Source organism: Rhizobium rhizogenes NBRC 13257, assembly GCF_000696095.1.
GTDB classification, from domain to species: Bacteria; Pseudomonadota; Alphaproteobacteria; order Rhizobiales; family Rhizobiaceae; genus Rhizobium; species Rhizobium rhizogenes.
Genome location: NZ_BAYX01000003.1, coordinates 518,044 through 575,714 on the forward strand (window position 1 = coordinate 518,044; position 57,671 = coordinate 575,714).

Below are 57,671 nucleotides of genomic sequence, written 5' to 3' on the forward strand. Positions count from 1 at the left end.
AACATCCAGTTCACCGCGACCACGGCCGACGTCGATCTGGTTCGAGAGAAGGTTCGCCGTCATACGACTTTCGTTGTCGAGCGCGACGCGGCGATCATCGCCACGGTCTCCGTCCGCTTTCCCTGGCCGATGGGCGAAACGCATCTGACGAGCTACCCGTTCATCCACTGGTTTGCCGTTTCGCCGGACTTCAAGCGGCAATCGATCGGCAGCGCTCTGCTCGATCATGTGGAGCTGACCTTCTTGCGCGACCAGATCAAGGCGCCGGCCGTCTATCTCGCGACCGCCACCCGGCATCCATGGCTCGCCGGCATCTATGAGCGCCGGGGCTACGAGGGCTTCTACAAGCACACCAAGAACGACGAAGAGATCGTCCTCCTGCGCAAGATCCTCAATCCGGACATCTACGAGACGCTGGAAGTCGCCGAATACAAGCGCTTCGAGCCGCAGCTGCTGGCGCAGGCGTAGTAGCGGCCGATCGACATTCAAGAGCATTGAGGGGCTGGGGCATGGCGGTAACGAGAAGAGGTTTTATAGGAACGGCGGGCGTCGTCGCCTTGACGGTGGCTATCGGTCACCGACCGGCGTGGGCTGGAAGCAATGCAGTGCCGGTCAAGGGCGGTTCGCTCGTTTATGGCGTCGAAACCGAGCCAAATACGCTGAACCCGCATCTCAACGGTCAGGCCAAGGCCAAGCTCGTGCTGCGCAACGCCTATGAATCCCTGCTGGCACGGACCGCCGACGGCGGATATGTTCCCTGGCTCGCGGCCGGCTACGAGATTTCCGACGACGGCAAGACCTATACGTTCAAGCTGCGCGAGGACGTCACCTTCAGCGACGGCGAGAAGCTCGATGCCGCGGCCGTGGTGCTGAATTTCACCAAGCTGAAGGAGCCGCTCTATTCGGGCAGCATCAGCGCCGGCTATCTCTCCTATGTCATGGAAGCCAAGGCGGCAGATCGGCACACTGTCGTCTTGAAGCTCGATCGGGTCTACGCGCCGTTTCTCGACGGCGTGGCCAGCATCGATATCCTGTCGCCGCGCGCCTTTGCCTCCACGCAGATCAAGTCTGGCGGTCCGGAGATCGCCGGCACCGGACCTTTCATCCTCGACCGTTATGTCAGGGGCCAGGAGATCCATTTCGTCCGAAATCCGGATTACAAATGGGCGCCGGCAAGTGCCGGGCATCAGGGGCCGGCCTATCTCGATGAGGTGACCTATCGTTTCCTGTCGGAATCCTCGGTCCGCACCGGCGCGCTCATCTCCGGACAGGTCGATGTCATCGAGGGGATTTCCGGCAACGATGCCGCTCTCTTCAAGGACAATTCCGATTTCACCTACCAGAGCGCGCTCAATCCCGGCACGCCCTATACACTCTATCTCAACACCACCTACGGCCCGACCAAGGACGTCAGGGTGCGCAAGGCGGTAATCGCTGCGACCGATGTCGGCCAGATTGTCGACTCCGTCTATCGCCGCGACCGCACACGCGCCTGGGGCGTCCTGACGCCGGCGGACAAGGATTTTTACGACGCGAGCATCGAGGGCAGCTATGGCTTCGATCCGAAGCTTGCCAATCAGTTGCTGGACGAGGCGGGCTGGACTGCGCGCGATGCCGACGGCTTTCGCACCAAGGACGGCGCGCGCCTGTCGATCGAGATCGTGCAGGCGCAGGTGACGCTGCGCGATCAGCGCGATGTGCTGTTGCAGGCATTGCAGGCCCAGGCCCGGCAAAGCGCGGGCATCGAACTCATCCTGAACAATGTCGATTCCGGCACCTATAGCGAGCGGCAGAAGAGCGGAAAATACGGCGCCATTCCCAATTCGACGACCAACCAGGGGAACGCGGTCACCATCTATTTCCACTACCTGCCGCCGGACCAGGGCGGCTCGATCAACTACAGCCGAACCGAGGCGCCTGAGGTTCTTGCCTGGCTGAACAAGGCAGCCTCCACGCTGGATGCCAAGGAACGCTTCGCCACCTACGCCGACCTCCAGCGCTTCGCCATCGTCGAGCAGGCCTTTGGCCTGCCGCTCTACGTCCCGGAAGACCAGATCGCCGCATCGACAAGGGTGCGCGGGGTCGGGTTCCGCCCGTTCAAGCAACTGCCCGAAAATGCCTACGACATCTGGCTGGGGGCCTAGTGGGAGACTAGCGCCGCCTGGCCTTCGTCACCGATCAGCTTCCTCCTTCATCACGGAGATAATGCCCAATATGTTTTCCCGACGATCTTTTCTGAACGCCACGGCGGCCACGCTTGCATCAGTTCTGCTGCCCATCACCGCGTATGCGCAGGACGGCAACCCTGTCAGCGGCGGCAAGCTCGTCTGGGGCGTGGAGACGGATCCGGCAACGCTCAATCCGCAGCTCAACGGGCAGGACAAGACCAAGCTCCTGCTGCGAAACGTCTACGAGTCCTTGCTTGCCCGCACGGCGGACGGCGGATACGTCTCCTGGCTTGCCACCGGTTACAAGATCTCCGATGACGGCAAAACCTATACGTTCACACTGCGCGACGGTGTCACCTTCAGCGATGGCGAGAAGCTCGACGCCGCCGCCGTCGTTACCAATTTCACCAGGCTTAAGGATGCTGCCTATTCCGGCAGCGTCAGCGCCGGACCGGTTTCCAGGGTGGTCGATGCCAAGGCCGTAAACGCTCACACTGTCGTGCTGACGCTGGGTGATGTCTATGCGCCGTTCCTTGATTTTGCCGCCAGCCTCGAAATCCTATCGCCCAAGGCCTTCACGTCTTCGCAATTGAAGTCCGGCGGGACGGAGATTGCCGGCACAGGTCCGTTCATCCTGGAGCACTATGTCAAGGGCCAGGACATCCACTTCGTCAAGAACAAGGCCTATAACTGGCCGCCGAAGATCGCGTTCCATCAGGGGCCGGCCTATCTCGATGAGGTCACCTATCGCTTCCTGCCGGAATCCTCCGTGCGGACAGGCGCGTTGACCTCCGGGCAGGTCGACGTCATCGAGGGTATCTCCGGCAATGATGCCGGGTTGTTCAAGGACAATCCGGACTTCAGTTATCAGACGGCCTTGAATACCGGCACGCCCTATTCACTGTTCCTGAACGTCACCTATGGCCCGACGCAGGATATCAAGGTGCGCAAGGCGCTTGCGGCGGCGATCGATGTCGATGCCGTGCTCAAATCCGTCTATCGCGGCGAGCGCACCCGGGCTTGGGGCATTACCTCGCCGATCGATACGCAGTTCTATGACAAGACCATCGAAGGTGCTTATGGCAGCGATCCGAAGCTTGCCAATAGCCTACTCGATGAAGCCGGATGGACGGCCCGCGACGCCGACGGCTTCCGCACCAAGGACGGCAAGCTCCTGACGATCGAAGTGGTCCAGGCGCAGGCGACAGTGCGTGATCAGCGCGATGTGCTGCTGCAGGCCCTTCAGGCCCAGGCACGGCAGAATGCCGGGATCGACCTGCTGATCAACTATGTCGATGCCGGCACTTACACCGACAGGCGCAAGACCGGCATCTTCGGTTCGATCGCCAATTCCAACACGCCGACGAACGCGATCGATATCGAATATCACTATCTGCCGCTCGATAAGGGCGGTTCGATCAACTACAGCCGCGCGTCGGCGCCGGAACTGCTCAGCTGGCTGAAAGCCGCCGCCTCGACGCTCGACGATAAGGAGCGCTTCACTCTCTACGCCAAGCTGCAGCGCTTCGCGATTGTCGATCAGGCCTATGCGCTTCCGCTTTACGAACCGGAAGATCAGGTCGCCGCCGCTTCCTATGTGAAGGGCATCAGCTTCCGCCCATTCAAGCAATTGCCCGAGAGTGCCTACGACGTCTGGCGCAGCGAGTGACGATCTGAACCCGCGCCGCCTTCCGCATCCTAGCGGAAGGCCAAGGAGCAAGTGATATGGACGTTGAGAATGTGACAGCACTTCGCCAGGCGCCGGTTTCCCCGGTATCTCGGCGGCTTTTCCCGGCGCGCGGCACGTTGCTGTCGCAGGTTCTCGGGCGCGTCGGCTCCGGCATCGTCGTGCTGTGGGCGGCCGTGACGCTCAGTTTCGTCAGCCTGCATATCGCGCCCGGCGATATCGTCGATCTCCTGATCGGCGAGCAGCTTCGCACACCGGCGGTGGAGGCGGCGATCCGTGCCGAATGGGGGCTCGATCAGCCGCTCTACTCGCAATATCTGTCCTATCTCTGGCGTATCCTGCATGGTGATTTCGGCCGCTCCTATATTCTCCAGACCAACGTCTCAGCCCTGGTCCTTTCGCAGCTGTTGCCGACATTGAAATTGACGGCTGCCGCTCTCGTTGTTGCCGTCGTCTTTGCGGTGGTGAGTGCGGTCGCCACCGCCGGTCGGCGCTGGTCCCGGCGTATCGCCGGCGGCTTGGAACTCGTGCTGATCTCGACGCCGTCCTTCTGGCTCGGCATTGTTCTGCTCTTCGTCTTTTCCTTTACGCTCAAGCTCTTTCCGGTCGCCGGCGACCGGACGTTCTCGGCACTCGTGCTCCCGGCTCTTGCTTTGGGCCTGTCGCTCGGTGCGGTGATCGGCCAGGTGTTGCGCGAAGGGCTGGAGCGGGCGCTCGAGGAGCCCTTTGCGCTCACGGTGCGCAGTTGGGGAGCGAGCAGCGTGACTCTGCGGCTGCGTCATGGGTTACGCCATGCCGCCCTGCCGGCGGTGACGCTGACGGGCTGGCTCGTCGGCGGCCTCCTGTCCGGCGCCGTCATCACCGAGCAGGTTTTTGGACGCCCCGGTCTCGGCAAAGTCACTGTCGACGCCGTGCTCGGCAAGGACCTGCCGGTGGTGCTGGCGGTCGCGATCCTGTCCGCCTTTATCTACGTCGTTCTCAGCACGCTGGTCGATGTGCTCTATCTGTTTCTCGATCCGCGTCTGCGGTCGCGTGCGTGAGGTATCCGACATGAGCCTCTCGACAACAGTTTCACCCGCCGCCGGTCTCAATTTCCGGCGCATCCTTGTGGCTGCCGTCGCCCGGCCTGGCCTGCTGGCCGCCTCGACCTTCCTCCTTCTGGTGGCTCTCGGAGCGGCTTGGCCGCATCTCTTGAGTTCCTATAATCCGATTGCCGCTGATCCACTCCAGGCGCAATTGCCGCCGGATGCCGCGCATTGGTTCGGCACGGATCAGCTTGGCCGGGACGTCTTTTCCCGCGTCGTCCATGGCGCGCGCTATTCCATCCTGATCGGTATCAGCGCCGTGGTGATCGCGGCGACCGTGGGATCGATCCTGGGGCTGGCCGCCGGGCTGGCGCGAGGGTTGATCGATGAGGCGATCACCCGCTTCCTGGATGTCGTCTCCGCCTTTCCCGATCTCTTGCTGGCGCTGGTGCTGATTTCCTTTACCGGCCCCGGTACCTACAACCTCATCTTCGCCCTCGGCGTCGCCTCTATCCCACGCTTTGCCAGGGTGGTGCGCGCCCAAACCTTCGTCATTGCCGAATCCGGTTATGTCGAACAGGCGCGGACATTCGGCCTCGCTCCGGCTGTGCTGATCCTGCGGCATGTCCTGCCGCATGCGATCGCCCAGGTCCCTATCCTCGCCACCATCGGCCTTGGCACGGCGATCATCAGCGCCGCCGGCCTGAGCTTCCTCGGCATGGGCCCACAACCGCCGACGCCTGAATGGGGCGCCATGTTGGCGGAGGGGCGCAACTATCTGCGCGTCGCCTGGTGGATCGGCGTCTGGCCGGGTGTCGTCATCACGCTCACGGTGATCTCCGTCAGTGTTCTCGGACGGCAATGGCAGGCGGCCTTCGAAGGCAGGAGGCGCGCATGACCCCGCTCGTTCACGTCCGCAACCTTACTATCGCTTTCCCGGGGGCAGGGGAGGCGAATGTCGTGGTCCGAGCTCTCGACCTGACCATCCAGCGCGGGGAATCCGTGGCTCTGGTGGGTGAATCCGGTTCCGGCAAATCCGTGACCGCACGCTCGCTGGTCGGATTGAGCGGCCCCGGCGCGACGGTGAGCGCCGATATCTTCGACGTAGATGGCGAGAGTGTGCTTGAGTTTCGCGAACGGGACTGGCGGCGCCTTAGAGGGCACAAGGTCGGCTTCGTGCTGCAGGATGCGCTGGTGTCGCTGGATCCGCTACGCCGCATCTCGCAGCAATTGTCGGACGCGATTGGAAACCGTAGCCTGCTGCGGCGTCGCGAACTGCGGGACGACAGCGCGGCTTTGCTGCGCTCCGTCGGCATTGCGGACTCGGAGCGGCGCCTGCGGCAATATCCGCATCAGCTTTCCGGCGGATTGCGCCAGCGTGCCCTGATCGCGACTGCGATTGCCCGGCAGCCGGCCCTTGTGATCGCCGACGAGCCGACCACGGCGCTCGACGCGACTGTGCAGAAACAGATCCTCGACCTTCTGGCGGAGCGTCGGCGTGCCGGAAACACATTGCTGCTGATCAGCCATGACCTGGCAGTGGTCTCGCGGCTGGCGGACCGGGTATTGGTCATGCGCAATGGCGAGGTCGTGGAGGAAGGGCGCACGCAGGAAATCCTCTCCGCACCGCGTCATCCCTATACGCGCCAGTTGCTTGATGCGATCCCGTCCGCGCACTCTCGTGGCTACCGGCTGGCGCCCGCCAGCGACGACGCCGGCAAGCCGCAAGCAGAGGGCCTGACAAAGGTACCGGCGCAGGCAAAGGGTGCCGAGCGGCTGAGAATTCCTCTTCCCGCAAAGCAGATCGATGCGCGGCGAAGCATGCTTGTCGCCGAACACTTGTCGAAACGCTATGGCAGCGGTGCTTCGGCATCCCACGTTGTCAACGATGTTTCCTTCCGGTTGGCCGCAGGCGAAGCCCTCGGCATCGTCGGCGAATCCGGGTCGGGAAAGACGACCGTCGCGCGGATCATCCTCGGCCTCGTTGCCGCCGATGCCGGAAGGGTACTGATCGACGGGCGACCCTGGAGCGGGTTGACCGAAGCACAGCGTCGGGCTCAGCGCGCCGGTATCCAGCTGATCGCGCAGGATGCGCTGAGCTCTTTCGATCCGCGATATACGGTGGAAAAGATCGTCGGCGAAAGCCTGGATTCGGTCGGCATTTTCGGTGCCGAGCGCAGGAAGAGGGTCATCGAAATTCTTGACGCGGTGCGCCTGGGAACCAACTTTCTCGGCCGCTACCCGCGCGAGCTTTCCGGCGGGCAACGGCAGAGGGTTGCGATTGCCCGCGCCTTTGCCCCACGCCCGAAATTGCTCGTCGCGGATGAGCCGGTCAGCGCGCTTGATGTTTCCATCCAGGCGCAGATCCTCGATCTGCTCGCCGAGCTTCAAGCCGTCTCCGGCACGTCGCTCTTGTTCATCTCGCACGATCTCGGCGTCGTTCATCATCTGACCGACCGTGTCGTCGTGATGAAAGAAGGGCGGATTGTTGAGACAGGAGATGTCGGCACGGTCTTCTCTGCGCCGCGGCACAGCTACACCCAGGCCCTCTTGGAGGCCATTCCCACCTTGGCGTGAACTGCCTGGCCACAATTGGCCGTGAGCAGCTTGCGACATTGACGATCATCAAGGAACGTGACGATGAGTGACAAGACGAAAAAGCGGCAGATCAGGCTCGGCGCCATCATCCAGGGCGCGTCCGGTAACATGTCCGCCTGGCGCCACAAGGATGCGGTTGCCGATGCCAGCATCAATTTCGACTATTGCAAGGCGCTCGCCAAAAAGGCGGAAGAGGGCAAGATCGATTTCCTGTTCATCGCCGACGGGCTCTACATCAATCACAAATCTATTCCGCATTTTCTCAACCGCTTTGAGCCGATCACCCTGTTGTCGGGTCTCGCCTCGACCACCTCGCACATCGGCCTCGTCGGCACGCTTTCGACCTCCTACAGCGATCCCTTCACCGTCGCGCGTCAGTTCTCCAGCCTGGACCATCTGAGCGACGGTCGCGCCGGATGGAATGTGGTCACGTCGCCACTCGAAGGTTCGGCCAAGAATTTCTCCCGGGCAGAGCATCCCGAGCACGGCAAGCGCTATCACATCGCCACGGAATTCCTGCAGGTGACCAAGGGTCTTTGGGATTCCTGGGAGGACGATGCCTTCATTCGCGACAAGGAAACCGGTGTTTTCTTCGACCCGGACAAGCTGCATACCCTTCATCATAAGGGCGAGTATTTCTCCGTCGAAGGCCCTTTGAATGTAGGCCGATCGCGACAGGGCCGGCCGATCTTGTTCCAGGCGGGTGCTTCGGAGGACGGCAAGAAGCTGGCCGCCGGTGAGGCCGACGCGATCTATACGCGGCAGGAGACAATCGAACTGGCCCGCGAATTCTACCTGGACGTCAAGCGGCAACTGGTAGAGAATGGCCGTAGCGAGGACGATCTGCTGCTTTTCCAGGGCATTAGCATCATCGTCGGCGACAGTGCCGAGGATGCCGAGCGCAAATACTGGGAAACGGCCGAACTGGTGACGATCGAAAATGCGCTCGATTATCTCGGTCGCTATTTCGAGCATCACGATTTCAAGCAATATCCGCTGGATGCGCCGTTCCCGGATATCGGCGATCTCGGCCAGAACAGTTTCCGCAGCACGACCGACACCATCAAGAGTAACGCCCGCGAACGCGGCCTCACCTTGCGCCAGGTCGCCCTGCAGGCAGCAACGCCGCTTCCGAGCTTTATTGGTACTGCCGAGACGGTCGCCAAAGGATTGCAGCAATGGTTCGAGGCCGGCGCTACCGACGGCTTTATCGTCAGGGGTGGAACGCCGACCGCCTTCGACGATTTCGTCGACCAGGTGATCCCGATCCTGCAGGCGCGCGGTCTGTTTCGCCATGATTACGAAGGGGAAACCCTGCGCGGCCATCTCGGCTTGCCATTCCCGGTCAATCGCTATGCCGCAACCACGAATGAAGAACTCGCGCGCGCCAGCTAGGCGCCGGCGAGAACCATGCGTTATTGAGAATCCAGGAGTCCCTACATGACTATCGCTCATCCCCGCCGCTTGAAGACGCTGGTTGGCGCCGGCAATTTCGCCTTTGCGTCCAATGATGAGAGCCCGGTGGCCGGTGCGCGGCGGTCCGTCGAGCTTGCGCGCAAGGCGGAAGCGGAAAAGATAACCGGTCTGTTCACGGCCGACCTTCTCCATGCCGATCCGGATGGTCTTTCCGGCACGACGGGGACGCAGGAGCCAATCGTGGCGCTGGCCGCGCTCAGTCAGGTGACATCGCATATCGGCCTGATCGCGACGGTATCGACCACTTACCATCATCCCTATAACCTCGCGCGCCTGATCGGAACGCTGGATCATGCAAGCGGCGGACGGGCGGCGTGGAACGCGGTGACGTCTTCCGTCGGCGAGGAAAATTTCGGAGGCGACACACTGCCGGATCCGGCAAAGCGCTATGCGCGCGCTACCGAATTTATCGAAGTGGTCAATGCGCTTTTTGACGCCAATAGTCCGGAGACTGCATGGCGTGGTTCCAGCGGCTCGATCAGCGTTGATCCTTCCAAGCTGCATCGCATCGACTATCGCGGCGAGCACTTTCAGGTTCAAGGCCCGTTGAACGTCCCGCCACCGCCGCAGGGCCGCCCCGTGCTGTTTCAGGCGGGCCAGTCTACCGAGGGTGTGACACTCGGCGCCCGTTATGCCGAGGTGGTCTACACCTCGCAGCCGACACTTGAGGCGGCTATCGCCTTCGTCGGGGAGTTGAGACGGCAAGCGCGCGGCTTCGGTCGCGGTGCCGATCTGCCGTTGGTGATGAACTCCTTCCACTCCGTCATCGGCGAAAGCGAGGCCGACGTCGCGCGCCGCCTTCGGGAAAAACACGAAAAGATCGACTATCAGAAGGGCCGGCTGAAGCTTGCAGACATGCTGGGGGGCGATATCGACCTGTCGGACCTGCCGCTCGATCAGGCGTTACCCCAGAGCCTGCTGCCGGAGATCGACAGCGTTAACCGCCGGCGCGGCCGGGTCGAGATTTTTCGTCGTTATGTGCAACAGGGGCTCAGCCTTCGCGAGCTGATCATCCAGGCACAGGAAACCGGCCACTGGTCGGTCGCCGGCACCCCGGAGCAGCTTGCCGATGCCCTGGAAGAGCGCTTCTTGGCCGGCGTTCTCGACGTCATTTCGCTGCACGGGCTTGGCAACCCGGACCAGGAGGATCTGCTGCTGAATGGGCTCCTTCCTGAACTGCGCAAACGCTCGCTGCTGGACATGGACTATCTTGACGGTGACTTCCGTACCAACCTCGAACTACCGAAACCGTGGATACTTCACGACAGGGAGGCGGTCGCTCGCCAAGTGAACGGTCGATAAGCCGTTTCGACGCTGCGAAACCGTCTTTGATCAATAGGTCAGCGTCACAACCACTGTATCGGTATAGGTTCCAGGCGTCGGCGTGGTCTGGGGAGGCACGCGGCCATAGACGGTCAAGACCTGGGCGGCGCCGGTTCCGGTTCCCGCCACCGTGCTGCCCGGCGTGGTCGCATCGCCCCAGGGCTGAGATCGGTTCGTATCCTTATAGAGCCCATAGGTCACGGTTTCCGCCGCCTTCGACATTTTGCGCGCCGTCGGCGCGGCATTCGCGAGGCCGCCGCCCAAGGAGATCGTATAGGTCGTTCCGGCTGTGCAGGTCGCTGTTACCGAGCCTGTGGCGTCGACATTGGCGCTCAGAACGCCCCTGGTACCGAAATCGACATTCCCCACGCTGACCAGACAATTGGGGGCAACATTGGCGTTAACGTTGAAGGACACGCCTGTCAGCGTTCCCGCGGGTGCATCGCAAGTGGTGTCGGCGCTGTAGCGATAAATGAAATAGGTGTCGGCTGTCGCAAAGGCCGAAAGATAAGGCCCTGGCGCCGCTGCGCCCTGGCTACCCAACACGGTCCCATAGAGGGTTGTGGAGCTATTGACGAACCCAAGCAGGTTCAGGTTCACGGCGTAAGCGGGTGGCTTGGCGGGGTAAGCCCAGTTATTCGACCCCCAGACGATGCTCCGGCCGGAATCGGAATAGAGCTGATAATTCAGGGTGTGGGTTCCATTCAGCATCTGACGCGCCGCCGCCGAAGACGCGCCGCCGCTGCCCGCGCCAATGCCGGGGCAAATCAGGATACGTCGCTGCGTGAGAAGATCTCCGGTGCAGCTGACGCTTATCGTTGCTGTCGAGTTGACGGGGCCGCCGGTCAGAGTGTCGACCGGACCGAAGCTCATGTCGGTGGCCGTGAAGCTGCAACTTTGCGAAAGACACAGGGAGGGCAACAGCGAGAAAAGCAGGAAACCGATTGCGCGTAGCATTCCTTGATCCTTGGCTCACAAACATCTTACGTCATTGATGACGACCTGTTTGCCCGGTTGAGGCTTGTAGGGAAATTCGGCGTGGCATGTGCTGCCGTCCTGGAGCGAGATGTCGATTGCGTTTCGCGCGCCCAGGCCGCGGAGATAGACTTGGCCATCATAGCCGGTGACGAACTCTTCGCTCGTCCCTTGCAGTTTGCCGTTGAGGCCGGCTTGAAGAGGCACCCCGTTTTTATCGGTGATGGTGATCAGCGCGGCTTTCGGGGTTTCCGAGACGCCGAATTTTACAACGACGCCGCTACGGGCGGCGGGAACAACGACCTCCTTCGTCGCCGGCACGTCGGCATCGATGGGAAGGTTTTTCGGGTCGATGGATACGGTATTCGGCTCATAGGAATTGAGGTTCGGCACGAGAATGCGGCCGCTGTTGTTGGTTTTGCCGACCCGTCGGTTCTGCTGCTGGACCTCGACGCCCGGCGTGCCGACATCGACAACGGCAAAGGCGTCATCGATACGGGTGGAGGTAAAGATGTCACCGCCGGCAACGGCAATGGCACCGTCCATCTGGCCGGTGGCGCGGACATTCCCGTCATACTGCTGAACGCCGGCCTCGAAACGCGCGAAAGGCGCGCGATAGCTCATCGACGCTTGCCGGTTTGCGTCCTTACCTTCCGAGGTCCGCGCGCGCCAACCGATGCTGCCGTCTTCCGGCTGTTCCGACTTGGAGATATCGGCCACGACATTGAAACCGTCGGGGCCGCTTTCGATACCGGTGCTGGCGGAGATGTTGTTTCCGAATGGGATGGAAAGGCCGGCAAAAATTCCGAAACTCTTGCGGTCGTCGAGATCGGCGAAGGCCGTGGCGTAAAAGCTCGCCCGCTTGAAGGTCTGACTATAGGAGAGGCCCGCAATCTGGCTTTTCCGGCCATCGGCATTTTCAAATCTTGTGTAGGAAAGGTTGAGGCTGGATAGATCCAGTGGCGCGGGAACGCTTAAAGTGATCTGGTCGATGGCGCGGGGCACGCCGGCGCTGAGCACGGTGAACTGCCCGGAGCCGTTGGACGTCGGCTCGGCCGTAACGGATGCTATGTCGTCGTAATTGTCGAAGGCGCGCTGCATGCGGGTGTAGATCGACCAGTCATTGTAGCTCATTTCCAGCGTGGCGTTGAACAATGCGCCTGAGCGGCTGCCGCTCGAGCTTCCGGCCACGGCGGCCGACGCGACACCCCAGGCACCGATCGGAAAGGCGGCGCCGATGCCGCCATTGAGCAGGTTCGCCCCGCCCTCGAAATGGCTTTCCAAGGTCAGCCAGTCGGTCAATCCGTAGCGCGCCGTGGCGACGCCCATGATGCGGCCGTCATAATCGCTGGATTCGATCCCGAAATTGCGGCGCGGAGCGCCGATCTCGACCGAGAAGTCGTACAGGCCCTGGCGCAGGAGCCGGTTTGACGAATAGAACGGCAGTGTAGCGGTTGTTTCGCGGCCGAGACTGTCGCGCAGCACGACGCGGGCCTCGCCGGCGCCGGAAAAGACCGGCAGGTTGGTGACCTGGTATGGGCCGGCTGGAACGTCGCCGGAATAGGACCTGACGTTCTGGGTGTAGATTTCGAGCGTGGAGGGAACCGCCGCCGTTCCCTCGAATGCGGGCAGGGGTTCCGTCACCAGATCGGATCGCAGCGCGAAATTGCGCTGCGCCTGGATGCCGCCGAAATAGACGGGGCGGGTCCATGAAAGACCTCCGGTGGTGAAGTCGCCCACGCGGTAGGTTATCAGCTTCTTGGGGTCGGAGTAGCTCCAGGTCGTGTTGAGCCTGGTTATGCCGTCAAGGCTGCCATCGGAATAGCCGGCTATGAACGATTGGCTCAGCGCGCCATAGGGGCTGAAGACGCGGGCATCGAATGAGCCGGAAATACCCTGAAACAGGCCGGCATCGCTGTCGCCCAGGCTATTGGAGCTGGCAAAGAGGGAGTAATTGAGCACACTTCCATAGCCGGACTGGGGTTCAGGGATGTCATTCCTCTGATTTTTCCCGATATTGATGATACGCGCCGCGCGGCCGCTATTCGTCGTTGTCACATAGATCTGCTGGTTTTGCGCATCGACGCGGTAGGACAGGTCAGGCAGCTTGTCGAGCTCAATCAACTCGTCGTCGGCAGCGCCTGCCGGTGGCTTTATGCCGACTTCGCGAAGCTCTCCGGCGCTTGCCTTGAGCGAGCCGTCAGGCTGCTGCTTGAAGTTGCCAATCATCTTCATCGAAGCATCGTTGATGAACACCTCAAGAAAAAGATCCCGCGCATCGGCAGGCATGTCATCGGTATTGGCCGTTGCCGGCTCGTTTGGCACTTCTTGCGCGTGCAGCGCGGAGACGCAGAAAATGGAGCATGCTATGGCGATCCAGAGGCTAGCGCTTCGTGATTGCGATATTGGCATTGAACGGCCCAAGATCACTCTGGCCTTGTAAGGTTACTGCGGCGCCGGAAAGCGATTTTGCGCTCCCGATCGGCCATTGCATTGTTGTGTCGCCAAGGACGTAGCCGACGAGGCCGTTGCGACCGCCGATTTTCGTGGCTCCTTGCTTGAGGATGACGTTCGACAGGCGAAAGCGACTGGCGCCATTGTTCTTGCCGGTCAGGAAAAGGCTGTCGCCCTGCCGGCTCAGATTCCAGGAGACATCAGCCGCCCTGGCATCGGCATTCTTGAAGAAGACGGGGATGGAGTGGCGTACGATCAAGGTCACGGTGCCGGCCTTTGCGCGGGAAGGATCCGGTAGCTCATCGACGATGACACGATAGGTCTCCTCAGTCCGTACCGGCGCCTTGGTCGTTCTGATCACCCTGACCGTATAGCCTGCGTTCGGCGCCATCTTGGTCGCCGGCGGGCTGGCCACGACGTTCGTCGTCGGTTCCAGCTTTTCGACGCCGCCTGTCTGGCTCCACTTGAAGACACGCACCTGCACGTTGATGGGGTGATCGCCATCATTGGTCAGGTTGAGCACACCGGTGCTGTCAGGCGCGATGAGTTCGAGATTGGTGGGCGCCGCGCGCAGGGAGGCGGCGCTTGCAAGACAAGCATTCAAGAGAACAAGCGCCGTCGTGGCAAGGCATGTAAACATGCGTTGCATAGCAACCTCCTAGCAATGAATTCAGTAGGTGACGGTAATCGCCACTGTGTCTGTATAGGTGCCGGCAGCCGGTGTGGTTTGCGCCGGAACCCGTCCATAGACCGGGATATTCTGCACGTTGCCGTTGCCCGTGCCTGCTACCGTATCCGTTCCGACCGTCACGCCCCAGAGAAGGGTGTGTCCGCTGTCACGGTAGATGGAGTAATTGACCGTCGCCGCCCCCGGGCCGGTCATTTGGCGAACGGCCGTGGTCGCGCTGGCGCCCGCACCGGCACTCAAGCCGACATTATAGGTTTGCCCCGTCGTGCATTGAACGCCGATGGAGCTGGTTTGGTCGTTCGTGGCATCGAGAACGCCCTTGGTGCCAAAATCGAGATCGCCGGCGCTCTGGACCTTGCATTCTGCCTGGATGACGATGCGAACCGTCATATTGCCGGACGCCGTGGCAGCCATGACGGGTGCTTCTGTGATGAAGATTGCAGCACCGACGAGTAAGGCACCGCGTAGTGCATTCAACATATGTAGTCCCCTCCGCAGCTTCCCCACGAACCTGCTAATATCCTAAATTAATCATATATGGATCGTGATGGCAACAAGGCAAAAAGACTTTGAGTTCTTTTCCCGGGAAATCGGAGATTTTCCGCAGTAAAATGATACTTACTGAAGAATTACCGGAATATATTCGGTTCGCTTTCGTGAAAAAGTTAACAAATTATAAACTATATTGTTGCGACTCGGCTGGAGCGGACACGGAGCCTCTTTGCTTCGGCTATTTGCCAATAGAAGACTGGACCGTCGTTCGCTCGGCAAACCGATTCGCATCTGTCGGGTTGAGCCCGGCCTGTTAGGACGGTTTGTCGTTCTTCTACATCTGATGTCAGAGCTTGAAAATCTTTTGCGGCCATATACCCGTGGGCTGGTCGTGATGCATTTTGATAATGTCGCAGAAAAGCACCGATGACGTCGCCGCTCGCGCTAATGTCTCGGCAAATCCAAAGTTCGGAGTCGCAAGCAATGGCAGAGTTTCCCCAGAAGGCCAAGGTCGTCATCATTGGCCTGGGCGGTATCGTTGGCGCATCGATCGCGCATCACCTGATCGAGCGCGGATGGGACGATATCGTCGGCATCGATAAATCCGGCATCCCGACCGATATCGGCTCGACGGCGCATGCTTCCGATTTCTGTTACACCACCAGCCACGATTATCTCTCGGTCTGGACCACACAGTATTCCATCGATTTCTTCGAGAAGATGGGGCACTATGCCCGCATTGGCGGCCTTGAGGTTGCCCGCACGGGTGACGACACCTGGATGGAAGAGATCCGGCGCAAGGCTTCCTCTGGCAAGGCCTTCGGCACCAATGTTCGCCTCGTCACCCCCTCCGAGATCAAGGAAATGTTCCCGCTGATCGAGGAAGATCAGGTGCAGGGCGGCATGTACGATCCGGATGCCGGCCTCGTCGTTCCGCGTTCGCAGACCGTCGCCGGCAAGCTGGTGGATGTAGCCGAGAAGTCCGGCAAGCTGAAGGTCTATGGCAATACGCCCGCGCAGTCGTTGATTGTCGAGGCTGGCCGCATCAAGGGTGTGGTTACGCATCGCGGCACGATCATGGCCGATTACGTCATCGTCTGCGCCGGCATCTGGGGTCGCCTGATCGCCGAGATGGTCGGCGAAGACCTGCCGGTCATGCCGGTCGATCATCCGCTCACCTTCTTCGGGCCGTATAACGAGTTCGAAGGTACGGGCAAAGACATCGGCTTCCCGCTGCTCAGAGACCAGGGCAATTCCGCCTATATGCGCGACACTGGCGATCCGAAGACGACGGAAGGCGGCCAGATCGAGTGGGGTTACTACGAGACCACCAATCCCCGCCTTTGCCACCCGCGCGACATCCTTGAAAAGCACGAGGCGCGCCTGTCGCCCTCGCAGCGCGACCTTGAGATGGAGCAGATCATCGAGCCGCTCGAGCGCGCCATGGAACTGACGCCGATCCTCGGCGAGCTCGGCTACAATGAGGGTCATTCCTTCAACGGCCTGCTGCAGGTTTCCGCCGCCGGCGGCCCATCCTGTGGCGAAAGCCAGAAGGTACGCGGCCTCTGGTACTGCGTCGCCATCTGGGTGAAGGACGGTCCGGGCTACGGCAAGCTCATCGCCGACTGGATGACCGATGGCCGTACCAAGATCGACCACAACAGCATCGACTATGCGCGCTTTTATCCGCACCAGCTGACGGAAGAGTTCATCGAGGGCCGCTGCTATGAAGCCGCCCAGAAGATCTACTTCCCGGCCGTGCATACGCGCGAACCCTACGCCTCGGGCCGCAACGTCAAGCGTTCGCCTTTCTACGAGCGCGAGAAGGAGCTTGGCGGCTACTTCATGGAGCTCGGGGGCTGGGAGCGCGCGCATGGTTATGCCGCCAACGAGCACCTGCTGGAGAAGTATGGCGATCGCGTGCCGGTGCGTCAGAATGAGTGGGACAGCCGCCACTTCTGGCGTGTCTCCAACGCCGAGCATCTCGCGATGAGTGAGGATTGCGGTATCGTCAATCTCTCGCATTTCCACATGGTCGACATCGAGGGGCCTGACCATGTCGAGTTGCTCGAATGGCTGTGCGCCGCAAAGATCGGCGGCGATGGCAATATTGGCAAGGGTATCTACACCCACTTCCTCGACGACGAGGGCATGGTGCGTGCCGACTTTACCGTCATCCGCATGGCCGACCGTTGCCGGTTGATCAACGGTGCCGATGCCGGTCCGCGCGACTTCCACTATATGCGCCGCGTCGCCGAGGATCGGGGTCTCGACGTCACCATCACCGACGTCACCGAGAAGTTCATCACCATCGGTATCTGGGGGCCGAATGCCCGTGAGACGTTGAAGAAGGTGGTGGCCGATCCGGCCGGGCTCGATGCGGAAAACTTCCCCTTTGCCGCAATCAAGCAGATCCAGATCGGCGGCAAGTCTGTTACCGCCTTCCGCATCTCCTACGTCGGCGAGCAGGGCTGGGAACTGCACATGAAATACGAGGACGGCCTTGCCGTATGGGATGCGCTGCGCTCCACCGGCGTGATGGCCTTCGGCGTCGAGACCTATGCGAACTCGCGTCGTATGGAAAAGAGCCTTCGCCTGCAGAATGCCGACCTTCTCACCCAGTACAATCTGATTGAGGCAGATCTTGCCCGTCCGAAAGTCAAGGAAGCCGACTTCCGTGGCAAGGCAAAGCATCTGGAGTACAAAGCCCGTGATCATCAGCCCGCCATGCTTTGCACGCTGGTCATGACGGACAACACCGACAAAAATGGCGTCAAGCGCTACCCGGTAGGCAATCTCCCGGTCATGGACCCGGAAACCGGCAAGGTGCTGATCGATGAGCTCGGCCGCCGTTCCTACACGACCTCCATCGCTTTCGGTCCGACCATCGGCAAGAATATTGCCCTTGCCTATCTGCCCTGGGCTTATTGCCAGGAAGGCCGCAAGCTGAATGTCGAATATTTCACCGAGACCTATCCGGTCGAGGTTGTGAGCATCGGCTACAAGCCGCTCTATGACCCTGAAAACCTGAAGCCGAGAAGCTAAGCGGAGCTATCCGTATCCTGCCTCTCAAGGCTCATGCATAAGTCAGCGCCGCCTGGATGAGTGATCTCCAGGCGGCGTTGATTTTTCCAGTCGTGGCGGCATCGATGTCAGTCGGATTCCGACACTTCGCTCGGATTGGCAAGCGGCAGCATGCCGAGATAGATGCCGGGCACGGAGCCTTCGATCGGGATCGCGCCGACGCTCCGGCGATAAAACTCCATCGGGCCGGCGCCGCCGATCACGCCATAGGCATAGCCCTGGGCATGCATGTCCAGAAGCGTCGTCAGCAGTAGTGCCTGGCCCACACCCTTGCCGCGCATCGACGGATCGACGCCGGTCGGCCCGAAGAAACCCTTCGCGGTTGCCTCGTGGCAGGCAAAGCCAACCAGCACGTCATCTTTGACCGCGATAAAGCAGGTCGGCGGCTGGCGCATGGTGGCGGCCGTCGCCTCCGCCGCCCAGCCCGCGCCGAACAGCGGCTGGATCCAGGAGGTCAGAGCGTTGAGTTCCGGCGCCAGCACTCGACGGATGACGATCCCCTCGCTGTCCATCCGCTTCTGCAGCGCCGGGTCCGGCTTCAATTCATAGAGCTTAACAAGCATGTCCATCGGTCTATCCTTTGCCGCCTCAGCCTTTCACCGCGCCTGCCGTCAAGCCGGCGACGATCCGCCTCTGGAAGAAAAGAACCACGATGATGAGCGGTAGCGTCACGGTGACGGAGGCTGCCATGATTTGCCCGAAAGGATATTCGAAGCGGCTGGTGCCGGCAATCAGGCCGATGGCGACCGGGACGGTGCGGTTCTCGTCGGTGAGGGTGAAGGTGAGCGCGAAGAGGAATTCGTTCCAGGCGAGGATGAAGGCGAGAATGCCGGTGCTTGCAAGCGACGGCCCCATCAGCGGCAGGAGGATCTTCATCAGAATCCGGAAGTGCGAGCAGCCGTCGATGATCGCCGCTTCTTCGAGCTCGCGCGGGAACTCTCGGATGAAGGTAGTCAGGATCCAGGTGGTGAACGGCACGGTCGAGAGCAGATAGGTCAGCACCAGCGCGCTCGGGCGATTGAAGAGCCCAAACCAGTTGATCAGCTCGAACATGCCCGACAGCACGACCACCTGCGGGAAGATCGACACCATCAGCACGATCATCAGCATCGCGCGCCGCTGTGGAAAGTCGATACGGCCGAGTGCATAGGCGGCGCTAAGCCCGATGATGAGCGATAGAAACGTCGTTGTCGTAGCGACATAGACGGAATTCACAAGAGATCTCATGAACACCGGATTGTCGATCAGCTGCCGGTAGTAGGTGAAGTCGAAGGCCGGCAGCAGCGCCGAGTGGTAAAGTGCAGCACCCTGCTTGGTCGAAGAGACGAAAGCCCAATAGTAGGGAAAGAGCGTGTAGAAGAGCACGAACAGGAGTGCCACGATCTGCAGGCCCCTGACGCACCGCCGCCTCATTCGATAATAGGAGGACGATTTGCGCTGGGGTTTTTGGATGCCGGATCCTTGCGTGATTGCGTCTGCCATTTGCGTCAGTGCCCCGCTGCCCGGTCGAGGCGAAGCACCCCGATGATGATGATCGCGGCAAGTGCCACGAGCAGGAATACCCAGGTCGATGCGGCCGAGCCGACACCGAGTTCCTGAAAGCTGATCAGCCTGTCACGGGCGTAGATCGATACGGTCATGACATTCTCGTTGCTGGCGGCCATGACATAGGCAAGGTCGAACATTCTGAGCGCGTCGAGCACGCGAAACAGCACCGCCACGCCGATAGCGGGCCGCAGCATCGGCAGGGTGATCGACCAGAAGCGTTTCCAGGCGGGGATGCCGTCCACTTCCGCGGCCTCGAAGATCTCCGGCGAGATCAGCTGCAGGCCGGCGAGGATCAGCAGCACCATGAAGGGCGTAGTCATCCACACATCGACGAAGATGACGGCGCCCATGATCAGCGAGCTGTTGGCCGTCCAGGCTATGCCATGGTCGATGAAGCCGAGTTCGATGAGCAGCTTGTTGATGACGCCGAACTGGTCGTTGAGCATCCATTCCCAGATCTTGGTCGAGACGACGACCGGGATCGCCCAGGGAACGAGGATGGCCGCGCGGGCAAGGCCGCGGCCGGGGATCGCCTCATTGACAAGAAGCGCGATGGCGATCCCGAGGACGGTTTCGATCGCAACCGAGATCACGGTGAAGATCAGGGTGTTTTTGACGGCAACCCACCAGCCACGGTCCTGGATGACCTCGATAAAATTATCGAAGCCGATCATGGAATAGGCGGAGGGATTGTCGAGATAGGCGTCCGTAAAGGCGAAGAAAAAGGTGCGGACGAGCGGCCAGAGAGCGACGACCAGCATCACCACGATGATGGGAACGAGAAACAGCCATGCGGCCCGGTGATCCCGGCGGGCAAGTCGAGCGCTCATTGATCGGTTGCCTCCGGACTATCCAGCGCCAGGCGCTTGCCCTCTGCATCGAACACAAACATCGCCGTGTCGGCAAAATCCAATCCGACAGGCTTGCCGATGAGATGCTGGGCAGGTGCCATCGCAAGCCGGATCACCCAGATGACGTCGTCGGTGATGCGGCAATAGCCAAAATGTTCGTGCCCCAGATCCTCGACGCGCTCCAGCGTGCCGACGATGCGGCCCTCAAGCGCATCGACGAGGCGTAGCGATTCCGGCCGAATGCCGATCGCGGCGACAGGCTCGGCCGATGCCTGCACCACTGCTCCGATGGAAAGGCCGCCGGGGCCTTCGATCCGGTCGGCGCCGGCGGCTTGACGCATTGCGACGGGCAGGAAGTTCATGCGCGGGCTGCCGATAAAGCCCGCCACGAAGCGGTTGTCCGGCGCGTGATAAAGCTCTTGCGGCGTTCCGATCTGCTCGATACGGCCATGGTTGAGAACGACGATCCTGTCGGCGAGCGTCATGGCTTCGGACTGATCATGCGTCACATAGATCATCGTCGTCTTGAGATCGTCGTGGAGCTTGGCGATCTCCATACGCATTTCCATACGCAAGTCGGAATCGAGGTTGGAAAGCGGCTCGTCGAAGAGGAATATTTCCGGCTGGCGCACCAGCGCCCGGCCGATCGCCACGCGCTGACGCTGGCCACCGGAGAGTTCCCGCGGCCGGCGCTCGAGCAGATGATCAACCTTCAGCATGCGCGCGACCGATGCGACCTTCTGCCGGACCGCATCGCGCCCCATGCCCAGGGTTTCCAGCGCAAAGCCGATGTTGCGCGCGACGCTCATATGCGGGTAGAGCGCATAGGACTGAAAGACGAATGCAACGCCGCGCTTGGAGGCCGGCACATCGGTGACATCGTCGCCCCCGATACTAACCACGCCCTTCGATGCGGAGATGAGTCCGGCGACAATGCGCAGAAGCGTCGACTTACCGCAGCCGGACGGACCGACGAAGACGACGAACTCGCCGTCGTTGATCTGCAGATTGACGTCTTGAATGACGCTATGCGTACCAAAGCTCTTCGAAACGGATTCAAGCGAAACCGATGCCATTTTACACCCGGGCCTTATGATCATGGAAGCTCGCCACCTCCAAGCGGCGGCGAGACAGCGGCGCGTTTGGCGGGCGGGAAGATAAGATCTCCCCGCCGGCGCTCAAGCTTGGTGTCAGCGGCTTTCCTTGAGTTTCTCGAGCCGGCCGGCAAGCGACGTCAGGCTGGATTTGATGTCGGCGCCGCCAGACAGCATGTCATGGACGGTGCGATAGAAGGCCTGCGACACCCTGTTGTAGCTGGTGCCGGTGTAGCCGGACGGGCGCACGGCGCTGTCGGCGAAGGCCTGCTGGTTGTCCTTGAGGAAGGGGATCTTTGCCAGGATTTCCGGATCGCTATAGAGCGCCGGGATGGACGGATTGACCGCATCCTTGAGCGCCCGCATCTTCTGCATGTCCGGGCCGGTGATGAAGTTGACGAAGTCGGCGGCGACCTTCGGCTTGGCGGAGTATTTCGATACGCCGTAATACATCGGCCCCAGGCAACCGCTGGACTTCTGCCCTTCCTTGCCGACCGGCAGCGGCATGACGCCGACCTTGTCGATGATGGCGCTTCCCGCCTGGTGCGACGTGCCCCAGACATAGGGCCAATTGCGGTGGAAGACCGCATTGCCGGACTCGAAGATCGCCCGCGACGCTTCTTCATCATAGTTCAGCACACCGTCCGGGCTGATCGAGCCTATCCAGCCCTTGGCCTTGCCGATTGCCTCGGCGGCCTGGGGATTGTCGATCGTTACCTTGCCGTCGTCGGAGATGATCGTGCCGCCGCCGTTCGAGGCTATAAGTTCGATGGCGTCGCAGGTCAGTCCCTCATAACTCTTTGCCTGCCAGGCATAGCCCCACATGTCGGGATGGCCGGCTGCACGTTCCTTGTCCTGGATTTCCTTGGCGGTTGCCGCCAGTTCGTCCCAGGTCTTCGGCGGCTGCTTGCCGTATTTCTCCAATAGATCCTTGCGGTAGAACATCAGCCCGACATCCATATAGGCGGGCATGGCGACGAGGTTACCGCCCAGTTTTGCAGCATTGAGCGTCGAGGCGAAATGCTTGTCCTGATCGGCCTGCGGGACCAGTGTCTTCAGGTCGAGCAGGTTGCTCTTGAACATGCCGAGCCAGATGACGTCGAGAAACAGGACGTCGACATCGGTCGATTTCGCCGCAAGCAGCTGCTGATAAAGCGGGATCGCATCGTCCAGCAGCGCGGGCATCTTGTTGATCTTCGCCTCATTGCCTGTCTTCTCCTTCCAGGCATTGGCGACGTTGGTGCACAATTCGAATTCCGTCGGGGCGCAGAAGACGGAGATCGTCTCGGCATGGGCCGAGACCGTCCAAAGGCCGGCGCAGAGCGAGAGGGCAGCAAGGCTTTTCCTAAACATGAACTGTTCCCTTGATTGTGATAACGCTTCGGCATCGTGCGGAACTCTACGGCTCCTTGACGTTAATAGGACTGGTTATGACCAGTCATGTCAATATGGACTTTCAAGAGATTTGCGTCAAAGATGGCGAAGGCCTGAATGAGGTCGCGAGGGAAACGGCATTTGAATACGCGCCAGAGCAAGGGAACCTTGATTGAAACACAAGACATGGTTGATCGAGGCGATCCGCGCCCGCTGCACAAACAAGTGTACGAAGCCTTGCTGGCGTCCATTCGCGACGGCAAGCTTCCCTTGCGTGGCAAGCTGCCGTCCGAGCGCGAACTTGTCGATCTCTACAATGTCAGCCGCATCACGGTCCGCCACGCAATCCGCGAATTAATCCAGCAGGGCGTGGTGCAAAGCCAGCCGGGCAAGGGGCTCTACGTCACCGAGCATGGCGGCGGCTTCGAGCTGCAGGTGCTGAAGAGCTTTACCAGCACCGCATTGGCCAACGGCCGCAATCCCGGTCATCGCCTGATCGAAGCCAGCATCGTTCGCGCACCGCTCGACATAAGCCGGCCGCTGTTCCTCGCGCCCGGTGCGGAGGTGGTCGTGCTGACCAGATTGCGCCTGATCGACAATATACCGGCGGTCATCCAGACCGACTGGATTCCCGCCGGCCGCGTCGCGGGCCTTCTGGATCTCGACTGGGGCGTTGCCAACCGCTCTCTCTATGCGGAATTGCGCGAACGCTACCGGATTTATCCGAAGCGCGGACAGACGACGCTAAGCGCGCGCATCGCCACCGATGAGGAAACGGCTATCCTGGAGCTTACGCCGCCGGCCGCCGTTCTGACCGTCGACCAGATCGCCTTCGACGATCGCAATCGGCCGGTGAACATGACGGCGCTCGTGCACCATCCGGCTCGCTATCCGCTGACGCTGCTGCAGTCGGAAACCGGCGATTTCACACAATATTGAACCGGTCGGCGCGACTGTAACCCGTCGCTATCGGATGGTTACGGGTTCAGTTCGTCGCCACCCATTTGTGCCATTCGTCCTCGCTGCCGTGGAAGGCATTGAGGTCGATACGACCTTCGACGCCATGCGACAGGCCCGAGCCTGAATATTGCCAGAACAGCCATTTGCGGCCCGGATAGACCTTTGACGGATGTTCGGCTACCGCGCGCAGCCAGAAGGGGTGCTCGAGAAATGCGCCCCTCAGATTGTCGCGATAGAAATCCGGTGCGGTATAGATGATCGGACGCTGGCCGTAGTACCGTTCCAGCTTGTCCATGAAGGTCTGCATTTTTTCGAGGACGCGCTCGCGCGAGACGCGCTGCTTGCAGCTCGATTCGCCGTTCCATTCGACGTCGATCACCGGCGGCAATGCACCCGCTTCCTTCGGAACGTTGCGGATGAACCAGTCGGCCTGTTCGCCGGCGGTCCGGCACCAATAGAAGAAGTGATAGGCGCCGCGCTTCAGCCCGGCCTCCTTGGCCTTGCGCCAGTTCTGCCTGAACATCGGGTCGAGATGATCGCCGCCATCGGTCGCTTTGATGTAGACGAAGTTCGCGCCCTGCGTTTGCAGCGTCTGCCAGTCGATATCGCCCTGCCAGCGGGAAACGTCGACACCGTGCACGGCAAGCTTTCTCGGCGAGGAGACGCCGAAATTGATCGGTTTGGCGTCGCGAAAACGGCGGGCGTAGATCGGCGAACGCGCCAGCGGCGCTATGCTGCTGATCCTGGGGTTGGCAGGCATCAGCAACGCCACGGGCCTTTCCGCGGGAAGCGGGGTGCCCTCCGTCTTGGCCACCGACAGGAACGCTTGTGGGCGCGGACCTGGCGCTGATGGAGCGTATAAGCCCTGCTGCTGTTCCGCCTGCGCAATCACCTCGCCGACACTTACTGAGGGCACGGGGCCGTCCGACCGGGCAATGGAATTCGTCGTTTCGGCTGATGGTAGACCGGCTGCGAGGTCGCCCGCACCGGAACTGGTGGAGCAACCTGACAATGCCAGGGAGGCAAGAAGGATTGCTGATACAGCCGAAATACGCATAGGAGCCCGCACGCAAAACAAGGATCGACAGCACAATCGATGCCGTCGGGAGTTCACCAGCTCGTATTGCTAACGGACAATTACCAAAAAAGACTGAATCCAATCTTTACGGGCTCGCTTTAGGTGCGAGCCGGGCCGGCATGATGGTCATCGAGGCAGCATGCCGGCCTAACCGATCACTCAGGCAAAGGCATAAGAGCCGTCAGGACGTTTCGGAACACGGCGCTGCCAATGGATATAGCCTTCCTCTTCCATCGCCTTTTCGTCCATCTCCACGCCCCAGCCTGGCCTGTCGGGCCTCAGCTCCAGATAGCCGTCCTTCGGCAAATAGGGGTCGACGATATAACGCGTCTCGCCCTGCCGCTTTTCGATATCCTTGCCGCCATAGACATAAGCCTGGCCCTTCGGCAGACGATATTCGAGAATGCGGAAGTTCTGTGTGGCCGCCGAAAAGTGAACGTTGACGGCGGTTGCCAGCGGGCCCATCGGATTGTGCGGCGCCACGCCGACGAAATAGGCTTCGGCAAGGGTCGCAATACGCCGCATCTCGCTGATGCCACCGACGACGCAGATGTCGGGCTGGATCAGGTCGGCGCCCTTGACCTGAAGCAGGCGCAGGAATTCGTTGCGATTATAGAGCGACTCCCCGGTTGCGAGCACGCAGTTCAGCCCCTGTTTGAGGTCGCCCCACATGTCGATATTTTCCGGACGCAGCGGCTCTTCGTAAAACAGTGGATCGTAGGGTGCCAAAGCATTGCCGAGCTGCCTTGCGGCGACCGGCTCGAAAATCTGCGCATGCGCGTCGAAGGCGATCTCATAATCGTCGCGCACGGTCTCGCGCAACGAGCGGAAATAATCTGCCGACGCCTTGACCACATTGCCCCAGCGATGGGCGTGAATGTCGACGCGCCAGGGGCTGAGCTTGAAGGCAGTGAACCCCCATTCCGCGTTGAGGCGATCGAATTCGTCGCGGGCCGCCGGTGCATCCGGCGCGGTGTAGACGCCGGCATAAACCTTGACGCGGTCGCGCACGGCGCCGCCGAGCAGCTTGTAGACCGGAACATTAGCGGCCTTGGCGGAGAGGTCCCACAGGCAATGGTCGAGCGCTGAGATGGCCGAAAGCCCGAGCGCGCCGGGCGGGAAGCGGCTTTGCTGGATCAGTAGGTTGACCAGATAGTCGATGCGGGTCGGATCTTGGCCGGACAGAAAACCGTAGAGATAATCGAGAATGGGTGGGAGTGCCTTGTCGGGGCCGTGATTGTAGCATTCGCCCCAGCCCGTCAGGCCGTCATCCGTGTCGAGTGCGACGATAACGCGGGGGCGGTCCTTATCCCGGGTCATGAAAACCCGCATGCGGTCGATCTTCATCTGTCTGTCCTTCTATCGATTGCAACAGTCATGGTGCGGAAGGGAGCTCCGCACATGAGGGGGTATCCGCGCGATCGTCATCACGCCGCGCTGCCGTTTTTCAGCACGTCCGGTTCGACGTAGCGGAAACGCCGCGAATGATCCCGATCACGCGGATCTGGGCGGGGAATGGCGGAGATGAGTGCTTGCGTATAGGCGTGCTCGGGTGTGTTGCAGACCTTGTCCGCATCGCCGACTTCGACAAGCCGGCCTTTGTACATCACGCCGACACGATCGCACATATAACGGATGACGCCGATGTCGTGGCTGATGAAGATATAGGCAAGGCCAAGCTTGTCCTGCAGCCGCATCAACAGGTCGAGCACCTGGGAACGGACCGATACGTCGAGTGCCGATGTTGCCTCGTCGGCGACAATAATGCGCGGGTTGAGGGTGATAGCGCGGGCAATGCCGATGCGCTGGCGCTGGCCGCCGGAAAAAGCGTGCGGATATCGTTCACGTGTCTTCGGGTCGAGGCCCACCTGTTCCATCAGGTCGCAAACGCGCTCGTCCAGCGCCCGGCCTTTTGCGATGCCGTTGACCAGCAGCGGCTCGCCGATGATCTGCGAAACGGTCATGCGCGGGTTGAGGGAGCCGAAGGGATCCTGGAAGACCATGCGCAATTCGCGCCGCGCGGCTGCCAGGCTTTCTCCCTTCGCGGTCGCCAGATCGACGATGCCGCCATCGGCGCGGCGATAGAGTATCTCGCCGGCAGTTGGGTCGAGGAGGCGCATGATCGAGCGACCCATGGTGGTCTTGCCGGAGCCGCTCTCGCCGACTATGCCGAGCGTTTCGCCCGGAAGCAGCGATATCGAGATATCGTCGAGCGCTCTCACTTCGCCGAAGGCCATCGACACATTGCGCAGCTCGAGAATAGGCGCTGCCGTCCTGTCGAGCGGCGGGCGCGCCAGCCTGATCTCGGCCTTCTCCTCGAGCTTCAGGACGGAGCCGATCAGCATACGCGTATAGTCGTCCTTCGGCGCGTGAAAGATCTGCTCGACCGGCGCATATTCCTTGGCGACGCCATTGTGCATGACCAGCACATCATCGGCGATCTGTGCCACGACGCCCATGTCATGGGTGATGAACAGCACTGCCATGCCATAGGCCTTTTGCAGCCGGGCAATCAGGTCGAGGATTTCGGCCTGCGTGGTCACATCGAGCGCCGTGGTCGGTTCGTCGGCGATCAGAAGCTGCGGCTTGCAGGCGAGCGCCATGGCGATCATGGCGCGCTGGCGCATCCCGCCCGAATATTGAAATGTGTATCGGTCCACCGCTTTGTCCGGCGATGGGATCTCCACCTGTTTGAGTAGGGATATAGCCTCAGCGCGAGCTTCCGCCTTGCTCATTTTGGTGTGAAGGCGAAGCGCCTCGATGATCTGGTCGCCGACCGTGTGCACCGGCGAGAGCGAGGCCATCGGCTCCTGGAAGATCATGGCGATGTCGCGGCCGCGTATCGCGCGGATCTGGCGACCGCGCGGATTGAGGCTGACGATATCGATGGAGCTTCCGTCCGAGCCGTTCAGGATGATCGAGCCGCTGGCGATACGGCCGGGTGCATCGACAATCTGCAGGATCGAGCGTGCCGTCACCGACTTGCCGGATCCGCTCTCGCCGACGACGCAGAGTGTCTTTCCCGGCTCGATCGAGAAGGAGAGGTTGTCGACCGCGCGGAAATTGCCGGTACGCAAGGGAAAGTCGACGCTCAGGTTTTTCACCTGCAGAAGCGGTCTGACGCCCGTCATGGAAACGATATCGGTCATGCCGGCCTCATTTGTTATAGGGGTCGGCCGCATCGCGCAGACCATCGCCGAGAAGGTTGAGCGCCATGACGGCGATGACGACGGCAAGGCCGGGCATGAAGAGCCATGGCGCCGTGGCGATCGAGCGGATGTTCTGGGCCTCGCGCAGAAGCACGCCCCATGAGATGGTCGGTGGTTGCAGGCCAAGCCCGAGGAAAGACAGCGACGTCTCCGCAAGGATCATCGCCGGCACGGCGAGCGTGATCGACGCGATGATATGGCTGGCAAAGCTCGGCAGCATGTGGCGAAAGATGATCCGACTCTCGCGGGCGCCGTCGAGTCGTGCCGCGGCCACGAATTCTTCCGTGCGCAGAGACAGGAAGCGGCCCCGGACGACGCGGGCGAGCTGCGCCCAGCCGGTCAGCGATAGGATGATGGTGATCATCATATATTGCAGTGCTGCGGGCCAGCCCTGCGGCAGTGCCGCTGCCATAGCGAGCCAGATCGGGATGGTCGGCAGCGACAGCACGAAATCGATCAGCCGCTGGATGAAGAAATCGAGCCGGCCGCCGTAATAGCCGGAGATGCCGCCGAGCACGATGCCGAGGAGCAGCGAAAAAAAGACGCCGACAAGGCCGATCGACAGCGAGATCTGCGAACCCTGTACCGTCCTGCTGAAGACATCGCGGCCAAGCCGGTCGGCGCCGAAGAGCAGGAGAGGGGTAGTTTTGTCGGATGAGGCAAGCAGATGGATGTTGGAGGTGAAAAGACCCAGCACCGAATATTCGTAGCCACGCCCGAACAGGCTGACATCGACCCGCTTCGTCCTGTCTTCCTTGAATATGGCGGCCAGCGTTTCCGGGTCGCGAGTGAGCTTCAGCGGATAATAGTGTAGGCCGAGAGAGAACCCGTTGTCGGTATCGATGAAATGCAATTGCTGCGGCGGATGAAAGGTCGCCCGCGCGTTTTGCAGAGCGGGGTCGTTGATGGCGAAGAAACCCGGGATGATGGCGACGATGTACATGATCACGGTGACGACGAGGGCCACCATGGCAAGCTTGTGCCTACGGAAGGCCCACCAGATCAGCTGCCATTGCGAGGCGACGGCGGCGCGGTCCGGCGGAATATTTGTGACGGCAATGTCGGCCATGAGCGGCTCCTATTCCAACCGGATGCGGGGATCGACCAGCGCGAGCAGGATGTCGCTGATCAGCGAGCCGATCAGCGTCAGTGCGCAGATCAACAGCACGAAGGCGCCGGCGAGATACATGTCCTGCGCCATCAGCGACTGCAGCAGCAGCGGTCCCGCCGTTGGCAGATTGAGGACGATCGCGACCACGACGGAGCCGGAAATCAGGTTGGGCAGCAGCCAGGCGATCGTCGAGATGAAGGGATTGAGCGCGATCCGCAGAGGGTATTTCACCAGCAGCCGGAACTCAGAAAGTCCTTTCGCTCGCGCGGTCGTCACATAGGGTTTAGGCAGCTCATCGAGCATGTTGGCGCGCATGACGCGGATGAGGCTTGCCGTCGAGGAGACGGCAAGGATGATGACGGGCAGCCATAGATGCGTGAGAAGGTCGAGCATCTTGGCGATACTCCAGGGCGCGGTCTCGTATTCGGAGGAAAACAGGCCGCCCACATCCTGGCCGAACTCAACGGCTGCGACATACATCAGCACCAGCGCCAGCAGGAAGGACGGAATGGCAAGGCCGAGGAAGGTGAAGGCAGTGAAGAGATAGTCGCCGATCGAATATTTCTTGACGGCGGAATAGACGCCGATCGGCAGCGCGATCCCCCAGGTGGCGATAAGTGTCGCCAGCGCCAGCACCAAGGTCAGCGCCATCCGCTCCCAGATGAGGCCGGAGACCGGTTGCTGCCATTCGAAAGAGATGCCGAAATCGCCGCGCGACAGGATGCCCCATATCCATTTGATATATTGCACGATCATCGGCTGATCGAGGCCGAAGCGCTCGCGCAATTGCGCCGCTGTGTTCTGATCGACGACCTCGTTCGAGGAGGCGAGCGTGGCGATATAGGTCGTCACGTAGTCGCCTGGCGGCAATTGGATCAGTACGAAGGCGAGGAAGCTGATCGCGAAGAGCGACGGGATCATCCATAAAAGGCGTTTGGTGATGAAGACCAGCATTAAGCGTCCCTATCCCTGCATGGAACGCCGCTCTTCGAAACTGGCAGGCCCAGGAAGGCCCATCATTGGCGTCGAGCGGCGCGCTTGAAAATGGCGCCGCCCGCGGAGGACGGCGCTGGGTCGGCAAAATCAGCTTGTGAAGGTAAACTGCTGCGGCAGCGCCGGTCCCGGATTGGGCCATGACCAGCTGTCGGGCTGCTTCTCCGGCACATTGCGCAGATTGTTGCGGATGATGCCGAAGCCGCCGACGGCAAGGCACAGGCCGACGGTCTCGAATTCCTCTGCGGCGATATCGAAGATCTGCTTCATGGCCGCACCGCGCTTGTCGAGGTCGGCGGTTGAGCGCGCTTCGTCGAAGAGCTTCATGCGTTTCTTCTGGCTCTCCGGCGGTTCCTCACCCTGCTTGCCGTTCGAGGTGTACCAGACCGACCATGGAATGGCGTAGCGTGAACCTTGCGGATGGAAGGCGAAGAAATCGCGCGGGTCGAGCATCGGATCGAGGCCGCCAGGCCCCGGCCAGACCTGCGCGTCGTGGGCATTGTCGTCGCCGCGCGTATAGTAGAGTGCGCGCTCGATCGTGTTGACCTTCATGTCGATGCCTATCTGCGCCCAATGCGCCTTCACCAGCTCCAGCGCGTCGACGAGATCGGGATAGAGCGTCGGGATGACGTCGATGGCAAAGAAGATCTTCTGGCCGTCCGACCTCAGGCGGAAACCGTTGCCGTCCTTCTTGTCGTAGCCTGCCTTGTCCAGCATCGCGCCCGCCTTGTCGGCATCATAGTCGGTGAACTGGCGCGCGAGTTTTTCGTGATACCAGGGGTGTTCGGGACGCGGCCCGGCCTGATAGCCCTCGCTCTGGCCGAAATAGACGATGTCGATCACTTCCTGGCGGTTGATGCCGAGCGACAGCGCCTGCCGGAACGACTTGTCCGCGAACATCTTGCGCATAGCTGGGTCTTTGTGGGTGATGTTGAAGTAGATCTGGCATTGCTGCGAGGTGGAGGGCACGAGCGTCAAAAGGCGGTAATCGCCCTTCTTCATGTTTTGCGAGAGCGTCGGCTTGTTGGCGAGCACGCTGATATGGCGTTCCTGAATATCGATCTTTCCCGAGATGACGTTCAGCATCAGGGATTCGACATCCTGCGAAATGCCGAAGTTGATTTCGTCGATATAGGGAAGCTGGTTACCTTCGGTGTCGACCTGCCAGAAATAGGGGTTTCGGGTCATGACGACGCGCGTCGCGCCGCCGGTATAGGGTTCCTTCACGACCCAGGGGTCGAGTGTCGGCTTGTCCGGATTGCCCCAGCGCGATGGGATCTCAATATCGCCGCAGCGCGCCCGGAATAGCTCAGGCCAGCTGCTGACGCCCGCCTTCTTGGCGTCGTCGGCGACGTTCGGATTGTATTTCGGCAGGAACTGGCTGCAGTAATGTTTTGGAAACAGCGTCGGATGCTGGCCGAGCGGTGTCGCGAGGTTTTCCAGATAGAGCGCATTTGGTGCCGCGAAGGTGAATTTCACCGTGAAGTCGTCGAGCTTCTCGACATTGACCACCTTGCCCGCGACGGACAGCTGTGCAGGTGCTGCGCTGTAGAGGTCGGTATTCTTGACGCAGTCTTCGATCGCGAAAACGACGTCGTCGGCGGTAAAGGGATGGCCGTCCGACCAGCGTGCGCCTTCGATCAGGTGGAAGGTGAATTGCGAGGCGTCGTCATTGACCTCCCAGCGCTCTGCGAGATTGGGCAGGACCTGCGTGAATTCCATGTTCCAGCGCACGAGGCTCTGATTGCCCACCATGCGCAGGATGCCGTTATGGTCCGACGAGCCTCTGAGGCCGCGGCGAAGGGTTCCGCCATAGGTGCCGACCTTTTCGAAAGGTGTCACGACCATCGGCTTTTTCGGCAGCCGGTCGGCGAGCGGCGGCAGCTTTCCGCCCTTGACGAGCTCGGCCAATGCGGGGGCTTCGCCGCCTGCGGCGGCGGCTCGACCGGCAAGGGACAAGGCCGCAACGCCTGCCATGCCCCCAAGAACGGCGCGACGTGTCACGCCGCGAGACAGTATTTCATCGCGCATCCATATCCCTCCCGTTTGATGCCGGCACGACTTTGTCTGAGCCGGCGCGACAGGCTCCCGACCCATCGCAAGGCGTCCTTTTGGCGCCGCGAGCAGACCATAGATACGTTCTCAGATAATTACAAGAGTTGACAGATATTAACAGATTTAGTAGCCCTGCCGCCTAGAAAATGGGTTGAACCTTGTCGCCGGGCGGCAAAACAAAGGATGATGATGACATTGTCGGCCGTCACTGCACCGGACGGGGGCGCAACGCGCTTCGGCGACATCATCTACGAGAAGATCGTGGGCATGATCGCGGACGGAAACTTCCCGGTGAACGAAAGATTGCCGTCGGAGGAGAAGCTTGCCGTCATGTTCGGGGCATCGAGGCCGGTCATCCGCGAGGCGCTGGAGCGCCTAAGGGGCGACGGCCTGATCGTCTCGCGCAAGGGGTCTGGCTCCTATGTGCGGCAGCGGCCGGATTCGTCCGTGCTGAAGATGGTGCCGGTCGGCTCCCTGGCCGATGTGCAGCGGTTTTTCGAATTTCGCGCCGGCCTTGAAGCGGAAGCGGCCGAGCTTGCCGCACGCAACTGGCAGCCGGCGGACAAGGAACGAATTTCAGCCGCTCTTCTCAACATTGAGCAGTGCCTAAGCGACGGCAAGCTCGGCGCCGAAGAGGATCAGGCGCTGCACGATGCGATTGCCATGGCGACCGGAAACCAGTTTCACATCACGCTTCGCGAATGGTTCAAGCCGCATTTCGCCATCGGGCATTCCGTCACGCGAAGCCTGAGCCTCAAGCGCACGCCCGAGCAGATACGCACCGTCCAGGACGAGCATGCGGTGATCGTCAAGGCGATCTTCGAACGGCAGGAGATCGAGGCGCATGACGCGATGAAGCGGCACATATTGAACGCTCGCGCCCGCATGTTCCAGGGGGTCTGAGCAGCAGTGGGAGGAAGGGATGATGCGGCGACCGGCTGTGACCGATGCTACCGCCCTTCCATTTCGATCATCGGTGGAGAGCTAGCAAGGGGAAGAAGATGAGTATCGCAACCATACGCCAGGCGCTGAAAGGTGTGTCCGGTGTTCCCGTGACGGCCTATGACGATAGGGGCGAGGTCGAACCCCGGATCACGGCGAAGGTCTATCATCGGGTCGCCGCTGCCGGGATCCACAATATCGTCGCGGCGGGAAATACCGGCGAGTTCTACGCCCTGACACCTGAGGAAATCCGTCATGTCCACGAGGCGGCGGTTGCGGGCGTCGACGGCAAGGCGCCGGTGACGGCGGCGATCGGGAGATCGTTGCGCGAGGCGATCGCAATGGCAAAGAATGCCGCTGTGATCGGTGCATCCGCGGTCATGTCGCATCAGCCTGTCGATCCATTTGCCGCACCCGCAGCCCAGATCGACTATTTCTGTGATCTTGCGGAAGCGTCGCCCTTGCCGTTGGTCGCCTATGTGCGCGCCGACGGCTTCAGCGTCGACGACATGGTGCGCCTTGCCGGCCACGCCAACATTGCCGGCATCAAGTTTGCGACGACGGATCTGATGCTGCTCTCCAGGGCGATCGCAGCCTCGGATCCGGCGGGCGCATTGTTCGTCTGCGGTCTCGCCGAGAGCTGGGCTTCGACCTTCACAGCCGCCGGTGCGCGCGGCTTTACCTCCGGTCTGGTCAATGTCGCGCCGCAATTGTCGCTCGCCGTCCTCGATGCGCTGGACAGGGGCGATTTCGCCGCGGCGCGTGCGATCGTCAACAAGCTCGAGCCGTTCGAACGCATGCGTACGAAATTCCGCAACGGCGCCAACGTCACGGTGGTGAAGGAGGCGGTGACCTATTCGGGTCTTAATGTCGGCCCTGTGCGCGTGCCGGGATTGCCGCAGCTCGATCAGAAGGATCGGGAGGAGCTGCATCGCCTGCTGAAGGACTGGGAGGGGTAAGCGCACCGAGCCTGTGCGCTGCTACAGACTGCAAAAGGCGTGGGCGCTGCCCGCGCAAAAAGATTGGGAGGTCTTGAAATGTTGAAGAGCTTGCTGACATCGGTGGCAATCGCCGCTGCCTTGATTGCTGCGCAGCCGTCCCTGGCGGCTTCGCCGCCAAATATGCTGGTGATCGGCACCAACCTCACCGGCATCAGGACACTCGACCCGGCGCAGAACAATGCACGCACGGTTTCCGAGCTGATCTCCAATCTCTACGACAATCTGGTGCAGCTCTCCCCGGACGACCTCCAGACGCTGAAGCCGATGCTTGCAACGAAGTGGAGCGTTTCGTCGGACGGCAAGATCATCACGCTGACTTTGCGTGACGATGCGACCTTCCAGAGCGGCAATCCTGTGACGGCGGAAGATGCCGCATGGTCCATTCAGCGCGTCATCAAGATGGGGCAGGTCGGCTCGACCGATATCGCGCCCTGGGGCTTCACGGCCGGGAATGTCGACAAGCTGATCCGGGCCAAGGATGCTCACACGCTGGAGATCGAGCTGCCGCAGGCCGTCAATACCGATCTCGTGCTCTATTCCCTCGCCGGCTCGTCGATCGGCATCATCGACAAGAAGACGGCCCTGTCGCATGAGGCCAACGGCGATTTCGGCGGTACATGGCTTTCCGCCAATTCGGCAGGCAGCGGGCCGTTCACGCTGGCGCAGTGGCGGCCGAACGATATCGCGATCTTCAATGCCCGCAAGAACTATTGGGGCGGCGCTCCGGCCATGACACGCGTCGTTGCCCGCCATATCCCGGAATCGGGCAATCTGCGCCTGCAGCTGGAGGCCGGTGACGTCGATATCGGGCAATATGTTTCAAGCGGCGATCTCGATGCGCTCGCCACCAACAAGGCCATGGTGATCGACAATGTTCCAGGCCTTGGCTTCTACTATATAGCGCTCAATCAGAAAGACCCGGACCTGCAGAAGCCCAAGGTCCGCGAGGCGTTTCAGCATGCCTTCGACTGGAAGGCGATTTCCGACAACATCATGCGCTACACCGGCTTTCCCTGGCAATCGATGATCCCGCGTGGGATGATAGGCGCACCGGAAAGCGCAACATCGCGCTATGATTACGATCCGGCCAAGGCCAAGCAATTGCTGGCAGAGGCAGGCTATCCGAACGGCCTGAAGAAGGTGCTCAATCCATCGGCGGCGGCAACCTTGCCCTTTACCGAGGCGTTGCAGGCAAGTGCCCGTGTTGCCGGTATCGATCTCGATCTAGTGCCGGGCGAATTCATCCCGGCGTTTCGCGAGCGCAAATACCAGGTACTCCTCGGCAATTCCGGTGCACGGCTTCCCGATCCCTTCGCCGTCGCCACGCAATATGCCTACAATCCCGACAATAGCGACGAGGCGCGTCTCGGCAGCTATTATCTCTGGCGGGCCGGCATGAAGGTGGACGAGCTCAACACGCTGGTCGACCAGTCGATGAAGGAGCGCGATACAGCCAAGCGCACCGACCTCTTCAAGAAGATGGACGGCATCTATGGCGGCATGGACTCGCCGCTGATCATCTTCTTCCAGCGCACCGATCCCTACGTCATGCGCGCCAACGTCAAGGGCTATCACGGGCATACGACCTGGTCGACGCGCTGGCACGACGTGACGAAGGAGTAATCGCCTGTGACGAGTGCCGAGTTGACACCGAAACGCGATTCCCGTGGCAGCATGGATCGGGATGCGTTCGCGGATACGCCGCCGCATCCGCTCGTCGCCCTCCTGCGGCGATTGGCGGGCCGCGTCGTGGCGATCGTCACCACGCTGCTCGGGCTACTATTTCTTACCTTTTCGATGGGGCGACTACTTCCAGCCGATCCGGTGCTTGCCATTACTGGGTCAGAGGTGAGCAAGGCGGTCTATGATCGCGTCTATAACGAGCTTGGGCTCGGCCAGCCGATCTGGATGCAGTTCCTCACCTATGTTGGGAAGATCGCGACCGGCGATCTCGGCACCTCGGCCACGACCGGCCAGCCGATCCTGACCGATCTCTTGAGCATTTTCCCGGCGACCATCGAGCTTGCCATCATCGCCATGATCATCGGCATCGTCGTCGGCGTCCCGCTCGGCATCACCGCGGCCGTCCGGCGCGGCACGATCCTCGATCACATCGCGCGCATCGTCGCCCTTGCCGGCCATTCCATTCCGATCTTCTGGATGGGGCTGATGGCGCTCTTCGTCTTCTACGCCAAGCTCCAGCTCGTTGGTGCGTCGGGTCGCGTCGACGTTCTGTATGAGGGGCTCGTGACGCCAGTCACCGGCTTTCTGCTGATCGATTCCGCTATGGAAGGCCAGTGGGACGTGTTTCAAAACGCGCTCAATCACATCATCCTGCCGGGCGCGATCCTCGGTTATTATTCCGTGGCCTATATCTGCCGCATGTCGCGCAGCTTCATGCTGGAGCAGCTCGGCCAGGAATATATCGTGACGGCAAGGGCAAAGGGGCTTGGACGGCGCAAGGTCGTCTGGCGCCATGCCTTCCGGAATATCCGCGTCCAATTGCTGACAATCATGGCGCTGACCTTCGGCGGCCTGCTGGAAGGCGCGGTGCTGATCGAGACGGTTTTCGGCTGGCCTGGGCTCGGCCAATATCTGACGCGCGGACTGCAGATGAACGACATGAATGTCGTCATGGGTGCCGTGCTGACGATCGGCGCCGTCTTCCTCACCATCAATATCATCTCGGATGTGCTTTATCGCATTCTTGATCCAAGGACACGGTGACGCCGATGACGATCTCCGCCGAACACACAGATCGCGCCAGCGGCAACAGCTTTCGCAAATGGCTGCTCGCGCCCGAGCCCCAGGGATGGTTCCAGTCCTCCGTGCAGCAATTCCATCAGGGCTGGCTGAAGTTCCGCCTGCATCCGCTCGGCCTTATCGGCCTTGCCATCATCGTCCTGCTGATCCTCGTTGCCATCGCCGCGCCCTTGCTGACGCGGTATGATCCGATCGTGCAGGACATGGCGGGGCGGCTCGCGCCGCCATCGACGCAGCATTGGCTCGGTACTGACAATTTCGGCCGCGATGTCTTTGCCCGCATCGTCTATGGCGGGCGCACGACGCTCTATATCATCATGCTCGTCTCGATCATCGTCGCACCCTTGGGCCTGCTGATCGGCACCTGCTCCGGCTATTTCGGGGGGATTGTCGATGAGATCCTGATGCGGATCACCGACATCTTCCTGTCCTTTCCAGGCCTGGTGCTGGCGCTGGGCTTTGCGGCGGCACTCGGTCCCGGCATCACCAATGCGATCATCGCGATCTCGCTGACGGCCTGGCCGCCGATTGCCCGGCTCGCGCGCGCCGAAACGCTCAGCCTGCGCAAGGCGGATTTCATCGCCGCCGTGCGTCTGCAAGGCGCGACGCCCTTGGCGATCATCACTCGCCACATCCTGCCGATGTGTATCCCCTCGGTGATCGTGCGTGTGACTCTCAACATGGCCGGCATCATCATCACCGCCGCCGGCCTCGGCTTTCTCGGCCTCGGCGCGCAACCGCCCTGGCCGGAATGGGGGTCGATGGCGGCCACAGGCCGCGAATTTATGCTCGACAGCCCCTGGGTCATCGCCGCCCCCGGCATTGCCATCGCGCTGGTAAGCCTTGCCTTCAACCTCGTCGGCGATGCGCTGCGCGATGTCCTTGATCCAAGAGGTGCGGAATGAGCTCTTCCCTCATTGATATTCACAATCTCGAGATCGCCTTCGGCGGCGGCTCCGTGCGGGCCGTGCGCGGCGTCAGCTTTTCGCTGGGCCAGGAAAAACTCGGCATCGTCGGCGAATCCGGCTCGGGCAAGTCGACGGTCGGTCGCGCCATCATGCGGCTGCTGCCGCCGACGGCAATGGTCAGCGCCGAACGGATGAGTTTTCGCGACGTCGATCTGCTCAAGGCAGACGAGCGCAAGATGATGACGATCCGTGGGCGGCGGATCGGGCTCATCCTGCAGGATCCGAAATATTCGCTCAATCCGGTCATGCGGATCGGAGAGCAGATCGCCGAGACCTATCGCCTGCACTATCCCAAGGCGAGTGCGAAGCAGGCCTACGGCCAAACGCTGGAGATGCTCGAGGCCGTCAAGATCCGCGATGTCGAACGGGTGGCCCGTCTCTATCCGCACGAGATCTCAGGCGGCATGGGCCAACGCGTGATGATCGCCATGATGCTGATTGCCGAGCCCGAGGTTCTGATCGCCGACGAGCCGACATCCGCGCTCGATGTCACGGTGCGGCTCGAAATCCTCGCCCTGTTGGACGAGCTTGTCGCCCGGCGCAATCTCGGCCTGATCTTCATCAGTCACGACCTGAACCTTGTGCGGAATTTCTGCGACCGCGTGCTGATCATGTATGCCGGACGGGTCGTCGAGGTCCTTGAGGCGCGAGATCTCGACAAGGCCAGGCACCCCTATACGCAAGGCCTGCTCGCGTCGCTGCCGTCGATCGACGATCCGCCGATCCGCCTGCCGATCTTGAAACGCGATCCGTCCTGGCTCGACAGTAAGATCCTGGAGAGAACGCGATGATCGAAATCGACAATCTCACCATCCGTTTCGCCGCCGGCCAGAGGCCTGTCGTGAGGAATGTCAGCTTCGACGTCGAGAAGGGCACGGCTTTCGGCTTGGTCGGCGAGTCCGGCTGCGGAAAATCCACGGTCCTGCGTGCCGTATCCGGTCTCAATCCGAATTACCAAGGCAGCATCGAGCTGGACGGCGACATTCTGGACCGGCGGCGCGACCGGCCGTTCTTCCGCCGGGTGCAGATGGTGTTTCAGGACCCCTACGGATCGCTCCACCCCCGCAAGACCATCCGCTCGCAGCTCAAGGAGCCGCTCCGTAACCAGGGGATTGCCACCGGCTCGATGGATGTCGATGCCCTGCTGCGCTCCGTCGGCCTCGATCCGTCGCTAAGTTACCGGTTCCCGCATCAGCTTTCGGGCGGCCAACGCCAACGCGTCGCCATCGCCCGCGCCCTGGTTCTGAACCCCGCCGTCCTGCTGCTCGACGAACCCACGTCCGCGCTCGACGTCTCGGTCCAGGCCGAAATCCTCAACCTGTTGGACGACCTGCGCCGCGAACGCGGCCTGACCTACCTGCTTGTCAGCCACGATCTCGCTGTCGTCTCCCATATGTGCAGCCGCGTCGCCATCATGGAGGCGGGGGAGATCGTCGAAGAGGTCGATATCGAAAGACTGCGAAAGGGAGTGGTCGAACATCCCTATTCGCAGCGCCTGCTGCGGGCGAGCCGGATGTATGGCAAACAGCGGGAGGTTCTTGCGTAATTAATTGCCATATCGACTTTGGCCAAAGGTGTGGCAGGGATCCTTGCCGTTTTTGCTGGTGCTCATATTGTTCCGCCATGAGCGCTATAAGTATCTATCTGCCGGACGCTTTGAGGAGCTTTGTCGACGAGCAAGCTTCAACGCATGGCTACGCGACGAGCGGCGAATATATCCGCGAATTGATCCGTCAGGATCAGGACCGGTCCAATCTACGCAAATTGTTGTTTGACGGATCGTTGTCTCCGACGAACAAACCGGTCGATGCGGATTATTTTGCCGGCTTGCGCGATCGTGTGCATCGGCAGCGGGGCGTCTAGGCATATCGACGTTTGGCGCGTGCTTCACGCCAAACGCGACATCCCACAGTGGATGCAGGAACCGGATCATTCTTAGTCGTTCAGATGGTTCATCCTGATCTCCGGCCAGAGCGGCTCAGTCGCCGCCAACAAGGCCGGCGTTCCAGCTGCGATCCATGGGACGCGGCTTGCGAGATCCTCACCGATCCGCACCTCGAGCCCGGCTTCGCGGGCAAGCACGGCACCGCCGGCGATGTCCCACATCGTTGTCACCTTCTGCAAATGCCCATCGAAAATGCCGCGTGCGGCAAAGACGAGGGAGACGGAGGTCGAATGGAAGGCTTCGACGACCCAGCCCGCGCGTCTCAACCCAACTTGAAACCTGGCGGCATCGTCGAAATCCTCCGCGGGATTGTCGCCCAGCGACATGACGCGGACGTCCTCCAAGGGGCTGGTGCGGGCGAGCGGCTTGCCGTTCATCAAGAGGCCGGTGCCATCGGCGGCCGCGTAGATTTCGCCCATGACCGGCATGGCAACGACGCCGAATTCGGGGCGGCCGTTACGCACGAAGCCAAGTGAAATTCCCCAGAGCGGCGAGCCACGAAGGAAGTTCGACGTGCCGTCGATCGGGTCGATGATCCAAAGCGCGCCTTCCGGCTGCCCGCCGAACTCCTCGCCGACGATCGCTTCGCCGGGAAAGGCGGCGGCGAGCCGATCGCGGATCAGGTTTTCGACGGTCGTGTCGGCTTCGGAGACGAAGTCCTGCACGCCCTTGGCATGGGTGGCGACAGTCTGGTGCGCTGCAAAGAAATGCAGCGCCTTGTCGGCCGCTTCCTCGATGATGGCGCTCGCCTGTGAGAGACGCTCGTGGGCGGCGGCCATCATGCGATCCTCTTGGTCTCATGGCCGGCGAGCCATTGCTTGAATGGCGCAATCGTGTCGGTCTGGACGGCGCCGACGCCTACCTCGACCAAGGTGCCCCATACACCTTCGGGATCGCCGAGCGCCCGGCTGTCGTTGAAATCGAGATTATGAGAGACATCGAGCGTATTGATCCAGAGGCGGATATTCTGACGCTTCAGTTCCTCGCGCCCGCCGGCAAGGTCGGTAATGTCGGAAAACTTGACCTCCACCATCGGCGCCCGCAGCGGCTCGATCAGCTTCAGGTCTTCGGCGAATTGTCCGGGCCTGACGCGAAACATCGGCATATGCGGGATGGAGCCGAACCAGTCCGCATCGATCACCGGGAAATGGCCGGATGCCGGCTCGATATCGGTCTTGATGATGATCTGGTCCTGCATATCGAGGCGCTTGATCGTGGCGATCACCAGCGGCAAGTCACGCGAATATTTCGTGTCGATATTGACGAAGATCCGCCCGCGCGCCTCCTCCAGCGCTTCCTCCAGCGTCGGAATGCGCTCGTCGGTGACGGACGCTGTCTCTCCGCCGCCACCTGAGCGAAGACGGGCATTGCGGATTGTCGCGAGATCGCAGGCGCTGATAACGCCGGTGCCGGTCGATGTCCGGTCAAGCGTCGCATCATGGATCACGACAAGCTTTCCATCGGACGTCGCCTGCGTGTCGATTTCGACGATTTCCACATTAAGTGCCGCAGCGTCGCGGATAGACGTGAGCGAGTTTTCCGGCGCTGCCGTCCACAGGCCGCGATGCGCGATGGTGAGAATATCAGGGTTGCTGCGCGAAACGAGCGAGAAAATGTCTGCGAAACGGGAGGCAGCGGTCTGGCTGGGCATGGGGAGAACTTTCGGATGGTTGAGGTTTGGGAGGAGGATCAGATCTTGCCCATTCCGGCGGGAAATATTGTTCTCATTCCAGTTAATACACTTTAGGTGTAATATTTGTGACGGGTCCAGTAAAAAAGCCCCTCTGGGCATTACAGGATGGATTGCGAGCCCTCGTCCGAGCGGCTAAGCCAGAGGTATGACACTGCAAGCTGCTTCCCCGACCAGGTTCGACATGTCGCCGCTTGCGAGCGACAACGAACGGATGATCCTCGATATCGTGCGCCGTCACGAGCCGATCGCGCGTTCGACGATCACGGCGCATACCAATCTGACCCAGCAGTCCGTGCACCGGCTTGTGGAAACCCTGATGGAGCGGGGCCTTCTTCGCGCGGGCGCGCCGCTCAAGGGCGCGCGTGGCCAGCCGAGCCCGACGATCGAACTGGTGAAGCAAGCGGTCTATTCCGTCGGCATCTCGATCAACACCGATTCAGCGATCCTGTATCTGGCCGATTTCGGCTGCAACGTGGTTGCTGAGGAAACCCTGAGGATGGTGCCGAGCGATCGGCAGGCGACCATCGCCAGGCTTCTGGAAACTCTTCAAACCATCCTGAAAAAGCACGGTATATCGCGCGAACGCCTTGCGGGGCTCGGCTTTTCGATGTCGGGGTTTTTCGTCATGGACAATCGGGAATTCAATGCGCCAGAGCCTCTGCGGGACTGGTCGCTCGTCGATCTGCGTCCGGGTCTTGAGCGCGCTTTCGAGCTTCCCGTATGGCTGGAGAATAACGCGACGACGGGTGCTATTGGCGAAAGCCTGCGCGGCGCCGGCCTCTGGTGTTCCACCTTCGCCTATCTTTCCTTCAATTACGGTTTCGGCGGCGGCCTCATCCTCGACAGCAAGCCCTTTCATGGCTTTCACGGCAATGCCGGCGAATTCAGCGGCATCTACAATCCGGATGAATCGCCAAAGCGGCCTGCTTTGCAATATCTGATCCGGATGCTGCAGGAGAACGGCATCGATATCCATTCGATCGATGAACTGCACCAGCGCTTCGATCCGTCCTGGCCCGGCGTGGAGGCGTGGCTGGAGCAGACTATGCCCCTGCTGGATCGGTTGGTCGCGAGCTTGATCGCCGTGCTTGATCCGCAGGCGATCGTGTTCGGGGGGCAATTGCCGCGGGAGCTTGGGCGGATGATGATCGGGCGCGTGCACATGCCATCTTCGCGCGCACATCGGTATGATGTCGGGCCGCGGGAGGCGAAGCTGGTGCTGAGTGAAACGAGAGGGGATGCCGCTGCGATCGGAGCTGCCCTGCTACCGTTGAAACTCCGTTACTTCCTCTAGCGGCTCAGTTACACGCCGCATTGACCTGTTTCAAGCGATCGAGCGACGTCTGATCCGGACGGGCGGGATGCGGCCGGAAAACGATGCCGGAAATTCGGCATCGATGGTTTCTTCAGACAGAAATATCTGTCCGACCGGCTTCGGCCGCCCAAGGAAAAAGCCTTGGGCTTCGTCACAGCCTTCGACTTTGAGGATTTCAAGCTGGTGGTTTGTCTCGACCCCCTCGGCAAGAACCGGGATTTCAAGGCTTCGGCCAAGCGTCAGCACGGCCCGCACGATGGCTTTCGCCTGGATGCTGCCCTCCACTTCGCTCATGAAGGAGCGATCGAGCTTGATCTTGTCGAAGGGGAATGAGCGCAGCGTATCCAGCGACGAATAGCCCGTTCCGAAATCGTCTATCGCTATGGTTACGCCCAGCGCCTTGATCTGACGCAGCACATGCAGCGTGCGGGTCTTGTCGGCGATGATGGTGGACTCGGTGATTTCGAGCTCCAGCCGGCTTGGCGAGAGCCCTGTTTCGAGCAGGATTTCGTGCACAAGCCGGGCAAGGTCGGCATGGGCAAACTGGACAGGCGAAAGGTTGACGGCGATCTTGTAGCGCTTGTCCCATGAGGCAGCCTGCTTGCAAGCCGTCCGTAGCACCCATTCGCCGATCGCAAGGATAGTGCCGCTTTCCTCCGCGATCGGAATGAATTCCGCCGGGGGCACCTTGCCGCGTTCAGGATGGTTCCAGCGCGCCAGAACCTCATATCCGCAGACCTCGCCTGTGCGAACCGAGGTTTGCACCTGGTAGTGCAGCTCGAGCTGATCCAGCTCGACGGCGCGGCGCAGATCCTGGGCAAGCGTATGACGTTCGCGGGCAGCTTCATCCATCCTGGATTCGTAGAAGCAGACGGCGCGCCCGACATCGGCCTTGGCGCGGTACATCGCCAGATCGGCATTGCTGACAAGGCGCTCTTGATCCCGTCCATCGTCGGGATAGACGGCGACGCCGATGCTGGCGCCCGTCACCGTCTCGAAATCGTCGATCCGGATCGGTTCGAACATGGTCTTTTCCAGTCGCGCGACGAAGTCCAGCAGCTCGTTTTGCCCGTTGAACCGCTTGACGGCAGCAAACTCGTCGCCACCGACGCGGGCGACGAATTCGCCGTCCTTCACCAGACGTGCGAGCCGACGTCCGATCGCCTTGAGGGCCTGGTCGCCAGCCTTGTGTCCGCGAAGATCGTTGATTTCCTTGAAGCGGTCGAGGTCGATGCCGATGACGGCAAGTTTCGCATTCTCGCGTTCCGCCTGTTCCATCTCTTGGTTGAGATGGTCGGCAAAGCTGCCACGGTTGGGCAGGCCGGTCAGCAGGTCGTTGAGCGCCATGTGCTGGAGCTTCTGGATGGATTCTTGCGTGGCGTGTTCATCAATCATGTAGCTGGCGACGCCGGTGCCGACGATCAGTAGGCCGACGCCAGCGACGGCAATGGCCATTGCCTGCAATACATGCGGGTCGGTGCCTGCGGCACCCGTCGCCAAAGGAGTGAGCGATACGGCGGCCATCGCAGTGAAATGGAGCGTCACGACGGCAAGGACGAAGAGCGCAAGTGCGAGGAGAGGCGAATGGCGCCAGGGCCGACGGATGGCCTGGCTGAAGGCGAATGCCGCGATGACCATGGACAGCATGATCGAGCTGGCCACGTAATCCACGTTCCACTCGATGATGCCATCGACGTGATAGGCCATCATGCCGGTGTAATGCATGGCCGAGATCGCCAAACCAACGACCAAGCCGCCTGCTTCCGGCGCCAGTCTGAAACCGCGCAGCGAGGCGGTCGTAAAGCCGAAGGCGCAGCCTGTCACGGCTACCAGCAGCGACACCATGGTCAGGATCGGACCGAAGGTGATCGCCGCTTCGGTCTCATAGGCGAGCATGGCGATGAAGTGGGTGCACCAGACCGAGGAGCCAGCCGCAACGGAGGTCAGAAACAGCCATCCACCGCGCTGAAGTCCCAGTGTCGTCTCCGACCGTCGCAACAGATTGAGGGTGATCCACCCGCCACTGATACAGACGAACGCCGCAAGAAGAACGAGCCACAGATTATGCTCCGTGGTGATGCATGATATGACGCGCACTCTGAAATCCCAAGCCTATGGATGGCGACGACCGAACTCTTTGACGGCTACCTGCCACACCGATAATCAGGGGCCAAGTTTTTCGAGGGCAAACGATAATATCGGGTAAAGACCGAATGTGTGGCTTGGGGAAAAGGCAGGTTTGCGAATAAATTCACCGTTTCGTCACAGATGCGGTCTCCCCCCCAAACATTAAGCCGAGCGAAATCGGCTATACCGGGCATGGCTTTCGAAAATGGACGGCAGGTCGAGCAGAGGTCCCAACATCTCCTACCCAAGCCGCCGCCCTTTTTTCACATAGTCAGAAACGAACGATTGTTGTCGCCGTTCATCAAAGGGCAAGCAATTCGCTTGTGGTATCGACCTGCTCGCTTGAGGCATAGAGGCTGCCAAAGTCTGACGGCTGCGGCGGCTGTTGCGCCTTCATGGCCGTCTCGAACTGGCTTTGCGTTAGCGATCCGGAACTGGACGTGTCGAGGCTGTCAAACAGGGACGTTGCCTGATCCTCGCTCACGTCGGATGGACGAGCCGCGACGAATTCCGCCTCGCTGACGCTGCCGTCGCCATCCGTATCCATCTCGGAGAACATGCTGGACAGCTGATCGTCGCTCGGTGGTCCGCCAGCCGGAGGTGGCGGCGGCTGCTGGCCGGACTGCATGGCGCTTGCCAGCTGCGATTCCGTGAGCGATCCGGTGTTCTCAGTATCGAAGCTTGCAAACAGATTTGTTGCCTGTTCCTCGCTCACGTCGGATGGACGAGCCGCGACAAACTCCGCTTCGCTGATGTTACCGTCGCCATCCGTATCCATAGCCTTGATCATGTTGGTCTGATCGCTGGTGCTGGAAGCAGCTTGCGTGCTCGATGTGCTGCTGGTGGATGCGGTATCCGAGCTTGAGCTCGAATCATCGTCGCTGCTGCCAGACTGCAGATTGAGCATCATCGACATCAGCTGCGCGGCCAACTGCTGTGCCGTCGTCGCCAGAGACTGATCGTCGGACGACGAAGACGAATCCTTGCTGGACGATCCGCTACCCAGGACAGAAGAAAGGGCATCGTCCGTTGACGACGCTGCAGAACGTGATCGCAGAGATTGATAATAACTATTTGAACTAATTGAAGTAATGCTCGTCATGGGGGCCTCCGGATGCGAGCGTTGAAATGACTCCGGTTTCTTACGCTTACTCGTTATGAACATATTGCCGTCGCGTCGGGCCGACTGATCTGTGGCAGCACGATCTTTGATACCGATATGAGCGGATGGGCGTGCCGAATGCTGTAAACCCAGCATTCTTCGCGTTCCTGCTTTGATGCTCACGCGTGCCCCCGCAGCGCATGAGTTCAAGATTGAACACGACAGATGAACGCCATCATGGCGCTATCGGCATCCGCACATTCTCGATCTGGCAATTCCCAACGAGCTACTGATGCACAAGCAAACTTGTGCGTAGCTTATAGGAGCCGGGTGCACGCTCTCGGCTGCAATTTCTTCTGTGGATTGTTCGATTGGCTCAAAGCCATAGGGAGCCGACAACCGCCGGCGCGGGTTCCGCGGCTCTGGCAAGTATCGATATGTCTGTCGACGGCAGCTTTGTAGGTGGGCTGACCGATTTGGACGCGTTAAACCAAACCTGCGGGCGACAGGTCGCCCGCAGGTTTGTCGGATCAAAGGCTTGCGTTCAGCGATACGAAATAGCCGGAACGGTATTCGACCGGCAGGAAGCGCTCGTGCAATTCCTTGAACGTCGCTTCCGGATCGAGATCCTTGAACAGGTCCGGATGCAGCCACTTGGCGATCTGCTGTATGGCGACGAACTGGTAGGGATTGTTATAGAACTGATGCCAGATGGCGTGAACATTGCCGGTCTTGACCGCGGTGATGTCGGTGAAGGCCGGGCGGTGCATCAGCTTTTCCAGCTTCGATGTGGCCAGGGCCTTGTCCGCGCCGGGACCAACGCCGACCCAGTCGCCGCCGGGAACATAAAGTTCCCAGTTCGCACCGGTAACGATCACCTGGTCCGGGTTGGATGCAATGATCTGTTCCGGATTGACCGTGCCGAACGTGCCGGGAATGATATCCTTGGCGAGATTGATGCCACCGGCCATTTCGACCATCCGGCCGAAATTCTCGTTGCCGAAAGACATGCAGCAATCGTCGCTGTAGCCGCCGGCGCGTTCGATGAAGACCACCGGCTTCTTGATGTCGCCGGCCTTGGCAAGCACGTCGGTGACGCGCGCCAACTGCTCATCATGGAATTTCACGAATTCCTCGGCGCGTGCCTCCTTGCCGAATAGCTTGCCGATCAGGCGCATGGACGGAGTCGTGTTCTCCATCGCCTTCTCACGGAAGTCGACATAGACGAGCGGAATGCCAACCTTGGCCAGCTTCTCGATGTAGCCGCTTTCTTCCGTCGCCGACTTGGCGTCGATGTTCATGATGATGACATCGGGCTTCAGCGTTACAGCCTGTTCGATGTCGAAGGTGCCGTCCTTCATGCCGCCGAAGGTCGGGATCTTCTTCATCTCCGGATATTTTTCCAGATAGGCATTGTAGCCGTCGAGATCGGCCTTCTGGAAGTCATCCCGCCAACCGATGATGCGCTTGAACGGCGCCTCCGTGTCGAGGGCTGCGGTGAAGTAGATCTGACGACCTTCGCCGAGAATGACGCGTTCCACCGGAACGCTGACCTGGACGTCGCGGCCGGTAATATCCTTGACCGTGACCTTCTCACCGGCGATAGCCATCCCGGAAAAAAGGGCAAACACGAGCGTGGCGACCGAAGCCACCTTGTTGAGGTTGAACACTTGTCTCTCCTGAGCGATAAATTCGGACGCGATTTATGTTTTTATGACTTTTGCAGTCAAGAATTATCTTTTAGAAGTCTTCTACGCTTAGTTGTTCTCTTGGAAAGAAATAGGAAATGCAGACACTTAACCTGCGCTCCAATCACGATTTGCGCGACGAGATAAAGGCCTATTGGTCGATCCGGGCCGAGACTTTCGACAGCCAACCGGGGCATGAGATCTTTTCGGAGGAGGAGCGGGCGGCATGGCATGCGTTGCTTCAACGCCATCTCGGCGATGGTACGGGGCAGACGGCCCTCGATCTCGCCTGCGGCACGGCGGTCGTATCCCATTTGCTCGACGACATCGGCTACAGGGTGACGGGCATGGACTGGGCGGAGCCGATGTTGGAACGGGCGCGGGCGAAGGCGAAGACCCGTGGCCGGCCGATCCGTTTCCTGATGGGGGACGCCGAAAACACCATGGAGCCGGATGGCGCCTATGATGTGGTCATCAACCGCCATCTGGTCTGGACGCTGGTCGATCCGCTCGCCGCCTTCAAGGAATGGCATCGCGTGCTGAAGCCGGGCGGGAAACTGCTGGTCATCGATGGCGACTTCGTTAATACGACCCTTGTCGCGAAGATTACCGGTAGGCTTGCGGCCCTTATGGCACGTCTCCGTGGTCGAAATGCCCGGCCACAGAACGGGCCGGGCGCGGTACTTGCCGAAACCCACCGCAGCATTCTCTCTCGCGTCTATTTTTCCGAAGGCGCGCGCGCCGAAGCGGTGGCCGACCTCCTGAAGGCTGGCGGCTTTTCATCCGTGATCATCGATACGGACATGGGTGCCATCCACCGGACACAGCGCAAGAACTTTGATTTCCTGAAAGGGCTGGAGCGCGCCGCGCAGCACCGCTACGCTATCTGTGCTAGCAAATAGGGCGGGTTTGATCTGGTATCTCTGATTTTCGATCGCGGTCGTTTCGAGTTTTGTGCCGGACCGCATCTCAATTGGCTGACGGAACCGGGCAGTCGAGGTCCCCATCGCCGCACTTCAGATATCCTTTGAGATCTTCGATACGGCTCCGCGTCATGTTGTTGAGACAGGAGCTGGAGATGAACGGATATACGGTGCCGCCCGTGACTTTAGAGCTTGAGAAATTGCATTCGGCGTCGCGATAGCCGACCCAGGCTTTCTGCGTCGATACCAATAATTTTTTGGTATCGGCGTCGTCCTTCAACCGCGCCTCGATCTGCTTATAGAGCACATTCAACTCGGCGTCCGATTTCGCATAGGCTTTGCCAGCGCAAATATTCATGTCGGTTTGGGTCGTGAGGTCGCCACAATTTTGTTCGGCAAGCGCAAAGGTGGGCGTTGCCAAAATCAGCGCAATAGCAAAGGCTGTAATTCTCATTCGTATTCCCCCACTTATGTCGATAGCAAACGATATTTCACTTGTGCCGAATATATAGCACCATCTTTCGGTAGCAAGCATCGCTGCCTCTTCCGCAAATATTGGTCGAACCAGAAATAGCGGCATCCGCCGCGACAGAGGCAATGTCGCGGCGGATGATTTTCAACCTTTAACGTCTGCGGTAGCCGTCATGGCTGCTTCTGCTTCGTTGAGCGCCTGGGCGCATTCTTCGCAGCAGACCTCGACAGTCTTGCCGCCGAGCTTGACCTTGATTGCCTCGGCATCGAGTTCGCAGTCGCAGGCAGCACAGGTACGTTGAGACATGTCAGTTCCTCCGTTTGATGTCCCCGGCTTGGGGATGCTGGGAGGAAACCATTTCGCCGGCGCTGCCGCTGTCGGATTCTTTAGCGATTTATCGCGCCCGCAAATGGGCAAGCCGCTGGAATTCGGCGGGCGTACGGTCATAGGCCTGTTTGAAGGCGGCGCTGAAATGGCTGTGGCTCGAAAAGCCGAGATCCAGGCCAAGAGCCGTCAGGTCGTCATATTCGCCGAGGAGGTCGAGCGCCCGCGCCAGCCTTAGACGCAGTTGGTAGCGATAGAGTGGAATGCCCTCGACCTGCTGGAAGACCTGGGTGAGGTAAACCGGAGAGACGCCGACATCATGGGCGATGTCAGCCAGGGTCCATCGACGGGCAAGGTCGGACGACATGACAAGTTTGGCGCGATCGACCAGCTTCTGCCGTCCGATCGTTGCACCGGCGGCGTGCGAGGTGCGCTCACCAAGCGAACGCCGCACCAAAGTCAGCGCAAGCGTTTCCGCCTCCAGCGTCTCGGCGGCGCCGCGTTTAAGGCTATGCCGCAAGAGGGCGACCAGCGCCTGCGCGCGCGGATCGATCCGCCGGCGCTGGCGACGAAAGATCAGCGCATCCGCCGTCTGTGCCTGATCTTTCGGTGCCAGTTCGTCTAGCAAGGCTTCGTCGATTGAGACATCAATACAGGCATCGCCACCCTCGATCGGATGGCTGATCCGGTATTCCTGCTCCCGGTTGAAAAACAGCACCTGGTTTGCCTCGGCCACCACATCCTTGCGCCCGACATGGCGCATGAAGACGCCGCGATAGGGGTAAACAAGGCTGGTCGAATGCGCGCATTCCTCGACGCTCTTATGCCGGCATGCGCCATCGCAGAGCACATCTCTTATCGTGACGGTCTTCGTCTTCAGCAAAAGGTCGATTGAAAAACCTGACATGGCATAGTCCAATATCGGCGGCGCAAGCCTCTCAGCTCGCCACGTTCTAGCACAATTATCTGTAGCGTGTGTAGATGTGCTCGTGACTATAGGCTTGGCCACGGGACAGGCCTATATCCTTCAACTGGTCGTCGGACAGTTCAAGCAGGGCATTGCGATTGCTTCGCGCCGTTAGTTTTGCGGCGATCTGCATCGGTATGGCTAACAGCCATCGCAATGCCGGGTAGATTTTTCGTTCAGTTCGGCGGAAGGATACACGGATCGCAGTCGTGGTCATTGTCGTCTCCATCGGGCTTGTTTCGATGAGACGAGTTGACCATTTGCCGGAAGTTTCCGCTGTCGGATTCTTTAGCGATTATTCAGGCGAAACCTCGCCCGAGCGGTCAAGCCGCCCGTCTTGCCCGACGGTCGTCCTGCGCTGTACCTTCGATGCGGAACTGTTGCAGCAGGTTCATCAGAATATCGGCTTCCTCGGCCAATCCGCGGCTGGCTTGCGTCGTTTCTTCGACCATCGCAGCGTTCTTTTGGGTCATCTGATCCATCGCGTTGACGGTGCCGTTGACTTCTTGCAGGGCGGTCGCCTGGTCCCGGCTGCCTGTCGCGATGGTCTCAACATGCTTGCTGATCGCGACAATTTCCTGGCTGATGGAGGCAAGCATGCCGCCTGTTTTCTGCACCAGCTCGGAGCCGGCGGTGACTTCACGGGTCGATTTTTCGATGAGGCCCTTGATCTCGCGGGCTGCCACGGCGGAGCGCTGCGCCAATTCGCGCACTTCCTGTGCGACGACGGCAAAGCCCTTGCCCGCGTCTCCGGCGCGGGCGGCCTCGATACCTGCGTTCAGCGCCAGCAGGTTCGTCTGGAACGCGATATCGTCAATCACTTCAATGATCTGTTCGATTTGTCGGGACGCCTGTTCGATGCGGTTCATGGCGGCGACGGCATCGCCAACGACTGTGTCCGAGCTGTCGGCCGTCTTCTTGGTGAGCGCTACGGCATTGTTCGCCTCGCGGGCGCGTTCGGCCGAGGAGCGGACCGTGACGGTGATTTCCTCCACGGCGGCGGCAGTCTCTTCCAGATTGGCCGCCTGCGCCTCCGTGCGTTTGGAAAGTTCGCCGGCCGAGGACCGCATCGCGTTGCTGTTGTGCTGGATTGTCGTCGCGCTGTTGCGGATGCGGGACAGGGTGTCCTGCAGGCGAACGAGCGAGGCGTTAAAATCGATGCGAAGCTGCTCGAGGCGACCTACGAACGGGGTCTCGATCGTCTGTGATACATCCCCTTGTGCCAGACGGCCGAGGCCGACTGCGATCTGGTTGACCGCAAATTCGATCTGGTCGTCGAGCGTGCGCTTGTCGGTATCGTTGCGGCTGCGCTCGGCTTCGGCAAGCGTGCGCTGTTCGGCGGCCTGCGTTTCCAGATCGCGGCGCGCGCGGGCGCTGTCGCGGAAGGCTTCCAGCGCGCGGCCGATCTCGCCGAACTCATTCTTCTTCTCGACGCAGGGAATGCTGCCACCAAGATTACCGGCGGAAATCGTGTGAACCGTCGTCGTCAAGGCCTGCAGCGGTCTTATCGTACGGCGGATCGCAAAGAAGGCGAAGAGACCGACGAACGCCATCACGGCACCCCCAGCGGTCAGGACGAGAAGCTGCAGATTGTTCAGCCGCGCGAAATAGACCTCCATCGGAATGCCGATGAATAGAATGCCGACATTGGCGCCGGCGGCATTCTTGACGGGGAAATAGCCGGTCATGAAATTGCGGCCGAAAAGCTGGGCCGGACCGTAATAGGCCTCGCCCCTGGCAAGCACAGGCTGAGCAGGGTGATCGGCGGCAAGCTTTGTGCCGACGGCACGGCTGCCATCCTGCTTCTTCACATTGGTGGATACGCGAACATAGTCGCTGTCCTGCTTTTCGAAGATCGTTGCCACGCCAGCGATCGACTGCGCTGCCCGGTCGACAAGGTCGTGATCGCTAAAGGCCGGAATTTTCTCCTCGGTGACGGAGGCAAGCTCCGTATCTTTCAGCGCGATCTTCGCGCCATCGTCGCCAGCAGCGTAAAGGATCGCCATCGCGCGGCTTGCATCCCTGGCGTCAGCTACCGCGCTGTCCATCACGTCACGGCTGAGGTTGTAGTAGGTCACCGCAACGATTGCGGCCGTGCTGACGGCAAGCAGACCGAGGGTGATCGCAACGACCTGGCGCACGATGGATGTCGATAGAAAACGCAGCATGAATATCTCCGGTGATATAACCGGAACCAGACTAGGCGGAAGTCATTAAGATTCTGGCCAATGTCCGGAGTTTGGGGCGGCTATTCAAGCACCGCCGGCCTTGCTGTTGATGAAGCTGAAGGCGAGCACGGCGAAGATCAGCACGCCGGTGCCGACCTGCTGCCAGTAGAAATTCAGGCCCGTCAGAAGCAGGCCGTTGGCGACGATGCTGAGCAGAAGCACGCCGAGCACGGTTCCCGCGACATTCGGCCGGCCAAGCGGCGAAAGTGTCGTGCCGATGAAGGTCGCACCGATCGCGTTCAGGAGAAAGGCGTTGCCCGAAAAGGGAATATAGACCGTGACCGTCGCGGTCAGGATCAGGCCGGCGATGGCGGCGATGAGGCCGACGAGAATGAAGGTTATGGCGACGTGGCCGCGAAGCCTGATGCCGGAATAGCGCACGACGCTTGGCTGGATGCCGATCGACAGCACCACACGGCCGAAGCGGGTGCGGGCAAAGAGCGTGGCTGCGGCCGCGATGATGACGATTGCGATGACCAGCGGCACAGGAATGCCGGCAATCGCGCCGTGGCCGAGAAACCGGAACGCTTCCGGCACGCCGGTTGGTGGCAGGTAGACCGGATTGCCGCCATTCGTCAGCAGTTGCTGGATGCTGCGGCCGATGAAGAGCGTGCCGAGGGTCGCGAGGAACGGCGATACGCCGATCCCGGAGATCAGGACGGCATTGAAAGCGCCGACCGCGGCGCCAGCTGCCAGGCCCGCCAGCACGGCAAGTGCCACCGGTTGGCCGGCAAGCACCAGAGAAACGAAGGCAAAACTCGCGAAATCGACTGCTGTTCCGACCGAAAGATCGATCCCGCCGGAAGAGACGGCAAAGGTCATGGCGATCGAGACGATGGCAAGCAGCGTGAAGTTGTTGACGAGAATGCTTTGCAGATTGCCTGGCGTCAGGAAGGTCGGCGTTGCGGCCGAGAAGATCGCGAAGACGAAAAGGAGTGCCAGGATCAGGCCACATCGCGCCAATACGGCGACCGCGCGACGCGGCCATGCCTGCGATGGGGCGGCGGAATTCGAAAGCGACATGGTCAGATCTCCCGCTTGCGCAACAGGGTCGTTGCCGAAACGACGATCAGGATGAGAAGGCCTTGAATGCCGTTAACCAGCGTGCTCGGCAGATTCAGCAACTGGAACCCGTTGACGAGAAAGCCGACGAGCAGGGTGGAGAGCAAGGCTCCCGCGATTGTCGGAACCAACCGTCGTGAAAAGACCGAGCCGAGCAGGGCAGCGGCAACGACAGGCAACAGCATTTCGCCGGCGCCGGTGGTGCTGCCGCTGAGATAGGAGACCGAAAGAATGCCCGCGATGCCGCCGCAAAGGCCGCTGGCGAGGAAGGCGCCGGCAAGCAGGCGCTTGAGCGGCAGGCCGGCGGCACGCGCCGCGTCCGGAAACTCTCCCACGGCATAGAGTCTCAGGCCGAGCGGCGTATATTGCACGATCGCTGTCACGATTGCTGTAAAGCCGAGAAGCACATAGGCAAGGACCGGAATGCCGAAGCTGTCGGATGCCGAGAGCAGCGTCAGCAAATCGGTAGATGCCGGCAGGACAGTATTCTGCGTCAGCACCAGTTCGAGGCCTGCGACGATATTCATCACGGCAAGCGTGGCGAGCAGCGGCACGATGCCGGCAAGTACGACGGCGGCGGCATTGACGGCACCGATCGCAAGGCCGGTCAGCAGCGTGGCAGTAATTGCCACCGCGTCGCCATAACCGAGCTGCGTCAGCGTCGCATAGACGGCCGCACTGAGGCCCATATTGGCGGCGAGCGACAGGTCGATGCCACCGGTTACGACATTGGCGCCGCCGGCAATCAGCACGATGGTCAGCCCGATCGCCAGCACGCCCGAAATGGCGGACTGGCCGAGCACATTGCCGATATTGCCGATGCTGAGGAAATAGGGCGCCGTCAGCGAGAAGACGATAAGGATCAGGGCAAAGGTGATCAGCGAGCCGAAGCGCAGGGTCGTCGCCGCGATATTGCTGCCTGTCCGACCGGCCGTTTTCTCGGCCTCAAAGCCGGTGACGGGAGCATATTGAATGTCAGCCGACATGGCGCAAGCCTCCTGAGGCGCCGGACGATTCCGCCAGCACCTCGTCCGTTGTGGTTTCCGACGAGATGAATTCGCGGGTCACGCGGCCGCGGAAGAGCACGAGAATACGGTCGGTAATGCCGATCAGTTCGGGCAGGTCCGAGGACAGCACGATGATGCCGGCACCTCGGGTGGCGAGTTCACCGATCAGCGTGTAGATTTCCACCTTGGAGCCGATGTCGACGCCAACGGTCGGCTCGTCGAGCAGGTAGATCTCCGAATGGCGGCTCAGCCATTTGGCGATCGCCACCTTCTGCTGGTTGCCGCCGGAGAGCGTGCGTACCAGCGCTTCGCGTCCGGCTGTCTTGATCTCAAGGCGTTTGATGAGGTCGTCGGTGTCACGACGTTCGCGTTTGCGATCGAGGAAGCCGAAGCGTGTGTAGCGGGCAAGGCTCGACAGCGTGATGTTTTCGGCCACGCTAAGATCGAGAGCGACGCCGTGGCCGCGCCGGTCCTCAGGCACCAGGGCGATCTGCCGTTCCACGGCCTCCGTCGGACTGATACTGCGTGTTGGTTTGCCGGCGACCGCGATATGGCCGGAGGAAGCCCTCTCCAGGCCGAAAAGCGTGCGGACGAGATCCTTGGCCCCGGAGCCGAGCAGGCCGGTGATGCCGAGCACCTCGCCGTGGCGAAGGGTGAAATTGATATCGCTGAAGCGGTTAGGTGCCGTCAGCCCCTCGACTTTGAGGATCTCCTCGCCAAGCTCGATCTGGCGCTTGGGAAACATGTCGGCGATGTCGCGCTCGACCATCAATCGTGCGATGGCCGCAGCCGAGGTCTCTGCAATCGGCAGTGTGGCGACGTCAAGGCCGTTGCGCATGACGGTCACATGGTCGCAGAGCTCTTCGATCTCGTTGAGATAATGCGAGATATAGATGATGGTCACGCCTTCATCGCGCAGGCGCCGGATCAGCCGGAAGAGGATATCGGCCTCCCGCCGGATCAGCGCCGCTGTCGGCTCGTCGAAAACCAGAACTTTCGGCTGGTTGAGAAGGGCGCGCGTAATCTGCACGATCTGCTTTTCGGCCGTGGACAGCTCGCTGATTAGGGCCTTGTTCGGCAGGTTGACGCCGAAATAGTTGGCGAGCAGGTCGCCGGCGCGCCGCTGCATGCGACGACGGTCGAGAAAGGGCGTGCGGCCGATACGCGGCTCGCGGCCGAGGAAAAGTGCTTCTCCGACGGTAAAGGTCGGCACCAGCAGCCGGTCCTGATGGATGAAATGGATGCCGAGCGCTTCGGCGAGATGCGGCGTCAGATGATCGAAGGATTCCCCTTCGACTTCGATCCGGCCTTCGTCCGGCCTGTGCAGGCCGGCAAGCAGCTTGATCAGCGTCGATTTGCCGGCGCCGTTCTGGCCGACCAGACCGTGGACGGTGCCGCGGCGCACGGTAAGAGAGGCGCCTGCCAGCGCCTGCGCCCCGCCGAAATGCTTGACGACATGGTCGAAGCGAATGACATGATCATCCGAGTGTGGTGGCGCCGAAGGCGAAGATGCCGTCATTGGGAGGCTCCGATGGAGGTTTGGCGAGGCGGAAGGTCGCCTCGCCAACGGCTATGTCAGCCGATGCCGAGTTTCTTGACGACTTCGGCGACGTTGGCCTTGTTGGCCAGAAGCGCCGGCACATAGGTCTCGCGCGGCAATGTTTGTCCGGCCAGAAGCTTGGCGACATTGCGAATCGCGGTGCGGCCGATTTCGGCCGGCTGCTGTGCCGCATCGGCGCCTGCCGGCGAATTCGGATCGGCGACCAGTTGCAGCACCTCCGGGCTTCCATCGACACCATAGGTACGGATTTCAGTGCGGCCGGCGGCGGCAATGGCCTGCGTGGCGCCAAGCTGCGGAATGTCCCAGGCCGACCAGATCGCCTTGATCGAGCCTTTCTCCGGATATTTGTTCAGCAGTGCCGTGACCTGGGTGAAAGCGTCCTGGACGGTGTTCGGGATCACGTCGCGCAGTTCCGGCTGGATGATCTTCACCTTCGGGAAATACTTGATGACGTTGACGAGCTGGTCGTAGCGGATCGCGCAGGGCGTGACGCCGTAAAAGCCGTTGAAGACGAGGATATTGCCTTCGCCGCCGATGTCGGACACGAGCTGGAGGGCCAGATCCTTGCCGATACCCCAATTGTCGGAGGTCGTGTTGTTGATCGAGTTGGTCGAGCCGACATCCACGGTCAGCACCGGAATGCCGGCATCGCGAGCCTTCTTCAGCCAGGGATCGATGACGCTGAGCGTGCCAAGGATCTGCACAATGGCATCGGGCTTCTGGGCGATGAGCGTCTGCAACTGCGAGACCAGCTTGCCGTCGTTACGGCCGGCATCGACGGCGATCGGCTCGCCGCCAAGGCGTTTAACCTCGGCAATCTGGGCATTATAGGCCTGAAGGTCGAAATAGTGGTCGGTGCCCGTCGCGCTGATGGCGATGCGCTTGCCTTTCAGCGACAGGCCATCGTCGGCTGCCGCCGCCTGGCTGGCAAAAAGGCCCGCTCCGGCAAAGGTCGCGCCGGTGACGGCTGCGAGCTTCAGGATCTCCCGGCGGCCAAAGCCGGATCTGTCTTGTTCTGTCATGGAATGTTCTCTCCGTGTTTATACCCCACAAAATATATGGATTTATGGGGTTTGAGAGGAACAGCATTCCAAAAGAGCGCGATCGAAAGAAAAGTTCTCTGATCAAAAGCAATGTGGCTGCAATGACAAAATTCCACGCCGCCGATTTCTCGAAAGAGGCTAAATGAGCGGGAGCTATTCCGGATAAGCCGATGCAACAACCGAAATATGCGAAATTCTCTCCTCGTTGGCGGCACGGATCAAGGCTTCCCTGACTGCTTCCGGAGGGACGACATCGTGCAAGGCGTCCAGGCAGGTTCTGACTGCCACGACGTATTC

49 protein-coding genes and 1 pseudogene (2 of these 50 only partly in view) are annotated in these 57,671 nt (G+C 60.7%); 20 read left to right on the forward strand and 30 right to left on the reverse strand.

Annotation, left to right across the window (positions count from 1 at the left end):
* From RRH01S_RS09285 to RRH01S_RS09320, 8 genes are all read left to right on the forward strand, one after another.
* Positions 1-468, forward strand: the 3' portion of a protein-coding gene (locus tag RRH01S_RS09285; RefSeq protein ID WP_012649486.1) for a GNAT family N-acetyltransferase. It extends 90 nt beyond the left edge of the window; only the last 468 of its 558 coding nucleotides appear in the window; the start codon falls outside the window, past its left edge; it ends in the stop codon at positions 466-468.
* A 41-nt stretch (positions 469-509) separates the two neighbouring features.
* On the forward strand, positions 510-2,144 hold the full coding sequence (locus RRH01S_RS09290; protein ID WP_042471073.1) for an ABC transporter substrate-binding protein: 1,635 nt from the start codon (positions 510-512) through the stop codon (positions 2,142-2,144).
* A gap of 70 nt (positions 2,145-2,214) precedes the next feature.
* Positions 2,215-3,837: an ABC transporter substrate-binding protein gene (locus tag RRH01S_RS09295; RefSeq protein WP_042471075.1), complete on the forward strand. Its 1,623-nt coding sequence runs from the start codon at positions 2,215-2,217 to the stop codon at positions 3,835-3,837.
* A 56-nt stretch (positions 3,838-3,893) separates the two neighbouring features.
* Positions 3,894-4,895 (forward strand): ABC transporter permease, encoded by a 1,002-nt coding sequence (locus tag RRH01S_RS09300; RefSeq protein WP_037222655.1) that lies wholly within the window; start codon positions 3,894-3,896, stop codon positions 4,893-4,895.
* A 10-nt stretch (positions 4,896-4,905) separates the two neighbouring features.
* A complete protein-coding gene (locus RRH01S_RS09305; protein WP_042471079.1) occupies positions 4,906-5,778 on the forward strand; it encodes an ABC transporter permease in 873 nt (290 codons plus the stop codon).
* Positions 5,775-7,457 carry a dipeptide ABC transporter ATP-binding protein gene (locus RRH01S_RS09310; protein WP_042471082.1) on the forward strand — a complete coding sequence of 561 codons (1,683 nt, stop codon included), beginning with the start codon at positions 5,775-5,777 and terminating at the stop codon, positions 7,455-7,457. Before RRH01S_RS09305 ends, RRH01S_RS09310 begins: the two co-directional genes overlap by 4 nt.
* A gap of 63 nt (positions 7,458-7,520) precedes the next feature.
* Complete coding sequence (locus tag RRH01S_RS09315; RefSeq protein WP_034522240.1) at positions 7,521-8,873, forward strand: LLM class flavin-dependent oxidoreductase; 1,353 nt, start codon at positions 7,521-7,523, stop codon at positions 8,871-8,873.
* A gap of 45 nt (positions 8,874-8,918) precedes the next feature.
* Complete coding sequence (locus RRH01S_RS09320; protein WP_012649493.1) at positions 8,919-10,256, forward strand: NtaA/DmoA family FMN-dependent monooxygenase; 1,338 nt, start codon at positions 8,919-8,921, stop codon at positions 10,254-10,256.
* 30 nt (positions 10,257-10,286) lie between these two features.
* On the opposite strand, the gene RRH01S_RS09325 is transcribed toward RRH01S_RS09320, so the two are convergent.
* From RRH01S_RS09325 to RRH01S_RS09340, 4 genes are read right to left on the reverse strand one after another with little or no spacing between them, the layout of a single operon-like run.
* Positions 10,287-11,234 carry a Csu type fimbrial protein gene (locus RRH01S_RS09325; RefSeq protein ID WP_042471086.1) on the reverse strand — a complete coding sequence of 316 codons (948 nt, stop codon included), beginning with the start codon at positions 11,232-11,234 and terminating at the stop codon, positions 10,287-10,289.
* A 15-nt stretch (positions 11,235-11,249) separates the two neighbouring features.
* Positions 11,250-13,664 (reverse strand): fimbria/pilus outer membrane usher protein, encoded by a 2,415-nt coding sequence (locus tag RRH01S_RS09330; RefSeq protein WP_037222659.1) that lies wholly within the window; start codon positions 13,662-13,664, stop codon positions 11,250-11,252.
* Positions 13,636-14,355 carry a fimbrial biogenesis chaperone gene (locus RRH01S_RS09335; protein WP_042471089.1) on the reverse strand — a complete coding sequence of 240 codons (720 nt, stop codon included), beginning with the start codon at positions 14,353-14,355 and terminating at the stop codon, positions 13,636-13,638. Before RRH01S_RS09335 ends, RRH01S_RS09330 begins: the two co-directional genes overlap by 29 nt.
* 21 nt (positions 14,356-14,376) lie before the next feature.
* Positions 14,377-14,874, reverse strand: a complete 498-nt coding sequence (locus RRH01S_RS09340; RefSeq protein WP_012649497.1) for a Csu type fimbrial protein — start codon at positions 14,872-14,874, stop codon at positions 14,377-14,379.
* A 495-nt stretch (positions 14,875-15,369) separates the two neighbouring features.
* On the opposite strand from RRH01S_RS09340, the gene RRH01S_RS09345 reads away from it, so the two are divergent.
* Positions 15,370-17,931: a GcvT family protein gene (locus RRH01S_RS09345; protein WP_042471092.1), complete on the forward strand. Its 2,562-nt coding sequence runs from the start codon at positions 15,370-15,372 to the stop codon at positions 17,929-17,931.
* Between the two features lie 107 nt (positions 17,932-18,038).
* On the opposite strand, the gene RRH01S_RS09350 is transcribed toward RRH01S_RS09345, so the two are convergent.
* The 5 genes from RRH01S_RS09350 to RRH01S_RS09370 form a co-directional block, all read right to left on the reverse strand.
* Positions 18,039-18,539: a GNAT family N-acetyltransferase gene (locus RRH01S_RS09350; RefSeq protein WP_034522235.1), complete on the reverse strand. Its 501-nt coding sequence runs from the start codon at positions 18,537-18,539 to the stop codon at positions 18,039-18,041.
* A 19-nt stretch (positions 18,540-18,558) separates the two neighbouring features.
* The gene (locus RRH01S_RS09355) at positions 18,559-19,452 is read right to left on the reverse strand and encodes a carbohydrate ABC transporter permease (protein WP_042471094.1); all 894 of its coding nucleotides are present in this window, start codon (positions 19,450-19,452) and stop codon (positions 18,559-18,561) included.
* A gap of 5 nt (positions 19,453-19,457) precedes the next feature.
* Positions 19,458-20,348: a carbohydrate ABC transporter permease gene (locus tag RRH01S_RS09360; protein ID WP_012649501.1), complete on the reverse strand. Its 891-nt coding sequence runs from the start codon at positions 20,346-20,348 to the stop codon at positions 19,458-19,460.
* Entirely contained in the window at positions 20,345-21,445 is a 1,101-nt protein-coding gene (locus RRH01S_RS09365) for an ABC transporter ATP-binding protein (RefSeq protein ID WP_034522232.1), read from the reverse strand. Before RRH01S_RS09365 ends, RRH01S_RS09360 begins: the two co-directional genes overlap by 4 nt.
* Before the next feature lie 114 nt (positions 21,446-21,559).
* Positions 21,560-22,816 carry an ABC transporter substrate-binding protein gene (locus RRH01S_RS09370; protein WP_042471098.1) on the reverse strand — a complete coding sequence of 419 codons (1,257 nt, stop codon included), beginning with the start codon at positions 22,814-22,816 and terminating at the stop codon, positions 21,560-21,562.
* A gap of 207 nt (positions 22,817-23,023) precedes the next feature.
* On the opposite strand from RRH01S_RS09370, the gene RRH01S_RS09380 reads away from it, so the two are divergent.
* Positions 23,024-23,776, forward strand: coding sequence for a GntR family transcriptional regulator (locus RRH01S_RS09380; protein WP_034522229.1), 753 nt, complete (start codon positions 23,024-23,026; stop codon positions 23,774-23,776).
* Positions 23,777-23,822: 46 nt separating this feature from the next.
* On the opposite strand, the gene RRH01S_RS09385 is transcribed toward RRH01S_RS09380, so the two are convergent.
* The 6 genes from RRH01S_RS09385 to RRH01S_RS09410 all read right to left on the reverse strand — a co-directional run bounded on the left by RRH01S_RS09385 (position 23,823) and on the right by RRH01S_RS09410 (position 32,219).
* Positions 23,823-24,854: a glycoside hydrolase family 25 protein gene (locus tag RRH01S_RS09385; protein WP_034522227.1), complete on the reverse strand. Its 1,032-nt coding sequence runs from the start codon at positions 24,852-24,854 to the stop codon at positions 23,823-23,825.
* Between the two features lie 180 nt (positions 24,855-25,034).
* On the reverse strand, positions 25,035-26,222 hold the full coding sequence (locus RRH01S_RS09390; RefSeq protein ID WP_042471101.1) for a galactarate dehydratase: 1,188 nt from the start codon (positions 26,220-26,222) through the stop codon (positions 25,035-25,037).
* 80 nt (positions 26,223-26,302) lie between these two features.
* The gene (locus tag RRH01S_RS09395) at positions 26,303-28,024 is read right to left on the reverse strand and encodes an ABC transporter ATP-binding protein (protein ID WP_012649506.1); all 1,722 of its coding nucleotides are present in this window, start codon (positions 28,022-28,024) and stop codon (positions 26,303-26,305) included.
* A gap of 7 nt (positions 28,025-28,031) precedes the next feature.
* Positions 28,032-29,153, reverse strand: coding sequence for an ABC transporter permease (locus RRH01S_RS09400; protein ID WP_012649507.1), 1,122 nt, complete (start codon positions 29,151-29,153; stop codon positions 28,032-28,034).
* A 9-nt stretch (positions 29,154-29,162) separates the two neighbouring features.
* Positions 29,163-30,149, reverse strand: a complete 987-nt coding sequence (locus tag RRH01S_RS09405) for an ABC transporter permease (RefSeq protein WP_007690398.1) — start codon at positions 30,147-30,149, stop codon at positions 29,163-29,165.
* A 129-nt stretch (positions 30,150-30,278) separates the two neighbouring features.
* Positions 30,279-32,219: an ABC transporter substrate-binding protein gene (locus RRH01S_RS09410; RefSeq protein WP_012649508.1), complete on the reverse strand. Its 1,941-nt coding sequence runs from the start codon at positions 32,217-32,219 to the stop codon at positions 30,279-30,281.
* A 213-nt stretch (positions 32,220-32,432) separates the two neighbouring features.
* On the opposite strand from RRH01S_RS09410, the gene RRH01S_RS09415 reads away from it, so the two are divergent.
* From RRH01S_RS09415 to RRH01S_RS35160, 8 genes and pseudogenes are all read left to right on the forward strand, one after another.
* Positions 32,433-33,146, forward strand: coding sequence for a FadR/GntR family transcriptional regulator (locus tag RRH01S_RS09415; RefSeq protein ID WP_042471216.1), 714 nt, complete (start codon positions 32,433-32,435; stop codon positions 33,144-33,146).
* A 98-nt stretch (positions 33,147-33,244) separates the two neighbouring features.
* Positions 33,245-34,144 carry a dihydrodipicolinate synthase family protein gene (locus RRH01S_RS09420; protein WP_034522223.1) on the forward strand — a complete coding sequence of 300 codons (900 nt, stop codon included), beginning with the start codon at positions 33,245-33,247 and terminating at the stop codon, positions 34,142-34,144.
* 78 nt (positions 34,145-34,222) lie between these two features.
* Entirely contained in the window at positions 34,223-35,809 is a 1,587-nt protein-coding gene (locus tag RRH01S_RS09425; protein ID WP_042471104.1) for an ABC transporter substrate-binding protein, read from the forward strand.
* 6 nt (positions 35,810-35,815) lie between these two features.
* Positions 35,816-36,913: an ABC transporter permease gene (locus RRH01S_RS09430; protein WP_042471107.1), complete on the forward strand. Its 1,098-nt coding sequence runs from the start codon at positions 35,816-35,818 to the stop codon at positions 36,911-36,913.
* Between the two features lie 5 nt (positions 36,914-36,918).
* A complete protein-coding gene (locus RRH01S_RS09435; RefSeq protein WP_012649513.1) occupies positions 36,919-37,854 on the forward strand; it encodes an ABC transporter permease in 936 nt (311 codons plus the stop codon).
* A complete protein-coding gene (locus RRH01S_RS09440) occupies positions 37,851-38,708 on the forward strand; it encodes an ABC transporter ATP-binding protein (protein WP_034522219.1) in 858 nt (285 codons plus the stop codon). Before RRH01S_RS09435 ends, RRH01S_RS09440 begins: the two co-directional genes overlap by 4 nt.
* Positions 38,705-39,463 (forward strand): ABC transporter ATP-binding protein, encoded by a 759-nt coding sequence (locus RRH01S_RS09445; RefSeq protein WP_037222676.1) that lies wholly within the window; start codon positions 38,705-38,707, stop codon positions 39,461-39,463. Before RRH01S_RS09440 ends, RRH01S_RS09445 begins: the two co-directional genes overlap by 4 nt.
* Positions 39,464-39,781: 318 nt before the next feature.
* Positions 39,782-39,856 (forward strand): annotated as a pseudogene (locus RRH01S_RS35160) (type II toxin-antitoxin system RelE/ParE family toxin); the annotation flags it as partial.
* On the opposite strand, the gene RRH01S_RS09455 reads toward RRH01S_RS35160, so the two are convergent.
* Positions 39,853-40,641, reverse strand: a complete 789-nt coding sequence (locus RRH01S_RS09455) for an inositol monophosphatase family protein (RefSeq protein ID WP_042471109.1) — start codon at positions 40,639-40,641, stop codon at positions 39,853-39,855. The pseudogene RRH01S_RS35160 and the gene RRH01S_RS09455 overlap by 4 nt on opposite strands.
* Positions 40,641-41,513 carry a glycerophosphodiester phosphodiesterase family protein gene (locus tag RRH01S_RS09460; RefSeq protein WP_041723262.1) on the reverse strand — a complete coding sequence of 291 codons (873 nt, stop codon included), beginning with the start codon at positions 41,511-41,513 and terminating at the stop codon, positions 40,641-40,643. The genes RRH01S_RS09455 and RRH01S_RS09460 overlap by 1 nt, the downstream gene beginning before the upstream one ends.
* 187 nt (positions 41,514-41,700) lie before the next feature.
* Here RRH01S_RS09460 and RRH01S_RS09465 point away from each other — a divergent pair, with 187 nt between their 5' ends.
* On the forward strand, positions 41,701-42,849 hold the full coding sequence (locus RRH01S_RS09465; protein WP_012649518.1) for an ROK family transcriptional regulator: 1,149 nt from the start codon (positions 41,701-41,703) through the stop codon (positions 42,847-42,849).
* A gap of 30 nt (positions 42,850-42,879) precedes the next feature.
* Here the strand turns inward: RRH01S_RS09465 and RRH01S_RS09470 are convergent, their stop codons facing one another.
* From RRH01S_RS09470 to RRH01S_RS09480, 3 genes are all read right to left on the reverse strand, one after another.
* Positions 42,880-44,967 carry a putative bifunctional diguanylate cyclase/phosphodiesterase gene (locus RRH01S_RS09470; RefSeq protein ID WP_034522212.1) on the reverse strand — a complete coding sequence of 696 codons (2,088 nt, stop codon included), beginning with the start codon at positions 44,965-44,967 and terminating at the stop codon, positions 42,880-42,882.
* Between the two features lie 331 nt (positions 44,968-45,298).
* Positions 45,299-46,099 (reverse strand): EF-hand domain-containing protein, encoded by an 801-nt coding sequence (locus RRH01S_RS09475; protein WP_007691446.1) that lies wholly within the window; start codon positions 46,097-46,099, stop codon positions 45,299-45,301.
* A 530-nt stretch (positions 46,100-46,629) separates the two neighbouring features.
* Positions 46,630-47,709, reverse strand: a complete 1,080-nt coding sequence (locus tag RRH01S_RS09480; protein WP_153510644.1) for an ABC transporter substrate-binding protein — start codon at positions 47,707-47,709, stop codon at positions 46,630-46,632.
* 176 nt (positions 47,710-47,885) lie between these two features.
* Here RRH01S_RS09480 and RRH01S_RS09485 point away from each other — a divergent pair, with 176 nt between their 5' ends.
* On the forward strand, positions 47,886-48,689 hold the full coding sequence (locus RRH01S_RS09485) for a class I SAM-dependent methyltransferase (RefSeq protein WP_012649522.1): 804 nt from the start codon (positions 47,886-47,888) through the stop codon (positions 48,687-48,689).
* Positions 48,690-48,756: 67 nt separating this feature from the next.
* Here the strand turns inward: RRH01S_RS09485 and RRH01S_RS09490 are convergent, their stop codons facing one another.
* From RRH01S_RS09490 to RRH01S_RS09530, 10 genes are all read right to left on the reverse strand, one after another.
* The gene (locus RRH01S_RS09490; RefSeq protein ID WP_007691449.1) at positions 48,757-49,164 is read right to left on the reverse strand and encodes a lysozyme inhibitor LprI family protein; all 408 of its coding nucleotides are present in this window, start codon (positions 49,162-49,164) and stop codon (positions 48,757-48,759) included.
* 162 nt (positions 49,165-49,326) lie between these two features.
* The gene (locus RRH01S_RS34355; protein WP_165586804.1) at positions 49,327-49,488 is read right to left on the reverse strand and encodes a hypothetical protein; all 162 of its coding nucleotides are present in this window, start codon (positions 49,486-49,488) and stop codon (positions 49,327-49,329) included.
* An 88-nt stretch (positions 49,489-49,576) separates the two neighbouring features.
* On the reverse strand, positions 49,577-50,413 hold the full coding sequence (locus RRH01S_RS09495; RefSeq protein WP_012649524.1) for a helix-turn-helix transcriptional regulator: 837 nt from the start codon (positions 50,411-50,413) through the stop codon (positions 49,577-49,579).
* Positions 50,414-50,468: 55 nt separating this feature from the next.
* Positions 50,469-50,690, reverse strand: coding sequence for a DUF1127 domain-containing protein (locus tag RRH01S_RS09500; RefSeq protein ID WP_007691453.1), 222 nt, complete (start codon positions 50,688-50,690; stop codon positions 50,469-50,471).
* 106 nt (positions 50,691-50,796) lie between these two features.
* On the reverse strand, positions 50,797-52,641 hold the full coding sequence (locus tag RRH01S_RS09505) for a methyl-accepting chemotaxis protein (RefSeq protein ID WP_042471116.1): 1,845 nt from the start codon (positions 52,639-52,641) through the stop codon (positions 50,797-50,799).
* Positions 52,642-52,725: 84 nt separating this feature from the next.
* The gene (locus RRH01S_RS09510; RefSeq protein ID WP_042471117.1) at positions 52,726-53,724 is read right to left on the reverse strand and encodes an ABC transporter permease; all 999 of its coding nucleotides are present in this window, start codon (positions 53,722-53,724) and stop codon (positions 52,726-52,728) included.
* A 2-nt stretch (positions 53,725-53,726) separates the two neighbouring features.
* Positions 53,727-54,749, reverse strand: coding sequence for an ABC transporter permease (locus RRH01S_RS09515; RefSeq protein WP_012649528.1), 1,023 nt, complete (start codon positions 54,747-54,749; stop codon positions 53,727-53,729).
* Complete coding sequence (locus RRH01S_RS09520) at positions 54,739-56,289, reverse strand: sugar ABC transporter ATP-binding protein (protein ID WP_042471120.1); 1,551 nt, start codon at positions 56,287-56,289, stop codon at positions 54,739-54,741. The genes RRH01S_RS09515 and RRH01S_RS09520 overlap by 11 nt, the downstream gene beginning before the upstream one ends.
* Positions 56,290-56,345: 56 nt before the next feature.
* Positions 56,346-57,353 (reverse strand): sugar ABC transporter substrate-binding protein, encoded by a 1,008-nt coding sequence (locus RRH01S_RS09525; protein ID WP_034522204.1) that lies wholly within the window; start codon positions 57,351-57,353, stop codon positions 56,346-56,348.
* A 174-nt stretch (positions 57,354-57,527) separates the two neighbouring features.
* On the reverse strand, positions 57,528-57,671 hold the 3' portion of the coding sequence (locus RRH01S_RS09530) for a DUF982 domain-containing protein (RefSeq protein WP_007691466.1). It continues 135 nt past the right edge of the window; 144 of the gene's 279 nt are visible here — the last part of the coding sequence; the start codon falls outside the window, past its right edge — the gene reads right to left on this strand; the stop codon is at positions 57,528-57,530.

Excerpts from the sequence above, each read along its gene's own strand:
- RRH01S_RS09290 (WP_042471073.1), top strand. The coding sequence starts at position 510 with ATGGCGGTAACGAGAAGAGGTTTTATAGGAACGGCGGGCGTCGTCGCC.
- RRH01S_RS09295 (WP_042471075.1), top strand. The coding sequence starts at position 2,215 with ATGTTTTCCCGACGATCTTTTCTGAACGCCACGGCGGCCACGCTTGCA.
- RRH01S_RS09300 (WP_037222655.1), top strand. The coding sequence starts at position 3,894 with ATGGACGTTGAGAATGTGACAGCACTTCGCCAGGCGCCGGTTTCCCCG.
- RRH01S_RS09305 (WP_042471079.1), top strand. The coding sequence starts at position 4,906 with ATGAGCCTCTCGACAACAGTTTCACCCGCCGCCGGTCTCAATTTCCGG.
- RRH01S_RS09310 (WP_042471082.1), top strand. The coding sequence starts at position 5,775 with ATGACCCCGCTCGTTCACGTCCGCAACCTTACTATCGCTTTCCCGGGG.
- RRH01S_RS09315 (WP_034522240.1), top strand. The coding sequence starts at position 7,521 with ATGAGTGACAAGACGAAAAAGCGGCAGATCAGGCTCGGCGCCATCATC.
- RRH01S_RS09320 (WP_012649493.1), top strand. The coding sequence starts at position 8,919 with ATGACTATCGCTCATCCCCGCCGCTTGAAGACGCTGGTTGGCGCCGGC.
- RRH01S_RS09325 (WP_042471086.1), bottom strand. The coding sequence starts at position 11,234 with ATGCTACGCGCAATCGGTTTCCTGCTTTTCTCGCTGTTGCCCTCCCTG.
- RRH01S_RS09330 (WP_037222659.1), bottom strand. The coding sequence starts at position 13,664 with ATGCCAATATCGCAATCACGAAGCGCTAGCCTCTGGATCGCCATAGCA.
- RRH01S_RS09335 (WP_042471089.1), bottom strand. The coding sequence starts at position 14,355 with ATGCAACGCATGTTTACATGCCTTGCCACGACGGCGCTTGTTCTCTTG.
- RRH01S_RS09340 (WP_012649497.1), bottom strand. The coding sequence starts at position 14,874 with ATGTTGAATGCACTACGCGGTGCCTTACTCGTCGGTGCTGCAATCTTC.
- RRH01S_RS09345 (WP_042471092.1), top strand. The coding sequence starts at position 15,370 with ATGGCAGAGTTTCCCCAGAAGGCCAAGGTCGTCATCATTGGCCTGGGC.
- RRH01S_RS09350 (WP_034522235.1), bottom strand. The coding sequence starts at position 18,539 with ATGGACATGCTTGTTAAGCTCTATGAATTGAAGCCGGACCCGGCGCTG.
- RRH01S_RS09355 (WP_042471094.1), bottom strand. The coding sequence starts at position 19,452 with ATGGCAGACGCAATCACGCAAGGATCCGGCATCCAAAAACCCCAGCGC.
- RRH01S_RS09360 (WP_012649501.1), bottom strand. The coding sequence starts at position 20,348 with ATGAGCGCTCGACTTGCCCGCCGGGATCACCGGGCCGCATGGCTGTTT.
- RRH01S_RS09365 (WP_034522232.1), bottom strand. The coding sequence starts at position 21,445 with ATGGCATCGGTTTCGCTTGAATCCGTTTCGAAGAGCTTTGGTACGCAT.
- RRH01S_RS09370 (WP_042471098.1), bottom strand. The coding sequence starts at position 22,816 with ATGTTTAGGAAAAGCCTTGCTGCCCTCTCGCTCTGCGCCGGCCTTTGG.
- RRH01S_RS09380 (WP_034522229.1), top strand. The coding sequence starts at position 23,024 with ATGGTTGATCGAGGCGATCCGCGCCCGCTGCACAAACAAGTGTACGAA.
- RRH01S_RS09385 (WP_034522227.1), bottom strand. The coding sequence starts at position 24,854 with ATGCGTATTTCGGCTGTATCAGCAATCCTTCTTGCCTCCCTGGCATTG.
- RRH01S_RS09390 (WP_042471101.1), bottom strand. The coding sequence starts at position 26,222 with ATGAAGATCGACCGCATGCGGGTTTTCATGACCCGGGATAAGGACCGC.
- RRH01S_RS09395 (WP_012649506.1), bottom strand. The coding sequence starts at position 28,024 with ATGACCGATATCGTTTCCATGACGGGCGTCAGACCGCTTCTGCAGGTG.
- RRH01S_RS09400 (WP_012649507.1), bottom strand. The coding sequence starts at position 29,153 with ATGGCCGACATTGCCGTCACAAATATTCCGCCGGACCGCGCCGCCGTC.
- RRH01S_RS09405 (WP_007690398.1), bottom strand. The coding sequence starts at position 30,149 with ATGCTGGTCTTCATCACCAAACGCCTTTTATGGATGATCCCGTCGCTC.
- RRH01S_RS09410 (WP_012649508.1), bottom strand. The coding sequence starts at position 32,219 with ATGCGCGATGAAATACTGTCTCGCGGCGTGACACGTCGCGCCGTTCTT.
- RRH01S_RS09415 (WP_042471216.1), top strand. The coding sequence starts at position 32,433 with ATGACATTGTCGGCCGTCACTGCACCGGACGGGGGCGCAACGCGCTTC.
- RRH01S_RS09420 (WP_034522223.1), top strand. The coding sequence starts at position 33,245 with ATGAGTATCGCAACCATACGCCAGGCGCTGAAAGGTGTGTCCGGTGTT.
- RRH01S_RS09425 (WP_042471104.1), top strand. The coding sequence starts at position 34,223 with ATGTTGAAGAGCTTGCTGACATCGGTGGCAATCGCCGCTGCCTTGATT.
- RRH01S_RS09435 (WP_012649513.1), top strand. The coding sequence starts at position 36,919 with ATGACGATCTCCGCCGAACACACAGATCGCGCCAGCGGCAACAGCTTT.
- RRH01S_RS09440 (WP_034522219.1), top strand. The coding sequence starts at position 37,851 with ATGAGCTCTTCCCTCATTGATATTCACAATCTCGAGATCGCCTTCGGC.
- RRH01S_RS09445 (WP_037222676.1), top strand. The coding sequence starts at position 38,705 with ATGATCGAAATCGACAATCTCACCATCCGTTTCGCCGCCGGCCAGAGG.
- RRH01S_RS09455 (WP_042471109.1), bottom strand. The coding sequence starts at position 40,641 with ATGGCCGCCGCCCACGAGCGTCTCTCACAGGCGAGCGCCATCATCGAG.
- RRH01S_RS09460 (WP_041723262.1), bottom strand. The coding sequence starts at position 41,513 with ATGCCCAGCCAGACCGCTGCCTCCCGTTTCGCAGACATTTTCTCGCTC.
- RRH01S_RS09465 (WP_012649518.1), top strand. The coding sequence starts at position 41,701 with ATGACACTGCAAGCTGCTTCCCCGACCAGGTTCGACATGTCGCCGCTT.
- RRH01S_RS09475 (WP_007691446.1), bottom strand. The coding sequence starts at position 46,099 with ATGACGAGCATTACTTCAATTAGTTCAAATAGTTATTATCAATCTCTG.
- RRH01S_RS09480 (WP_153510644.1), bottom strand. The coding sequence starts at position 47,709 with ATGGCTATCGCCGGTGAGAAGGTCACGGTCAAGGATATTACCGGCCGC.
- RRH01S_RS09485 (WP_012649522.1), top strand. The coding sequence starts at position 47,886 with ATGCAGACACTTAACCTGCGCTCCAATCACGATTTGCGCGACGAGATA.
- RRH01S_RS09490 (WP_007691449.1), bottom strand. The coding sequence starts at position 49,164 with ATGAGAATTACAGCCTTTGCTATTGCGCTGATTTTGGCAACGCCCACC.
- RRH01S_RS34355 (WP_165586804.1), bottom strand. The coding sequence starts at position 49,488 with ATGTCTCAACGTACCTGTGCTGCCTGCGACTGCGAACTCGATGCCGAG.
- RRH01S_RS09495 (WP_012649524.1), bottom strand. The coding sequence starts at position 50,413 with ATGTCAGGTTTTTCAATCGACCTTTTGCTGAAGACGAAGACCGTCACG.
- RRH01S_RS09500 (WP_007691453.1), bottom strand. The coding sequence starts at position 50,690 with ATGACCACGACTGCGATCCGTGTATCCTTCCGCCGAACTGAACGAAAA.
- RRH01S_RS09505 (WP_042471116.1), bottom strand. The coding sequence starts at position 52,641 with ATGCTGCGTTTTCTATCGACATCCATCGTGCGCCAGGTCGTTGCGATC.
- RRH01S_RS09510 (WP_042471117.1), bottom strand. The coding sequence starts at position 53,724 with ATGTCGCTTTCGAATTCCGCCGCCCCATCGCAGGCATGGCCGCGTCGC.
- RRH01S_RS09515 (WP_012649528.1), bottom strand. The coding sequence starts at position 54,749 with ATGTCGGCTGACATTCAATATGCTCCCGTCACCGGCTTTGAGGCCGAG.
- RRH01S_RS09520 (WP_042471120.1), bottom strand. The coding sequence starts at position 56,289 with ATGACGGCATCTTCGCCTTCGGCGCCACCACACTCGGATGATCATGTC.
- RRH01S_RS09525 (WP_034522204.1), bottom strand. The coding sequence starts at position 57,353 with ATGACAGAACAAGACAGATCCGGCTTTGGCCGCCGGGAGATCCTGAAG.